A 57,671-nucleotide genomic window follows, 5' to 3' on the forward strand; every position below is an offset into this window, starting at 1 on the left:
CCCGAGAGGGGTCAGAGGGCGTCGGCGGGGTGGTAGACGCCCCACACGGAGCGGAGGGCGTCGCAGACCTCGCCGACTGTGGCGCGGGCGGCGAGAGCATCCTTCATCGGATAGAGCACGTTGTCGGCGCCGGCCGCCGCATCTCGCAACGCCGCCAGTGCGCGATCGACCTCGGCGCCGGAGCGGTCCGCGCGCAGCTTCGCCAACCGGTCCCGCTGGGCCTCCTCGATCGCCGGGTCGACCCGCAGCGGCTGGTACGCCTCGTCGTCGGGCGTCACGAACCGGTTGACCCCGACGACGACGCGTTCCCCGTCGTCGATCTGCCGGGCGATCCGGTAGGCCGCGTGCTCGATCTCGGCCTTCTGGAAGCCCTTCTCGATCGCCGCCACCGCACCGCCGAGGTCGGAGACCTGCTCCATGAGCGCGACCGCCTCGTCCTCCACCGCGTCGGTCAACGACTCCACGGCGTACGACCCGGCGAAGGGGTCGACGGTCTTCGTCACGTCGGTTTCGTACGCCAACACCTGCTGGGTACGCACCGCCAACCGCGCCGCCTTCTCACTCGGCAACGCGATCGCCTCGTCGTAGGCGTTCGTGTGCAGCGACTGCGTGCCTCCCAGCACCGCGGCCAGCCCCTGCAGCGCCACCCGGACCAGGTTGACCTCCGGCTGCTGCGCGGTCAGCTGAACCCCGGCAGTCTGGGTGTGGAACCGCAGCATCATCGACTTCGCGTTCGCCGCCCCGAACTCCTCCCGCATCACCCGCGCCCAGATCCTCCGCGCCGCGCGGAACTTCGCCACCTCCTCCAGCAACGTCGTCCGCGCCACGAAGAAGAACGACAACCGCGGAGCGAAGTCGTCCACGGCAAGCCCCGTCGCGACCGCCGCCCGGACGTACTCGATCCCGTTCGCCAACGTGAACGCGATCTCCTGCGCCGGCGTCGCCCCCGCCTCGGCCATGTGGTAACCCGAGATCGAGATCGTGTTGAACCGCGCAAGCTCCGCTTGACAGTACGCAAAAATGTCAGACACCAACCGCAGCGACGGTTTGGGCGGATAGATGTAGGTGCCCCGCGCGATGTACTCCTTCAGCACGTCGTTCTGGATCGTGCCGCTCAGCCGGCCGGGCGCGACACCGTGCTCCTCCCCCACCAGTTGGTAGAGCAGCAGCAACACCGCGGCGGGCGCGTTGATCGTCATCGACGTCGAGACCTGGTCCAGCGGGATCCCGTCGAAGAGCAACCGCATGTCGTCGATCGAGTCGATGGCCACGCCGACCTTGCCGACCTCACCGTGCGCGACCGGCGCGTCCGAGTCGTACCCCATCTGGGTGGGCAGGTCGAACGCCACCGACAGTCCCGCGTTGCCGGCCTCGATCAGTTGGTGGTAGCGCCGGTTCGACTCCGCCGCCGTCCCGAACCCCGCGTACTGCCGCATCGTCCACGGCCGACCCGTGTACATCGACGCGTACACACCGCGGGTGTACGGATACCGTCCAGGTTCGCCGATCTTGTCCGCCGGATCCCAGCCGGCGAGATCTGACGGTCCGTAGACGGCCCGGAACGGAAGTCCCGACTCGGTCACTCTGGGAGGCGTCGGGACCGCCTCCGGCTCGGAACGATCAGTCATCCGGCGTCCTCCGGCGTGTGTGCCTCGGCGGCCACAGGAGGCGGTACGCCTCCAGCGGGCGGAGCCCAGCGGCAATTGTGTCTCAGCGTCATCCTGCCGACACGGATGCCGCCAGCGTACGGCGCCACAAGCGTCCAGGTCAGAAGGGCTCATAGACTCGACCCGGATCGGCAATACGATCAGTCCCGCCCGTTTACCTCCAACCACGAACGTGGGGAGTCGTGCGAGTCGCCGTCATCGCAGAGTCCTTCTTGCCTCAGGTCAACGGTGTCGCCAACTCGGTGCGACACCTGGTGGACCATCTCGTCGAGCGGGGGCACCAGGCACTCATCGTCGCACCAGGCCCAGGTGAGGACGCTCATGGTCCCACCCCCGTCGTCCGGGTGCGCAGCCTGCCGCTGCCGATGTACCCCGACTTCCCGCTCGGGCTTCCCGACGCGGGGTTACGCAAGGCGGTGACCGAGTTCGCACCGGACGTCATCCACCTCGCGTCGCCGCTGATGCTCGGCATGTCAGCGCTGCGTACGGCGGAGAAGTTCGCCATCCCGACCGTCGCCATCTACCAGACCGACGTGGTGGGCTTCGCCCAGCAGTACGGCTTCGTCGGGGTCGAGCGCGCGCTGTGGGCGTGGATGCGGCGGAGCTACGCCCGTGCCGGCCGGACGCTCGCGCCGTCCCGGGCGGCACTGGCACAGCTCGCCGAGATCAAGGTGCCGCGCCTGCACTGCTGGCCGCGCGGTGTCGACCTGCGGAGGTTCCATCCGTCCCGCCGGGACCCGGGCCTTCGCCGTCGTCTCGCGCCGGGCGGCGAGGTCCTCGTCGGCTACGTCGGACGCGTGGCAACCGAGAAGCGGGTCCACCTGCTCCGGCACATCGCGGGGCTGCCCGGTGTCCGGCTCGTCGTCGTCGGTGACGGACCTGCCATCGACGAGGTACGCGCGCAGGCCCCCGGCGCGGCGTTCCTCGGTATGCAGGGCGGCCTCGACCTGGCCCGGGCCATCGCCTCCCTCGACGTCTTCGTCCACACCGGAGCGCACGAGACGTTCTGTCAGGCGGCCCAGGAGGCACTCGCCAGCGGCGTACCCGTCGTGGCCCCGGCCGCTGGCGGCCTGCTCGATCTCGTCGTTCCCGGGCGTACGGGCCTGCTGTATCCGCCGGTCGAGTCCGAGGTGGCGGTGCAGGCGTTCCGGGATGCGGTACTCCAGCTGGCCCACGACGAGCCGCTGCGGCAGGAGATGGGCGAGGCCGCCCGGATGTCGGTGCGCGAGCGCAGTTGGGAGCGCATCCTCGACGAGCTGATCGAGGTGCACTACCGCGCGGTCCTCCGCCGCCCGGCGACACCGACGCTCGCTGCCTGAGTCGCCGCCATACGCACGACCTGAGTCGCCGCCGTACGCACGACCAGCCCGCCCGTGACCGGAGGACATCGATGCACATCGCCCAGCTGGCGAACTTCTACGGCCCCTCGTCCGGCGGTCTGCGTACCGCCATCGACGCGCTCGGTCGTGGGTACGTCGAGGCTGGGCACCGCCGGTCCCTGCTGGTTCCCGGGCCGTACGACGCGTGGGAGGAGACCGAGCACGGCCTGGTCGTGACGTTCCGCGCTCCACTCCTGCCCGGTACGTCCTACCGCATGGTCCCCGAGACCTGGCGGATCCGCGACGTACTCGACCGGCTGCGCCCCACCAACGTCGAGGTGTCGGACAAGCTCACGATGACGACCGCCGCGAGCTGGGCGCGGCGGCACGACGGCGGCAGCGTCCTGCTCTCCCACGAGCGCCTCGACACCCACCTCAGTCCGCGGATCGGGTGGCGGCCCGGCCTGGTCGCGGGCGTCAACCTCCTCAACCGGTCGTTGCTGCGGCGGTTCGACCAGGTGGTGGTCACGTCGGCCTTCGCGGCGCGGGAGTTCGAGCGGGTCGCGGTGCGGCCGGTACGCCAGGTCGCGCTTGGCGTGGACCTCACGACGTTCCATCCGGACCGCGCTTCGCCCGCTGCCACCCGTGCCAACGGTGGCACCGCTGCCACCGGTGCCGTCGGTGCCGTCGGTGCCGCAGGCGCCGCGGGCGCCGACCGCGATGGCGAGGTCCCCCGTCTCATCCACGCCGGCCGGTTGTCGCAGGAGAAGCGGCCCGACCTCGCCGTCGCGACCGCGGTCGAGCTGCACCGGCAGGGGTTCGCGTTCCGGCTCGACGTCTTCGGTGACGGCCCGGACCGCGCGGCCCTGCAGGACCTCGCCGGTGACGCACCGGTCGTCTTCCATCCGTACGTCGGTGACCGGCTCGCGCTGGCTGCCGAACTCGCCGCCGCGGACGTGTCGCTGTCGGTCTGCCCGTTCGAGACGTTCGGGCTGGCGATCCTCGAGGCGCTCGCCTGCGGGACGCCGGTCGTGACGGCGGACACCGGTGGTGGCCGGGAGCTCGTCACGCTGGCCTCGGGTGCCTGGGCGAAACCAGATCCGCGGGCACTCGCGGCCGCGGTGACCGGTGTGCTGGCGCGCGACCGCGACGCCCGCCGAAAGGCCGCGCGCGAGCAGGCGGAGTGCTATCCGTGGAGCGCGTCCGTATCCGCCATGCTCGACGTCCATGCCGCCACCGGCCGGAGGGCCCGCGTGCGTACGAGTGGCCGCGCACGTACGCATACTTGACGGGTGCGCATCACCAGAAGGATCGCCGCGTTCCTGCTCGTCGTCGCCGCGTGGAATGTCGTGACCTATGCCGTGTTCATCCGTAACCTCGCCGCGACCGAGGGCCGGCCGACCGGGTTCTATGTCGCGCACACGGTTCTCATCGTGGTCAATCTTGCGATCGCCGTGGTGCTCGCCATCCTTGGCTGGAGGGCTTGGCGAGCTGAGCGACGGCGGGACCCGGCGAGCTGAGCGGGCGCGTCACGCCTCGGACGTCGCGCCCGGTATCTCGAGTGTGTTGCCGCCGGAGACGACGACCACGACGGTCGTACCGGCGGCGGGGCGCACCACACCGCAGAACAGGCTCGCGAACGCGGTCGCACCACCGGGCTCGGCCAGGATCCGGCAACGCTCCCACAGGAACTCCCGCGCCGTCACGATCGCGTCGTCCGGCACAAGTGGCGGAGTGATGCCCCGGCTCGCGGCAACCTCGTAAGCGATCCTGCCCGCGGTCGCGGCACCCATGCTGTCGGCCGCCACCCCACCCACCTCGCCCTGAACGGGTCCGCCGGCTGCCAGTGCCGCGTGGAGGGTGCGGCAGCGTTCGGGCTCGACGGGGAGCACCATCGGGCCGCCATCGAGGGCGAGAGCCACACCGGCGAAGAGTCCTCCGCCGCCGCACGACACCAGCACCTGGTCGGCGTCCGGGACCTGGTCGGCGAGTTCGAGACCGAGCGAGCCCTGCCCGGCGACCACTTCGGAAGCGTCGTACGCATGAACCTCGGTGACCTGCCGGTCGGCCGCCCACTCCCGGCTCGCGGCCAGGGCGTCGGGGTAGTACCCGTCCACGACGACGACGGTGGCGCCGTAGGCCGCGATCCGGCGCGCCTTCACCGGAGGGGACGTCGCGGGTACGAAGACCTGCGCGGGTACGCCTGCCCGGCTCGCTGCCCACGCCACTGCCGCACCGTGGTTGCCGCCGGACGCGGCCACGACACCGCCGACGGGGACCGACCGGGTGAGCAACGTGTTGAGAGCGCCACGGGCCTTGAACGAACCCGTGTGCTGCAGAAGTTCGAGCTTGAGGACGACCCGCGCTTTTGTGCCAAGGTCGCCGCCATCGATCTCCATGACCGGCGTACGCCTGACATGCGGCGCCAACCGTGTGGCGGCAGCGCGAAGATCATCACGACTTGGTGACACTACGAAATCAGGCGCTCTCATATTGCTCCCAGGATTGCGGAATGATCGGGTCGACACAAACGGCATCTGAACTGGGCGTACTACTCTGACGGCACCATGACTCGGGACTTCCGTACTCGTTGTCGTCGTGCCACGCGCACCGCCGCCGTGGCCGTCCTCGCCACCCTGATCTCGCTCAGCGTGGTCACGCTACCCGCGACCGCCCAGCCGGTCGTACCCCTCGCCCCCGGCACTCCCACAGCCAAGCCCAGCGCGAGTCCCGACGCGACGGAGTCGCCCGAACCCGGCGGCCGCGAGGCGAGCCCGTTCCAGGGCCCCGTCGGTGGTGAGTCCCTCGCCGAGCTCGACAAGGTGATCGTCGATCCCGACGCGGCAAAGGAACCGCCCGACGTCGACGTCAAGTCCTACGTCGTCGCCGACATCGACACCGGCGAGATCCTCGCGGCCAAGAACCCCCACCTGCGGCTGCCCCCCGCGAGCACACTCAAGACACTCACCGCACTCACCCTGCTGCCCAGGTTGGACAAACGCGCCCGCTACACCGCTGTCCGCGCCGACGCGGACATGGAGGGCAGCAAGGTCGGTCTGGAAGCCGACCGCATCTACACGATCGACCAACTCTTCTACGGCCTCTTCCTTCCGTCGGGCAATGACGCCGCCAACGCGCTCGCCAACGCCAGCGGCGGCATGGATACCGCACTCGGGCTGATGATGGACGAAGCCGCCCGGCTCGGCGCGTACGACACCCACGTGGTCAACACCAGCGGGCTCGACGAACAAGGTCAGGTGTCGTCGGCCTATGACCTCGCGCTCTTCGCGCGGGCCGGCCTGGAGCGGCCGGACTTCCGCAAGTACGCATCGACCCTGCGCTACGACTTCCCCGGGCGGAACGGCAAGACGTTCCAGATCCAGAACCTCAACGACCTGATGACGGAGTACCCAGGCGCCATCGGCGTCAAGAACGGCTACACGACCAAGGCGCACCACACGCTGATCGGCGCCGCCGAGCGGCAGGGCCGGCGCCTCGTCGTGTCGTTGATGCGTACCGACAGCCCGTCCTGGGAGAAGGCGGCGGACCTACTCGACTGGGGCTACTCCGTTGCCGGCGACATCACCCCCGTCGGCACCCTCGTCACCGCCAAGGATGTCACCCAGGCGGTCGAGGCCCAGACGGCGGCGCTGACCCCCACAGCCGGACCCAACACCGCCCCGGCGGAGGCACCCACGGCCGGCGCCGACGGGGCGACCGGAGCACCGACCGTCGGTGCGGCGCCACCGGTCGACACCACGGTGGCGGTGCTTCCACGAGCGCTGCAACGCCTGCCGCTGTGGATCTGGGCGGCCCTGGTGCTGTTCATCGTGCTGGCCAGCATGCGGGTCTACGGCTACGTCCGTTCCCGACGCCAGTCCGACGCCCGGACCCGCGCCGTCGCCCGCGGCTAGCTGGCCGCCCGACGCCGCCCGCGGTAAGCAGACCACCTGACGTCGTGGCTCCCGCGACGGCGTGGCCGCGCGCGGGGTCCCATGATCATGAAAGAATGTCGCGTATACGCCGCAATGCCTTCATGATCACGATCATGATCACGGGGTCGTGGTGGGGTCGTCGGGGACGGGGGTGGGCCTCTCGGGGGTTCGCTCGTCCGGAGGCTGCTCGTCGGGAGTGGTGACGGCCCAGGCGGCGCCGAGGACCGCCAGCCGGGAGAAGTAGTTGATCCACACCAGCAGCGCGACCATGATCGCGAAGGCGCCGTACAACGGGTTCCTCGTCACGAAGCCGATCACGATGCTCGCCAGCTGCTTGAGCACCTCGAACCCGATGGCTGCCAGCAACGCACCCCCCAGGATCGCCCGGCCGGACACGTCGTGCCGGGGCAGCACCCGGTAGATCACGAAGAAGAGCAGGACGCTCGCCGCGACCCCGACCAGCAGCGCGCCCACCCACAGCAGCGCCCCCGCTCCGGGCACGCCGCGGAGTCCCAGCAGGTCGAGGATGATCTCGGTGAACCCCGTCACCGCCGTGCCCACTCCGACCGATGTGACCAGCACGATGCCGACGACCACGAGCACCAGGAGGTCGTAGGCCTTGCCCTTGACCAGTCCACGCTTGCGTTCCGGCGCGGACTCGAACACCGCCTGCAGGGACGTACGCAGCGCCGAGACCCAGCCGAGCCCCGAATAGAGCAGGACAAGGAGCCCGATCACGCCGACATTCGCCTTCTGGCGGGCGATCGCCTGGACGTCGATCTGGTTCGGTGCGTTCCCGATCATGCCGGGGAACGTCTGCACCAGTGCCGACGTCACCGCCTGCTCCACGCCCGGGATGAAGGCGACCCCGAAACCGACCGCGGCGAAGCACAAGGCGACCAGCGGGAAGAACGACAGGAACGCGAAGTACGTGACGGCGGCCGCCAGCTGGGTACCCATCACCGCCGAGTAGTGCTCGACCGCCCGCACGAGATGGTCGAGCAGGCCGGAGCGCGCCCGGGCCCGCTCAAGGACCGCCCGCAGCCGGTCCTTGATCCGCTCCAGGTTCACGTCCTATCGCTACCCGGGATCGGGCGGTGGATGCGGACCGGGAAGGGGCCCGCCGAGAGCGAAGTCCCGCTGCGGCCGCCACACCGAGTCGGCGCCGTGTTCGAAGAGGCTGAACGCCTCCACGGTGAAGGCGCATTCGTAGAGGTCGAGTGCTTCGTACGCCTTCGTCAGCATGTGGTCGGGCAGGTCGTGGGCGATGGTGACGTGCGGGTGGTACGGAAAGGCGAGCTCCCGCGTGAGAGGCCCGCTGCGAATACCGGTGGCGAGGCGTTCGCACGACGAGATGCCCTCGGCCACGGCGACGAACACCACCGGCGAGACGGGACGGAAGGTGCCGGTGCCGTGCAGCCGCATGTCGTACGGACGGGCCGACTCTGCCACCGCGAGAAGGTGCCGTTCGATCGCCGGCATCTCCTCGTCGACGAGCCGCGTCGGCGGGAGCAACGTGACGTGGGTGGGGATCGCCTCGGCCAGTGGATCACCGAGAGCCGCTCGCCAGCGCTGAAGTTCGCCGCCGTACGGCTCCGGGATCGCGATGGCGACGCCGATCGTGCGCACGCGCGACCACCTATCGTTTCGAGGGTACGAATCCGATGCGCTCGTACACGGTGCGCAGGGTGTCCACCGCCGTGTCCCGGGCGCGGTCGGCGCCGCGGGCGAGGATGCCGTCGAGGGTCTCACGGTCTTCGAGAAGTGCCAGCGTGCGCTCCCGCAAGGGTGTCACGAACTCCACGACCGCATCGGCGACGTCCCGCTTGAAGTCGCCGTAACCCTTGCCGGCGTACGCCTCCTCCAGCTCGGGGACGGGCCGGCCCGTCAGGGCCGAGAGAATGCTGAGCAGGTTCGACACGCCCGGCTTCTCGTTCTCGTCGAAGCGGACCTCGCGGCCGGAGTCGGTGACCGCGCTGCGGATGCGCTTGGCCGACACCGCCGGATCGTCGAGCAGTTCGATGATGCCGCCGGGCGCGGACGCCGATTTGCTCATCTTGGACCTGGGGTCCTGCAGGTCGTAGATCTTCGCCGTCTCGGCGAGGATGAACGGCTCCGGCACGACGAACGTCTCGCCGAAGCGGGCGTTGAAGCGTTGTGCCACGTCGCGGGTGAGCTCGAGGTGCTGACGCTGGTCCTCGCCGACCGGAACGGCGTTGGTGCGGTGGAGCAGGATGTCGGCGGCCATGAGGACCGGGTAGGTGAAGAGGCCCACCGTTGCGCTCTCCGCGCCGCCGCGAGCCGTCTTGTCCTTGAACTGTGTCATCCGGCTGGCCTCGCCGAAGCCGGTAAGGCACCCCAGGACCCAGGCGAGCTGGGCGTGCTCGGCGACGTGGCTCTGGACGAAGAGCGTGCACCGCTCCGGGTCGAGACCAGCGGCCACGAGCTGGGCCACCGAACGCAGCGTGCGCTCCTTCAGCAGAGCCGGGTCATGGCCCATCGTGATCGCGTGCAGGTCGACCACGCAGTACAGCGCGTCGGAGGTGTCCTGCATCGCCACCCACTGCCGGACGGCGCCGAGATAGTTGCCGAGGTGGAACGAGTCAGCGGTGGGCTGGATGCCCGAGAACACGCGCGGTCGCGACATGCCCAAGATTGTGCCAGGGCTCGATCCGCCATTGATCCGCGAGTCCACCCGGTCAACCCGAACCGGCCCTGTCCGCGGCCGCCACCTGGGCCCCGCCCGGGGCCCCGCAAATGACCACGCTGCCCATGCCAGTGGTCGCGAAACAGGTGCCGACGCCGTGTCCGGGTACCAGAGGCCTGCTCAGCGTGGTCATTTACCGGCCGGCTCGGCGGGCGGCGCGCGCGGCGAGACTCCCGACAGCTGAGGTCACTCGGCGGTCGGCGCCCCTGCGGCGGGGCGGGAGGCGGCCGGCTCGGGCGCGGCGTCCGGCGGGCGCGGGCTGAACCGCAACCGGGCAACCCTGCGGCCGTCGAGTTCGATCACCGTGAACAGGTGCCCCTCGAACTCCACCTGCTCCCCCACCGACGGCAGATGTCCCAGCCGGGCGATGACGAACCCGGCCACGGTCTCGTACGGGCCGTCCGGAACGCTGATCCCGGTCTCGTCGGTGAAGTCGTCGAGCCCCAGCCGGCCCTCGACCTCGACGTCGCCGGAGACCAGCCGGCGTGACGAGGCCTCGGCCACCGTGTCGTACTCGTCCCGGATGTCGCCGATGAGCTCCTCGACCAGGTCCTCGAGGGTGACGATGCCGGCCGTCCCGCCGTACTCGTCGAGCACGATCGCGAGGTGCTGGCTGGTCGAACGCATCTCCGACAGCGCCGTCAGCAGCCGCTTCGTGCCGGGCAGCAGCAGCACCTCCCGCGCCAGGTCGCCCACCCGCACCGACCGGGTGGCGACCTCGGGGTTCAGCAGGTCGCGGACGTGGACGAAGCCCACCACGTCGTCGGCGTCACCCCGCATGACCGGGTAGCGCGAGTGCGGCCGGTCGCTGACCATCTTGACGGTCTTGTAGACGGGGATGTCGGCGTCGAGGAAGTCGACCTCGGTCCGAGGCAGCATCACCTCGCGCAGCTGCCGGCTACCGGCGGCGAACACCTCGTCGACGATCGCCCGCTCCTCCTCACCGAGGGTCTCGTGGGCGGAGACGAGCTCGCGCAACTCCTCGTCGGACATCTGCTCGCGGCCGACGTTCGGGTCACCACCAAGCAGGCGTACGACGACGTTGGTGGACTTGGACAGGAACCAGATGATCGGCCGGCACAGGCGCGCCACCCGGTGGATGAACGGGCCGAGCGCCATCGAGAAGGTTTCGGCGTTCTGCAGAGCCAGGCGCTTGGCGGCCAGCTCGCCGAGGACGATCGAGACGTACGACACGGCCACCGTGATCAGGACCAGCGCCACCGGCTCCGAGGCGCCACCTGGCACCCCGATCCGTCGGAGCACCGGCGCCAGGTCCGAGGACAGGTTCGCGCCCGCGAACGCCGAGGCGAGGAAGCCCGACAGCGTGACACCGATCTGGACCGAGGACAGGAACAGGTTCGGGTCCCGGGTCAGCTGTGCCACCCGCTCGCCGCGCCGGCCGCGTTGGGCCAGAGTCTTGACCTGACCCTCCCGGAGGGACACGAGCGCCATCTCGGCCGCGGCGAAAACACCGCCGATGAGGACGAAGATCAGCGCGAGTCCGATGTTGGCCAGGACGCCGTTCATGTGCTGGTCACCGCCTGCTCAGTGGCGCAGGCTGCCGGTATGGGAGCCGGGACCGCTGGTCTTCGCCATGGCCCAAGAGTATGAGGCGCCGCACGGCGCACGGTAACGAACCCTTCTGGGAGTGGCCCGGCAGGATGGGATCTTGTGGAGCTTCTAAGGTTTCTCCGACGTATGCGGGACCGGATCGGTTTCGTCGCGCAGAGCCGCGCGGATTCGTCGGGGAGATTCGTCGTACGCGATGTCGCACGAGTGTCGCGAGGACCTCGTGCCTCGGACCGGTGGGGAGATTTCGGGCAGGCATGAAGAAAACGACCACCCGGCTGGCTGACGGACGCGAGCTGATCTACTTCGACGAGACCGACGGCGCGGACCGGTCGGCCCTCGACCTGCGGGACCTTCCGGAGCGTGCCGGCGGATCGGAGCTTCGCTACGACGCGGTCCTCGACGAGTGGGTCGCGGTCGCCGCGCACCGGCAGGGCCGGACCTTCCTGCCGCCGGCTGACCAGTGCCCGCTGTGCCCGTCGCGCCCGGGACGGCTGACGGAGATCCCGGCGAGCGACTACGACGTGGCGGTGTTCGAGAACCGGTTTCCGTCGTTCGGCCTCCTGGGTCCCCCCGACGCGGTGATCAGCGCGGCGGCCGGCGCGGGCGGCGGCGTGCCCGAGGTGGACTCCGAGGCGCCCGACCCCTTCGCGCGCCGGCCGGGTGTGGGTCGGTGCGAGGTGGTCTGCTTCACCGCGGAGCACGGCACGGGGTTCGGTTCGTTGACGCCGACACGCGTGCGGACGGTCATGGAGGCCTGGGCCGACCGCACCGCCGAGCTGAACGCCATGCCGGGCGTCGAGCAGGTGTTCTGCTTCGAGAACCGCGGCGAGGAGATCGGCGTCACGCTGCACCATCCGCACGGCCAGATCTATGCCTATCCGTTCGTCACGCCGAGGACGCGGCGGATGCTGGCATCGGCCCGGGCGTACGCCGCCCGGACGTCGGGGAATCTCTTCGACGATTTGCTGGCCGCTGAACGTGCCGAGGGGATACGGGTCGTCGCCGAGACCGACCACTGGACGGCGTACGTGCCGGCGGCCGCGCGCTGGCCCGTCGAGGTGCAGCTCCATCCGCGTCGCCGGGTGCCCGACCTGCCAGCCCTCACCGATGCCGAACGCGACGACTTCGGGCCGCTCTACCTCCAGTTGCTGCGTGCGCTGGACGGCTACTTCGGGGTCCGGGGTCGTCCCCGGGAAAGCACTGTCGGGGACCAGGACCGCCCTCGGGAACGCACCGCTCAGGAAGGCATTGCCGACGACCCGCTGCCCTACATCGCTGCCTGGCACCAGGCGCCGACGCGAGCCGGCCGTGATCTCATGTCCCTTCACCTGCAGGTGTTCTCGATCCGCCGCGCGCCCAACAAGCTGAAGTACCTCGCCGGTTCGGAGTCGGCGATGGGTGTCTGGATCAACGACGTACGACCGGAAGACATCGCCACTCGGCTGCGGGAGTCGCTGTGAAGTTGCTCGTCACCGGAGGCGCGGGCTACATCGGCGGGATCGTCACCGCGTTGCTGCTCGAGGCCGGCCACGACGTGACCGTGCTCGACGACTGCTCGACCGGTCATGCCGACGCGGTACCGGCCGGCGCGGGTTTCGTGCAAGGTGGAATTGACAGTGCCGGTGACGTGCTCGATCCGTCGTACGACGGGGTCCTGCATTTCGCCGCCAAGTCTCTCGTCGCGGAGTCCGTGCGGCACCCGGATCGCTACTGGCGGGGCAATGTCGGTGGTTCGTTGGCGCTGCTCGACGCGATGCGCGCACATGGCGTTCGACGGATCGTGTTCTCCTCGACCGCGGCCACCTATGGCGAGCCGGCGACGATGCCGATCACCGAGGACACGCCACCCGTGCCGACGAATCCCTACGGTGCTTCGAAGTTGGCCGTCGACCGGATGCTCGAAGGTGAGGCCCGTGCCTACGACCTGGCCGCGGTGAGCCTCCGTTACTTCAACGTCGCGGGGGCCTATGGCCAGCTCGGTGAGCGACACGACCCCGAGACGCACCTGATCCCGAACCTTCTCGCGGTGGCGGCCGGCGAGGTCGAGCAGGCGAAGGTGTTCGGCACGGACTACCCGACCCGCGACGGAACCGCCGTCCGTGACTATCTCCATGTGGTCGATCTCGCCGACGCCCACCTGCGGGCCCTCGACGCCGCGGCGCCCGGCCGCCACCTGGTGTGCAACCTGGGCACGGGCGCGGGTTCGACGGTGCAGGAAGTGCTTGACGCCGTACGCCGGGTCACCGGGCGGCCGGTCCCGGTCACCGAAAACCCACGCCGGCCAGGTGATCCGCCCGCCCTGGTGGCGTCGAACGAGCGGGCGAGGAGCGAGCTCGGGTGGTCCCCGCAACGCGACCTTGACACGATGGTGGCCGACGCGTGGGCCTTCCGGCAGGGACTGCCGGAAGCGCCCGGCGGAAGGGCGGCTGCGGGAGGGAGTGCACGGTGAACCTGCGCGAGAGGTTCGGGGAGACGTTCGGACACGCGCCCGACGGCGCGTGGGTGGCTCCTGGACGGGTCAACCTGATCGGTGAGCACACCGACTACAACGACGGCTTCGTCCTGCCGTTGGCGTTGCCACACAGTGTCGTGGTGACCGTGGCGAAACGCGACGACGGCCTGCTCCGCCTGGCATCCCAGCAGGCCGATGGCCGGGTCGAGACCCCCGTCGACGGGTTGGCGCCGGGCAAGGTCGACGGCTGGGCGGCCTATGTCGCCGGTGTGGTGTGGGCGCTGCGGGACGCGGGCTACGACGTCGCGGGCATGGACATCCTGGTTGACGGTGACGTCCCGCTTGGCGCCGGTCTGTCGTCCTCGGCGGCCCTGGAATGCGCGACCGCACTCGCGGCCGTCGACCTGCATGATCTCGCAGTCGAGCGCGCGGCGCTCGCGAGGATCGCGCAGCGCGCCGAGAACGCGTTCGTCGGCGTACCGTGCGGCATCATGGACCAGTCGGCGGCGCTGCTCTGCACCCGCGACCACGTGTTGTTCCTCGACAGCCGGTCACTCGACACCGCACAGGTGCCGTTCTCCCTTGCCGCCGAAGGCCTTGCCCTGTTGGTGATCGACACCCGCGCACCGCACCGGTTGGTCGACGGAGAGTACGCCGTCCGCCGGCGTACGTGCGAGGATGCTGCCGCGACACTGGGCCTGTCCGCGCTGCGCGACCTCGACGACCCCTCCCGCGACGGCACCGCACTCGACGAGGCGTTGGAGCGCCTGCCGGATGAGGTCGTACGCCGCCGGGTGCGCCACGTGGTCACCGAGAACGACCGGGTACGCCAGACCGTCGAGCGCCTGCGCACCTCGTCCGCGCGCGAGATCGGCCCACTGCTCACCGCGTCGCACGCCTCGCTGCGGGACGACTACGAGGTGACGGTGCCCGAACTCGACACCGCCGTCGACGCCGCACTCGACGCGGGAGCGCTCGGTGCCCGGATGACCGGCGGCGGCTTCGGCGGCTGCGTCATCGCGCTGGTGGAAGCCGACGCGGCGGAGGCCGTCGCCCAGCGGGTGGCGACGGCGTTCTCCGCGGCCGGGTTCACAACGCCCGCGTGGTTCGTCGCGGAGGCGTCACCCGGCGCCCGCCGGCTGTCCTGAAGGCTGTCCACATGTCGGCCTGCTGCGCACCCTCCTCCGGCGAGGCACGCGGAGAGACCCCCATCGGTCGCGACCACTCGGCCCCGACCACCGCGACGTCCACCGGTCCGGTCGAGTTGCCTTTCACTGTGCCAGCGCGCGACCCGCGCGACATCGCCCGCGGGATGGTACGGATCCCGGCCGGTACGTTCGCCATGGGCGGCGACGACCCCGACGCGTTTCCCGACGACGGCGAAGGCCCGGTGCGCAGCGTCCGACTCTCTTCGTACCTCCTCGACGCGACCGCCGTCACCAACCGGCAGTTCGCGGCGTTCGTCAAGGCCACCGGCTATGTGACGGAGGCGGAGACGTTCGGTTGGTCGTTCGTCTTCCATCTCTTCGTCGGTGCCGTGGGGCGCCGGCATGTCATGGACGCGTCGGTGCCTGGTGCTTCGTGGTGGCTCGCCGTCGAGGGTGCGAGTTGGCGGGCACCCGAGGGCCCCGGCAGCGACGTCGCGCGGCGGCCGCAGCACCCGGTGGTCCACGTGTCGTGGCTCGATGCGTACGCCTATGCCCGCTGGGCCGGCAAGCGCCTGCCGACCGAAGCGGAATGGGAATGTGCCGCGCGGGGTGCCCTCCCGCGAGCGAGGTACGCGTGGGGCGACGACCTCACCCCGCGCGGGCGGCACCGCTGCAACATCTGGCAGGGCAACTTCCCGCGGGTGGACACCGCCGACGACGGGTTCTCCGGGACCGCACCGGTCAAGTCGTACGCACCGAACGGGTTCGGCCTCTACGAGGTGGCCGGCAACGTGTGGGAATGGTGCGCCGACTGGTGGAGCACCGACTGGCATGCCGCCGAAGCGCCTGCGACGCGGATGGACCCCGTCGGGCCGGGCTCCGGTGACGCGCGGGTCATGCGCGGCGGCAGCTACCTGTGCCATGCGTCGTACTGCAACCGCTACCGCGTCGCCGCCCGGACGAAGAACACCCCGGACAGCTCCGCCGGCAACCTCGGCTTCCGCTGCGCCGCCGACCCCCTCTGAACATGGCGTCGCCTCGGATTCCATGATCATGAGGGAGAAACCGGCCACTCGGCGAGGCGAGAGTGCCCGATTTCTCTCTCATGATCATGGAAGAGTGCCGGCAGCCCGGCTCTCGCAGAGGATCGCGCTCTGCAGGCCGGGTGTGGATCCGAAAGGAGCGTTGTGACCCAGCATCGACTCGACCCGAGTCCGGATACCGTTACCGACGTCCTCTCCCGCGAACTCTCGCCGGTGCTCACGGTGGACCCGGGGGATTCCGTTGTCGTTCGTACGCTCAACGCCTCTGGTCATCTGGAGCGCCAACGCACACCAGGCGAAACGCGCCCGACGATGCACACCGACCGGCGCGGCCACTGCCTGGCCGGACCGATCTTCGTCCGCGGGGCGGCGCCCGGGATGATGCTCGGCGTCCACCTGGTCTCGCTGCGGCCGGACGACTGGGGCTTCACGGTCGCCGGCGGGCGCGACACCCCGCTCAACCGGCAGTTGGGCGTCGCGGGCGGCGAGCCCGCGTGGCTGCTGTGGGAGCTTGATGCCGAACGGTGCCTGGGTACGAACGATCGGGGCCACACGGTCGCTCTCGCGCCGTTCCTCGGCGTGATCGGCCTGCCGCCCGACGAGCCGGGCGAGCACTCCACGATCCCTCCGCGGCCAGCGGGTGGCGGCAACATCGACTGCGGGGACCTCGTGGCCGGCTCGACGCTCTACCTGCCCGTCACCGTTTCGGGCGCGCTGCTCTGCATTGGCGACGGGCATGCGGCACAGGGCGACGGGGAGGTCGGTGGTACGGCGATCGAGTGCGGCATGACCACGCACGTCGAACTCACCCTGGCCACGGATCGGCCGCTGCCGACGGTGCATGCGGAGACACCGACGAGTTGGGTCACTTTCGGCTTCCATGCCGATCTCAACCAGGCGATGGTCTCGGCGCTGGACGACATGCTGGGGTGGATGGGTACGGCGTACTCCCTCGGCAAGGCGGAGGCGCTCGCGCTCGCCAGCACCACGGTCGATCTGCGCATCACCCAGGTGGCCAACCAGACCTGGGGCGTGCATGCCGTGCTGCGCCGCGACGCCGTACGCTGAGATCCTGGTCGACGGCCGGCTCCCCAGTCGGGACGGGCGAAAACGCGTGGCCAGCCGGCGGCATGGCGCAGCAGAATCGCCGGCATGCGCCACTGGCTCGTTGGTACGCAGGAAGTCGGCGCCAACGACTTCGCCGCCGTCCGCGAGGTGCGCACCGGCTCCTGGGTGGGCAGACGGCACCACCGCCAGGGCATCGCCACTCAGATGCGGGCCGCCGTCCTTCATCTCGCCTTCGCCGGCCTGGGTGCGGAGTCGGCAAGGTCAGAGGCATTCACCGACAACCCGGCGTCCTTGGCGGTGTCGCGCAAGTTCGGCTACGAGCCAGACGGAACCTCGCTCCGCGCGCGTCGCGGCGTACGCGCCACGCAGCAACGGCTGCACCTCACCAGGGAGCGCTGGGAACGGTTCCAGACGGGTCCGGCGGGAATGCCGGTGTGGATCGACGGGCGGGAGCCATGCCTACCGCTCTTCGGCTTGGAAACAGCGACCGAGCCGAACGGCTGATTCCCGCAACCCCTCCTACCGGCCACCCGTACGCCCCGCCACCCCGCATACCGGCCACCGCCACCGCACACGCCGGAATCTCGCGCCGGACGCCCAGATGGCCGCGACGGGCCAAGGGCGGATGCTGGACGGTCGGGGCGGAGCCCGCAAGCATGGACGGTCGAGCCGGTACGCCGACGCACACGAACCAGGAGTGACACATGTCCGACGACCAGGCCCGCGCACGTTCCCGCAGGGTCGTGGTGTTCGGCGTCGACGGGGTGCGCTATGACACCCTGCAGGCGGCGCACACACCACGCATCGACGCGATCGGGGCGCAGGGGTTCCTCACACCGCTCCGGGTCAACGCCGCCGGACCGACGATCTCCGGGCCCTGTTGGTCGACCATGGCCACCGGCGTCCTCGCTCCGACGAACAACATCGCCAACAACGACATGCGCGGACACCGGCTGGACGAGCATCCCGACTTCCTCACCCGCGTACGCCAGGAGATTCCCGGGGCGCGGACGTACGCCGCCGCGAACTGGCCACCCCTGGTGAGCGAGGCCCAGGGTGGGCCGATCTTCCGCGGCGGCGGAGATCTCGTCGTCGAGCACCCCGACCACGGCATCGAGGAGTGGGAGGTCGCGGAGACCACCGTGGCCGCCGACGCGGTCAAGGTCCTCGGCAGCGAGGACATCACGGCGGCGTTCGTCTACTTCGGCAGCCCCGACGGCATCGCGCACGAGTTCGGCGTCTGCCCCGACTACACGGCCGCGATCGAACGCAGTGACGCACGGATCGGCCAGGTGCTCGACACCATCCTCGCCCGGCCCACGGCCGCCCAGGAGCATTGGACCGTCATCGTCGCGACCGACCATGGACACGTCGACGCGGGCGGGCACGGCGGCGACTCCCCCGAGGAACGCACCGCCTGGATGGCCGCCTACGGCCCCACGGTCCCGACCACCGCGCCCGCCGACCTCGAACAGGCCGACGTGTGCGCCCAGGTGCTCACCTCGCTCGGGATCCCGCTCGATCCCTCGTGGGAACTGGTCGGCCGCCCCTTCACCCGGTGATCATGATCGTGATCATGAAGGGAAAGTGGGCCATGTGCCGAAAATCCTTCATGATCATGGGGCCCGGCGCCCCTAGCGCCGCCGGGCAGCCAGCCTCACTCCCACGCGAAACCGACACCTTGCGGGGCGAGCGCGCAACCGTCCTCCAGTCGCGGGTACGCATCGGGCGATGACCGCAGGCCGGTCTCGAGCCAGATCGCGGTCGGTGCGGCCAGTAACAGGCTGAGCGCGGCCGGGCCTCCGCCGTGGGAAGCGTACGGAATGTCGAAAGCCGCGGCGAGCGCACCGACCGCCCGGATCTCGGTCGGGCCACCCGCGCGGCGCAGGTCCGGTTGCACGATGTCGCAGCATCGCCCCTCGAAGAAGTCCCGGAACTCCCTTGCTCCATAGAGGTTCTCGCCCGCCGCCACCGGTATGGTGAGCCGGCGGGTGAGCTCGGCGTAGCCCGCGAAGTCCCCTGCCCGCAGGGGTTCCTCGAACCACGTCAGACCCATCGCCTGGTACGCCTCACCGCGGCGCAGCGCCTCGCTCACGGTCAGGACCTGGTTGGCATCGACCATGATGGCGATGTCGGGACCCACCTCGGCGCGGACGGCCTCGATGCGCTGAACGTCCTGGTCGAGTGGCCCGTCGCCCACCTTGATCTTCACACCGCGAAATCCGTCGCCGACAGCGGCTACGCACTGCTGGCGCAACTCGTCGAGGCTGAAGTTTGCCCACCCCACCATGGCATACGCCGGAACCCGGTCGCGATAGGCACCCCACAGCCGATAGGTCGGCACGCCATGCGCCTTGCCCAGCAGGTCCCAGAGCACGACGTCGACCACGCTGATCCCGAACGTCGTGAGCCCGGAGCTGCCGTGGTACTCGGTTTCGACCTTGAGCGCTTCGATGATCGCGCCGATCTGCTCGGCGTCGGCACCGACGACCTTCGGCGCCAACTCCTCCTCGATCAGCACCGCCAGGGTGCGGGGCGCCCCGTCGCCACGCCCGAACGACGTCCGTGCCTCGCCGACAAGGCCGTCGTCCGCCTCGACTTCCACCAGGACACTGCCGCCGCCACTCAGCGTCTGTAACGCGTCCCGGATCGGTCTCGCCGAGTGGGGCCGCCGTTCGTAGCTGACCCGGATCTCCTTGACTCGCACAGCTTCCTCACCCTTCCCTTTCGGCCAGCCGGCGTACGACATCATCATCGAGTTCGACGCCGAGTCCGGGCTTCCCGGATGCCCGCATGCGGCCGTTCTCGACCAGGACGGGCTCGGTCCAGATCGGCCACTCGTCGCGTAGCGGATGCGGCTCGATGTTGTACTCCTGTGGATACACGCAGTTCGGCGTACTCATCCACAGATGCAGATGGGCGAGGGTGCCGATCGTCGGCTGGGTGTTGTGGACCGTGATCGGCTTGTTGAACGTCTGGGCGAGCGCGGCGATCTTCACGAACTCCGTGATGCCGCCGCACTTGATGACGTCGGGCTGCAGGATGTCGACCTGCGCCCGCAGGATGAGGTCCCGGAACTGCCACCTCGTGTATTCCTGCTCTCCCGCCGCGATGGGAATGTCCACCGCCGCGGCGAGCGCGGCATAGCCGTCGTAGTCGTGTGCGGCCAACGGCTCCTCGAAGTGCCACACGCCATAGTCCTCCAACCGGCGGGCGATTTTGATCGCCGTGTGCGGGTAATAGGAGTTGTTGACGTCGACCAGGATGTCGAAGTCCTGCCCGACCGCCGCCCGCATCTCCCGCACCGTGTCGAGGGTCTGGTCGAAACCGTCGTCGTACATCCAGGGCGTCGCCGAGTGGATCTTGTACGCCCGATAACCCTGCTCGGCGAAGGACACCGCCCGCGCGGCCTCCTCCGCGGGCGTCATCCCGCGTTGCATGGAGCTGGCATAGACCTCGGGTGCCTCGCGAAACTTCCCACCCAGCAGGTCATGGACCGGCTTTCCCGCCACCTTGCCGGCGATGTCCCACAGCGCGATGTCGATGCCGGCGATCGCGTTGAGCTGCGCGCCCATCGGCCCGAGCTTGTAGGGCTTGTGGTACATCGCGTGCCACAGGCGTTCGATGTTCGCCGGGTCCTCGCCGACGACGATCGGCGCGAGTGCCTTCTCCACCAGCGTGTGGGTCACCGCGGCGTTCATCGGGCTGACCTCACCGACGCCGGTCACCCCCTCGTCGGTGTGGACCCTCACCAGGTGATAGCGCCCGAGCAGGACGATCGATTCGACTCTCGTGATCCGCATAGACTCCTCTACTCCCGTTCAGATGACTCCGTCATGGTCCTGGCGGTTCCAGGCCGCTGTCCTATGAGTGGTGGGAGGTTCGACGCTCGAGAAGGCGTCGAACCTCCCACAACTCGTGGCCGGCCAGGGCAACGTGCTCATCCGCTGCCGCTTGCGAGCGCCTTCTCCACTCGGTCCTTCACCTCACCGAGGGCTTCGGCCGCCGACTTCTGGCCGCTGTAGATCAGGTCGAGCTGGGGACGAAGTTGCAGAGCAGGGCGAGAACCAACCCGAAGGCGATGCTGAAGAGCCCGGTCCAGTCGGTGGGCGAGGCGTAGAGCGAGACCACGACCGGAACGAACTGGAACGCGATGACGCCGAAGATCACCGGCCCGATGAACAACCATCCGACCAGTGCGCGGCGGCCACCGCGGCGCGCCGCGACCGGGACTGGTCCGGCCTCGATCCGGGATGTCATAGGGCCTTCCGCTGCAACGGAGTGCGAAAGGGCGAAGTAGATTCGCGCCCTGGATTGGCTATTTCGTCAACCTGAAAACATTTCGGATAGGCGAGCGTCGATAACGCTAGTCGCGGCCCGCGAGGAGGGTCAAGGCTACGCAACCACCTCTCCGTTGGCCGATTCCTGCCGAGCCGCTCGCAGTGTGTCCGCTCCACGTCGGACGCAGCGACGACGCCGCCAACGGCCGCCCGCGTCTCGCGCTAGTCGAGGTCTCGCAGGAAGCCCGGCTCCGACGACGGCGATGGTGAAGGCAGTGCGAGCCGCTCGCAGAGAACCGTCTGGCACCGCATGAGCAGGTCGGCCAACTCCTCCACCCGCGCCGCGCTGAGACGGGCCGTCGGAACCGCCACCGAGATGGCGTCCCGCGGCGGCGACCGGTCGGGAACCGCGACGGCGACGCACCCCAGGCCCTGGTCGCTCTCCTCCCGTTCGGTGGCGTAGCCGAGCTTGCGCGCCTTGGCCAGGTCGCGAAGCAACCGGTCCACGCTCGTTCGGGTGCGTTTCGTGAGAGCGGGCAGCGCGTCACCGAGGATCGCCCGGATCTCCGCATCCGAGCGCCGCGCGAGGATCGCCTTGCCCAATGCCGCGGCATGGGCGGGAATCCGCCGACCGATGGCGGAGTGGATGCGCAACGAGTGATGGGAGTCCCGCTTGGCCAGGTAGACGATGTGTTCCCCGTCGAGCCGCCCGTAGTGCACGGTCTCACCCGTCTCCTCGGCAAGCCGGTCGAGTACCGGCTCGGCCCTCACCAGGACGTCGTCGGATCGGGCGTAGGACGAACCCACCCGCAACGCCTCGACACCGATTCCGAAGCGGATTCCCGTCTCGTCTGTCTCGAGCCAACCCCGGCGCTGCATCGTCCGCAGGATCGCGTGCAGGCTGCTGACGGGAATGTCGAGTTCCCGGCTGATCTCGCTGAGCGTCCGAGGGCGGCCGCTGGCGGCGAGCCATTGGAGGATCGCGAGAACCCGGTCGGCCGACTTCACCGGCCGAAATCGCGGCTCCGTCATCGCACAACCACCTTCGATACCTGGTCGAACGTTGCCTGTCGTCGAAAGGCCGGCGGTCGCGCCCGGCACCGGCCACGTCGTGGCCCGCGTCTTGCCGCTCCGCAGAGCGCCGGACTACGCTGCCAGTGCTCGCCCGGCTATTCGTATATGCGGATGCAATTCGAATATGCGAAATGTTTCGAGTAGGAAAGCTACTGAACCACCAGCCTGCAGGGCAACAGATCGCGGCATGGAATGCGGCGACGGACCGAGACTCCGCAACAGATCAGGCAGCGCCGGCGGAGCCGGATGTGTCCGCGGTAGGACTGGTTGCTGCAGAAAGATGACGCGCCGATGGAAGGGTGCCAGCACACCGATGAAGATCGCGAGCATCGAGACATTCCTTGCTGATCAGATCGCCATCGTCCGGGTCAGGACCGACGACGGCGCCGAAGGGATCGGGCAGACGTCGCCCTACCGCGCGGGCATCACGGTCCACGTCCTTCACGACATGGTGGCACCGCACTTCCTCGGCCAGGATCCCTGGGATCTCGAAGCACTTGTCGAACGCTGCGTCCGCAAGGAGTACAAGTTCCCCAGCTCGTTCCTCTACCGGGCCCTGTGTGGCGTCGACACCGCGTTGTGGGACCTGCTCGGAAAGGTGACCGGCCAACCGGTCTACAAGCTGCTCGGAGGCGGAGTGCGGGAAAGCGTCCCGATGTACGCCTCCAGCATGAGCCGGGCGATCACTCCCGAAGCCGAGGCGGAGCGGTTGTTGCGCCTGCGGGAGGAGCAGGGCTTCCGCTGCGCGAAGATCCGGATCGGCGATGTCATGGCAAGTGACCGTGACGCGGCTCCCGGGCGTACCGAGAAGATCATCCCGCACATCCGCCAGGCGATGGGTGACGACTTCGACATCAACGCCGACGCCAACAGTGGCTTCACCGTGTCACGGGCGATCCGGGTCGGTCGCATCCTCGAGGACAACGGCTACTTCCACTTCGAGGAACCCTGTCCCTATCCCGAGCTGGAGAGTTCCGCGCAGGTGGCGGCGGCACTCGACATTCCCGTGGCCGGTGGCGAGCAGGACAACTCACTCGTCCAGTTCCGCCGGATGATCGCCATGCGGGCGGTCGACATCGTGCAGCCCGACATCGGCTACCTCGGCGGCGTCGCACGGGCCCGCCGGGTCGCCAGGATGGCAGAGGACGCAGGCATCCCGTGCACGCCGCACTGCGCCAACCAGTCGATGCTGCAGTTGTTCACCCTGCATGTGGCCGCGTCAATGCCAGCTTGCCACCAATACCACGAGTGGAGCATCGAGGACGTCCCCTGGACCAACGGGGTCTACGAACCCATGCTGCGGGTGGTCGACGGTGCCGTCGCCCTACCCGCCACTCCGGGTTGGGGAGTCGAGATCCTGCCGGAGTTCCTGCGCACCACCGAACGCCAGGTGTCCACGCTGTAGGACGGTCGCGGGCGATGCTTCGCGGGCGACCTGCCATCCAAGGTCGCCGCTTCAGCAATAGCTCACCCAACGGACCTGCATCAGGTCCGCGATCGCATCGAAGTCGGCGTCCTTGTGGACGAGGATCGCGTCATTGCGCAAGGCGACCGCGCCGATCAGACAGTCCATGAGCTTGCGTACGGTGCGCCCTGACGAACGTGCGTCACGGCAGAGCGCAGCGGCGTGATGGACGTCGAGATGCGTGGCGACGGACAGCACCGGAAGTCCTGCCAGCATCTTCCCGATCTGATCGAGGGCACGGCTTCCGTGTGCTCCCGCGAGAAGTTCCATGACCACGTGCACGGCAATCGGCCCCGCCCTACCCCGCTGGTCGGGGCATGGCGAGGCCGATCCACGGATGTCTTCTAGTGGGCCGCCTTCAGCTTGGTGGCGAGGTTCTCGGCGAGTGCTCCGAGGAACTCGTCCGTCGTGAGCCACGAGGTGTCGCCGCCGACCAGCAGCGCGAGGTCCTTGGTCATCTTCCCGGACTCGACGGTCTGGACGCACACCTGCTCCAGCGTGCGCGCGAACTCCGACACCGCAGGAGTACCGTCCAACTTGCCGCGGTGAGCGAGCCCGCGCGTCCACGCGAAGATCGACGCGATCGGGTTGGTCGAGGTCTTCTCGCCCTTCTGCCACTGCCGGAAGTGCCGCGTCACGGTGCCGTGCGCCGCCTCCGCCTCCACGGTCTTGCCGTCCGGCGTGAGCAGCACGCTCGTCATCAGGCCGAGCGATCCGAAGCCCTGCGCCACGATGTCGGACTGCACGTCACCGTCGTAGTTCTTGCAGGCCCAGACGAAGCCGCCCTCCCACTTCAGGGCCTGGGCCACCATGTCGTCGATGAGCCGGTGTTCGTAGGTGATGCCGGCCTGCTCGAACTTGCCCTTGAACTCCGACTCGAACACCTCGGCGAACAGATCCTTGAACCGGCCGTCGTACGCCTTGAGGATCGTGTTCTTCGTCGAGAGATAGACGGGGAAACCGCGCTGGAGCGCGTAGTTGAACGACGCCCGGGCGAAGTCGCGGATCGAGTCGTCGTAGTTGTACATCGCCATCGCGACACCGCCGCCGGGGTACTTCGCGACCTCGAACTCCATCGGCTCGCTGCCGTCGTTCGGCGTGTAGGTCACCGTGAGCTTGCCCGGCCCGGGCACGACGAAGTCGGTCGCGCGGTACTGGTCACCGTGGGCGTGGCGGCCGATGATGATCGGCTTCTTCCAGCCCGGGACAAGGCGCGGGATGTTGTCGATGATGATCGGCTCGCGGAACACCACGCCACCGAGGATGTTGCGGATCGTGCCGTTGGGCGAACGCCACATCTGCTTGAGACCGAACTCCTCGACGCGCGCCTCATCCGGCGTGATCGTCGCGCACTTCACGCCCACGCCGTGCTTCTTGATCGCGTTGGCGGCATCGACGGTCACCTGGTCATCGGTCGCGTCCCGCCGCTCGATGCCGAGGTCGTAGTAGTCGAGCGGTACGTCGAGATAGGGCAGGATCAGGTGGTCCTTGATCGCCTGCCAGATGACACGGGTCATCTCGTCGCCGTCGAGTTCGACGACCGGGTTCTTCACACTGATCTTCGACAAGGGGGCTCCTCCGCCGCAAAGGTGGTTGGGGGTATGGCTTCAGAGATTCTGGACTTCGCTCTGTCGTGGGACGACTCCGCTGGCCGCCTCGAATCCGGCCGGCTCGGCCTCGGAAAACCCGGTTTCGACCACCCTACGTACGACGTCGCGACCGGGCACCGCCAGGACACCCCGGTGACCCGACTCGACACGCCCGCGGGCAGGGCAGCGACGACCGGCCGCGCACGTGCGGGTCTCCGGAACCATTGTCCCGCGTCGGGCGCCGCGCGTGAGCTTTTGGGCCGCTCCGATCCGGACATTCACCGCGTACGGCCCAGGAGGGACCATCACGGATGGGGCACCGGTGACCGCGGCGCCAGGCGCGGGCCTGACGATCTCCGTGAGCGCGATGGTCATGTTCCGGCCTCCGCGGGGTCCGGGCCCGAAAACCGAGCGGTACGAAAGATGTCTTGGTGTCGAGATATCTTGCCGGGGAGCCTAGCCGAGGCGGGACGCTGGCGACAGGCCGGGGGTCGCGCGGTGGCGGGTCAGCGGATGTCGGGGACGGCCACAGCGAGCAGCAGCGCCACCACGCCCATCACCGTGAGGGTCACGACGTCCGTCGTCCGGCTGCGAAGGACGAGCAGCCCGGCGCGGCGGGTGGTGAGCACCAGCCGGAATGCGGCGGCGAGCAGGACCGACAGCGCCAACAGCAGGGTGCCGGGACGGAAGTCCACCACGATGACGGTGATCAGCGAGACGAAGATGCCCGTCAGTACGACCAGCAGAGGCCACTGGCGGCGTGGCCATGGACGGATGGGAGGAAGGGGACGTCCCGGCTCGCGCTTCCACCGGCCCCACAACGCCTGCCGGAGTCCTGGCGCCCGGGGTGGCCTGCCGGCGCCTGCGCCAGGGCTCCGGGTGGAGCCAGCGCTTGTCTCCGTCTGAGGCACAACTCCGGAGCCCGGCTGGTCGACCATCGGTGGGTCCTCCTGGCGCCGACGAACGCGACTGCAGAGTCGCAGGTTACCCGCCGGACCACGGCCATGACGACAGGACCCACCCACACGGGGACGACCCCTTGGCGCACGAAGCCCGGCCCGGGCGTGAGCACCGCTCACCTCCCGGGCCGGGCTTGGTACGCCGAGGATCCCCCGATCCCCCGGAATCCTGGAATCCCGGGGACCCCGACTCAGGAGCCGCCGGCCTTCTCGGCCTTGCCGCCGTCACCGGTCGCCGCGAACCAGACATCGCCCAGCCCGTGGCCCTTGATGTCGCCGGGGGCCCTGTCCTCGAAGTAGTAGTAGAGCGGCCAGCCGTTCACCGCGACCTGCTTCGTACCGTCCTTGCGGGTGAAGGTGCTGACGAGACCCGGATCCACACAGTCCTCGACCACATCGAGACCGTTGTCGGCGAGGACCGGTGGCCACTTCTCGTTGCACTCCGGGTCTCCCTCGCAGGCACTCGTGCCCGCGTTGGGCTCGTCCGCCTCGAACCGGTACATCGTCCGGCCTTCGCCGTTCACCAGGATCGTCTCGGTGAACGCTCCCAGCTTGGTGTCGGTCAGCACCGTGGCGCCCGACTTCTGCTTCTCCGCCTGCTCAGTCGTCAAGGCCTTGGCCCCGGTCGGTGCCATCACGAACCACCGGCCATCCTTGCCCTGGCCGGTCAGGTCACCCGGCTTCGTGTCACCAACGAAGGTGTACGCCGGCCAGTTCTTGATGGTGAGCTGCTTGGTGCCGTCCGGCCGGTCCAACGAACCCACCAGCGCCTCGTCGACGCCCTTGACCGCGGTGATCTGGTCGGCCGGCACAGGGTTCCACACCTCGGCACATTCCTCGTCACACCCGCTCGTGGGCGGATCGTTCGAGTCGTTGTCGAACCGGTAGATCGGCTTGTCGTCGGCAGCCTGCAGGTAGTCGGTCCACCCATCCTGGCGGGTGGTCTCGATGACGACCGGGACCTCAGGCCCTGGCCAGGGACCTTCGTCGCCCGCGGCTGCCGGCTCGGCGGTCGAGGCCGTCGGCGTCGGCGTGGCCGTTTCGGTGGTCTCCTGATCGCCGCCGGCGCCGGAGTTCGTGGTGGCGATCTCCGGTCCACACGCCGACAGCGCGAGCACACCAGCGACCAGCACGGCGACCGGTGCACAGACAATCTGACGAGGCTTCATGGTCGGTCCAACTCTCCTGGGTGTTCGGTGGCAGGGCGCGGACTCATCGCCTACTGACGTACGCCCGTCGCTTCACGGCGGCCGCATCTGGGCGCGACGGTCGGCATGCGGACGTACGCCGGAACGCTGCACACCGAACGCTGGTGGCCCCGGCGCCGGAGCGGGCGAACGGCCGCGTGGTCACGCCGTGCCGGCCTGGTGGGCCGGTGCGGTGAACCGGTGTGTGACGCTGGCCGCTCGCCCGGTGAGGGACGGTCCTTACATCTGTCCGTACGCGGGAACTGGCGGAGATGGTTCACGGGGTCGCGTATCGCTGCACCGGCCGCGGGCCTACGCGCTTCGTGGCCGGTCAGGTGAGCTCGTCGAGCCTGCGGTAGTAGTCGATGCGCGGGTCGTCGGGATCGCCGCCGTACCTCTCGAGGAAGCGGGCAGCATGACCCGGCCCGTACTGTGGGTTCAGCTCGACCGACGCGATACTCCCCGTCGCGATGCCCAGGTCGTGGTAGCGGTCGGCGACGCCCAACCACCCCAGGTCGATCAGGCCCGTGACCTCGAGGGTCTCGGGATCGAGCAGGACGTTGGGAACGCAGTAGTCGCCGTGGCAGACCACCAGATCCTCATCTGCCGGCCGCGTACGCAACAGTTCGGCGAGTAGCGCGCCCCGGTCCTGCGCCCACCGCCAGGGCTCCATCGCCGCGCTCGCCTCGTCGACCACGCCGGCCTCGACGGCGGCACGTTCCTGACCGAGCCGGACGTCGAGCCGGCGGTCGAACGGGCACCCCTCCAGCGGCAGCGCATGCAGCGCCCGGAGCGCGTCGGCGAGCGCATCGATCACCGACACCCGCTGGTGAACTGGCCACGGTGCCGACGCCTCCCGGCCGGGCACACTCGTCATGACGAGCCAGCCGACCTCGACCGCTTCCGGAGATGTCGTCGGGCTGGTGGACAGACAGGTCTCGGTCCCGGCGGCGACGAGTTCGGGCCCTGGGATCCCGGTCGAGGACAGCCAGCGGATCCGTTCCGCCTCGACGCCCAGATGGGAGCGACTGCCCAGGTGCTGCGGCACGACTGCCACCTTGGCGTAGAGCTCCGGCCCGGTCGTCCCAGTGAGCTCGTACGTCGCCGCCCCGGAGAAGCCGTGGTGCACCCGCGTCCATTCGTACTCCGCGAATCGGGTACGCAGGGAACGCACCACGCGCTGGACCAGCTCACCCACGCCGCCATCAAACCCGACGTGTCAACCGGGATACGCCGCCGGCCTCAGTGGAAGAAGTGGCGCGTGCCGGTGAGATAGAGTGGTACGCCAGCCGCCTGAGCCGCCGCGATCACCTCGTCGTCGCGGACGGAGCCACCCGGCTGCACGACGGCCCGTACGCCCGCGTCGAGCAGAACCTGCAGCCCGTCGGCGAACGGGAAGAACGCATCCGAGGCCGCCACCGACCCGGCCGCCCGCTCACCCGCCCGGGCAACCGCCAGCTTCGCCGAGTCGACCCGGTTGACCTGCCCCATGCCGACCCCGACGGCCGCGAGGTCGGAAGCCAGCAGGATCGCGTTGGACTTCACCGACCGGACCGCCAGCCAGGCGAACACGAGGTCGGCCAGCACGTCCTCGGACACCGGCTCGCCCGCCGCCAACCGCCAACCCGACGGACTGTCACCCGGCTCCTGCACGGTGTCCACGCTCTGCATCAGCAGGCCACCTGAGACGGGCCGTACCTCCATGCCACCGCGGGCGGAAGGTCCGCACCGGAGCAGCCGGATGTTCTTCTTGCGCGAGAGGACCTCCAGCGCGCCCGGCTCGAAGTCCGGCGCCACGAGCACCTCGGTGAAGACCTCGGCCACCTTCTCCGCCATTTCCACCGAGACCGGCTGGTTCGTCGCGATCACCCCGCCGAACGCCGACACCGGGTCGCACGCGTGCGCCTTCGTGTACGCGTCGGCGACGTTGGACGCGATCGCGATCCCGCACGGGTTGGTGTGCTTGATGATCGCCACCGCAGCGGGCTGGAAGTCGTAGACGGCACGCCGCGCGGCATCGGCGTCGACGTAGTTGTTGTACGACATCTCCTTGCCGTGCAGCTGTTCTGCCTGGGCGAGCCCGTGCGCGGCGACGGAGCCGGCACGGTACAGCGCCGCCCGCTGGTGCGGGTTCTCGCCGTAGCGCAGGACCGACTCCCGCTCCCACGTCGCGCCCACCCATGCCGGGAAACCGCTGCCGTCGTCGGTCGGCGCATGCACGTTGCCCATCCACGACGCGACGGCCACGTCGTAGCTCGCCGTGTGGATGAACGCCTCGACCGCCAGCCGCTTGCGCTGCTCGAGCGTGAAGCCGCCCGCCGCCACCGCCGCGAGGACGTCGGCGTAGCGGTCCGGTGAGGTCACCACGGCAACGGAGGCGTGGTTCTTGGCGGCTGCGCGGGTCATCGCGGGACCGCCGATGTCGATCTTCTCGATCACCTCGTCCGGGCCAGCCCCGGACGCGACGGTCTCCGCGAACGGATAGAGATTGGACACCAGCAGGTCGAACGCCGCGACGTCGAGGTCGGCCAACTGCCGCACGTGGTCGGGATTGCCCGTGTCCGCCAGCAGACCGGCATGCACCCGCGGATGCAGCGTCTTCACACGGCCGTCGAGGCACTCCGGGAACCCGGTCAGCTCCTCGACCCGGGTGACGCTCACGCCGGCGGACTCGATCGTCGCGGCCGTCGTACCGGTCGACACGATCTCCACGCCCGCATCGGCGAGCCCTCGGGCGAGCTCGGTCAACCCGGCCTTGTCATAGACGCTGACCAGCGCGCGGCGGATCGGCCGGCGTCCTTCGGTGGCGGCGTCGTTTCGGGGGGCGTTCACGGGATGGTGACCTTTCTGCCCTGGACGGTGAAGCCCAACCGCACCATCGCGCCGATCGTGTCGACGAGCTGCCGGCGTTCGGCGCCTTTGATGCGTTCGGTCAGAGATTCTTCGGTGTCGTCGTCTTCGACGGGTACGGCGACCTGCGCGATGATCGGGCCCGCGTCGACTCCCTCGTCGACGACGAAGAGTGTCGCACCCGCCACGCGTACGCCGTAGGCCAGCGCGTCACGCGGCCCGTGCATGCCGGGGAACGCCGGAAGCAGGGAGTTGTGGCTGTTGACGTAACGTCCGCCGAACACCGCCAGGAACTGCTTGCCGACCAGCTTGAGGAACCCCGCCGAGATGACCAGATCGGGTTCGTACGCCTGCACGCGTTCGGTGAGCGCGGCGTCCCATTCCTCCCGGCTCGGGAAGTCCCGCACCCGAAGGGTGAAGGTCGGGATACCGGCGCGTTCGGCGCGGGCCAGCCCGCCGGCGCTGTGACGGTCGGCGCCGACCGCGACCACGGTCGCGCCGTACGCCGGCTCCCGCGTGGCGTCGAGCAGCGCCTGCAACAGGGTGCCGGTACCAGAGAGCAGGACGACGAGACGGGCAGTCAGAATGGGCTCCTCGCTGCTGGGGATCACCTGCTGGAACGGCGTGCGTAAACGGCGTCACAGCCCGGTGACCCGGGGCGCGTACACGTGGAGTTGGACGTTCCGTCACGATAGCGGTAGCCGACAATGACGACAGGAGAAGCCCCTGTGAGCAGTCCCGAGGAGCGTCCTGACGCGGCGGACAGCCCGGAGGCCAAGATCGCGGACGAGCTTTCGCTCGCGCCGATACCGGCGGAGGGTACGACGGCGCCACCCGATGCCGAGCGGGTCTTCGCTCGGCCGCCCGCCTCGTCGGCTTACGCCCGGATCGTCACAGCGTCGGCCCAGCCCTCCGGCCAAGGCGCCGCGAAGCCGACCGACGGTCCGCACGCGTCTCCGGGCGGCGACGGGACCCACCGGCCCCCGGTCCACAGCGAGTCGACCGGCGGCAACGCCGGCGGCAGCTCAGGTGGACCGCCCGGCAGCAGCGCTGGCGGGAAGTTCGGCGACAGCTCGGGCGGCCACGGTGCTCCCCACGCTCCCCACCATCAGCCCCCGGCTCCGCCGACCGAGGACGAGCAGAAGCGGATCCGCAACCGTGGCCGGCTCGCCATCCTGTTCGGACTCACCGGACTGGTGGCGAGCGTGCTGGCGTTCCCGCTCGGTCTGCTCCTCGGGATCGCAGCGATCGTCTGCGGCGCCCTCGCGCGCCGGGCTGCCCGCCTTCACCGCGTCCCCGTGCCCGGGGCTACTCCAGGCCTCGTGCTGGGCATCGTCGCCACACTGTTCGCCAGCATCCTGACCGCGACGGCGGTGGTGTTCTGGGACGAGGTGGTCGAGTACCAACAGTGCTTTTCCGGCGCCAACACCCAGACCGCTCGCGACTCCTGTCAGCAGCGTCTGGAAGAACGCATCATCGACCGCGTCGGCCCCCTGAACACCCCCCGCTGACCCTGGCCCGACCCCCCCCCGCATGGGATCTACCAGCCGGGGTCAGGCCCACGCTCACCGCAGGTCAGCGGAGCCCCGCGCCCGAGCCCATTCCCACATCCGCAACGCCAGGACACCGACGGCTCCGGCGATCCCGAGGGTGCTCACCGCGACGACTCCGGACTCCAGTGCCGACGGACCGACCTCGGCCAGGCGCCCGGGCCCGGCGGAGCCGCTCGAAACCGCCACGGCCGCGGTGAACATCACCCCTCCGGCGAGCCCGGCGAGGCCGCCGCGCAGGGTCGCCGCGTCGATGCTGTACGCCGGATAGCAGCGGATGGCGGCGAGCCCGGCGACAACCCCTGCCGCGATCGGGATCACGAGAACGCCCATCACCCAGCCGGGTGGGTTCTCGGTCACCGGAAGCGCCGCCAACAGGGGAAACGCCGGAAGCGGGCCGAGTGCGACACCGGTCGGCGCCACTACCGTGGCCGTACCGACCGCGAACCCGGGTCCCAGCGCGTACGTCCCTGCGTACACCGCCGCATTGGGCACGTACGCAAGGCACATCCCCAGGAGTACCGGCAAGCCGCTGATGCCGGGTGCGAGTCCGGCCACCAGCTCACCCAGCCGACCGAGGTGCACGACCAGCGAGCAGGCGACGAGCAGCATCCCGCCGGCGACCAGACAGCTGATGCCCGCGACACCACCGTAGAGGGCCGCCCGCACGTCCTCCGGCACACGTCGCCACGCCCGGACACCGTGCCCACTCACCCGGACGACACCCGCACCACCGGCCACGCCCGCCAGCACACCGGCGTGGACGAACGCCCGCAGCACGTCCGGCGCCGCGTCGCCGGTCCGGGCCAGGATCGCTATCAGGGCCGCGAGTCCGCCGTACGCCGCAGCCAGGACGAGCAGACCGGCACACACCTGGGTGACCCGGCGGACCTCGCTCGTACGACCGACCCACGCGCCGGCCCGGCAGAGGAGGACGAAGGGAAGCAGCGACAGCCCGAGCGGCGCCAGGCTGAAGGCACCACCTGGTAGGGCGACCGGCACCATGTGGGCGAGCAGCCACGCGTCCACGCCGACCCGGAATGCGTCCGGGGCAGTTCCGCCCGCCGTGACGAACCACGCGACGACCGCGACGGCGGCGCAGGGAAGCGCCCCCGCGAGTGCGGCCCAGCCGGCCGCCAGCAACGCGCCAACGGCCGCGGGCCGCGGGTGATCAGCCACCCGCGGGTGCTCCGGAACGCCCGCCGAGGGACGCGTGAGTACGCCGGCCATCGCCTCATGCTCGCAGTCCGGATCAGGTCCTCCGGCCCGAGACACGCCGCTGAGGCGCCCGAACCAGCTAGATTTCCGCCACCGGGATTCACACCCGCCAAGGGACGGGGCACTCGGAGGGTGCCGCGTCGTTATGGATAGGTTCGTACCTGCACATACTCTCAGCTGCGGTTGGTCACATGCCGGTGTCGCAGCGTGTGCCAGGAAGGCCAGTGCAACCTCAGGCTGCGGTGCGGTGTCATGTGGAGTGAAAGTCGGCAGAGTGGCGGAGGGCTCATGGCGGATGCCGACGAGTTCGACGCCTTCTACCACGCTACCCGGCAACGGCTCCTCCACCAGATGTATGCGATGACCGGAAACCTGGCTGACGCCCAAGACTGCGTTCAAGAGGCTTACGCGCGTGCCTGGCAACACTGGGCGCGTGTCTGCGACCACGCCAACCCCGAAGCGTGGCTCCGTACTGTCGCTTGGCGCATCGCGGCCAGCCGCTGGCGCAAGATCAAGAACGGGATCGCGGCGATGGCTCGCCACGGGCCGCCGGTCTACGCGCCAGAACCCAGTCCGGACAACGTGGCGCTGGTTGCGGCGCTGAAAGAAATACCTGAGGCACAACGCCGAGCGATCGTGCTGCACCACCTCGTCGGGCTCTCCGTCGAGGAGGTGGCGCACGAGACCGGCGTGGCGACCGGCACTGTCAAGGCCAGGCTTTCACGGGGGCGCACTGCACTCGCCGAACTCCTGCGAGAGGGCAGCCCGTACGAAAGCTCCGCAGAGGAGACGCAGAATGCCCGCTGACTTCGAGCGTGAGGTGACCGAACACCTGTCGCTCCTGCGCGGTGATGTCGACCAGGTCTCCTGGCGCGACGAAACCGCCGTGCGTGCCCACGGCGCGCGGCGCCAGCTGCGACGCACGGCAACCGCCGGTCTCGCCGTCGTGGCCAGTGTCGGCGCGATCGGCTACGGCGCGGTCGTCGGCATGCCAGGTGACCCGGTCACGCTGGCCAACCCTTTCCTTGCCGCGTCACCGTCCGATGCCGACAAGGCGCCCGCGCCCTCCGGGCGCCAGGGCTCGCGGTCGGCGTCGGACACCGAGGACGAGCCGCCGTCGGGATGGCCGTTCGTTCCGGATCCGACGGCACCCAGGTCGCACCTGCCAGGAGACCCCGGTTCGGCCGTTCCGCCGACGCCGGGGCCGGAACCGCACTCGACCTCTCCGGATGTCTCTCCCAGCGAGACTCCGGCGCCCACGTCCTCCGACACCCCGACGGCGAGTCCCACCCCGCCGGAGTTCACCGTACGGCTGCTCGTCGGTCCCGAGATGCCGAAGGTCAACGACTCGTCCAACACCTGGAGCGCTACCGGCACCAGCGAGGACGAGGGTGCGACGCCGACCTCGGTCTGCCAGTCCGGCGATCTCGCGAGCCTTGGCGCCTCAGCCGCGGTCCGGCGAAACTTCGACTGGGGAACTGACGGCACCGTCACCGGTGTGAACGTCGTCGGAGCCTTCGCCTCAGAAGCAGACGCCACCGCGGCCTACGACACCTACACCTCGTGGCTCGGAAGCTGCACCTGGGGTACACCGCACGGACCCACGGACGTCACCGTCTCCGGCGGCACGGCGAGCTGGTGGTGGTTCGGCCACGACAACGGTGACTCGACCGGCGAGATCGAGGTCGTCGGCCTGGTCCGGACCGGGGCGTTGTTGTCCGTGGTTGTCTGGCACGAAAACGGGCAGGACTTCATCTACGACACCGACCCCATGGCGCCGGTCCTGAAAGCCAGCGCTGACCGCCTCGCCCCCTGAGGCCGCGGCGACTGGGGTTACCCCCACAGCTGTCCGATGACCGTAACCGCAGGCATCCATCGACGGCGTACGGCTCGAGCAGGGCCCTCGCCTGCTGGTCGAACGATGCCTGCGACGTAAGGGACATCCGGCCCATGAGTTGTTGGAGGTTCGTCGGGATAGAAGGCGACGACGCTCCAACAGCCCAGGAGGCGATGCGCTCAGGCGAGGCTCTCGGCGATCTCGCGGACGAGGCGCGCGGTCTCGCTCGGCGTCTTGCCCACCTTCACCCCACACGCCTCGAGCGCTTCCTGCTTCGCCTGCGCGGTGCCCGACGAGCCGGACACGATCGCGCCCGCGTGCCCCATCGTCTTGCCCTCGGGCGCGGTGAAGCCGGCGACGTAACCCACGACGGGCTTCGAGACGTGGTCGCGGATGAACTCCGCGGCCCGCTCCTCCGCGTCGCCACCGATCTCGCCGATCATCACGATGACGTCGGTCTCGGGGTCGTTCTCGAACGCTGCCAGCGCGTCGATGTGCGTGGTCCCGATGATCGGGTCGCCGCCGATACCGACCGAGGTCGAGAAGCCGATGTCGCGGAGTTCGTACATCATCTGGTACGTCAGCGTGCCCGACTTGGACACCAGGCCGATCCGGCCCGCACCGGTGATGTCGGCGGGGATGATGCCAGCGTAGGACTTGCCTGGCGACGCGACGCCAGGACAGTTCGGCCCGATGATGCGGGTGTGACCCGACCGCTGCGCCCTGGCGAAGAACTCCGCCGTGTCGTGGACCGGGACCTCTTCGGTGATGACGATGACGAGCGGCATGGCCGCATCGATCGCTTCGTTCACGGCGGCCTTGGTGAACGCCGCCGGTACGAAGACGACGCTCACATCGGCGCCGGTCTCCTTCATCGCCTCGGCCACGCTGCCGAACACCGGCAGTGAGGCACCCTCGACCTCGACCTTCTGGCCGGCCTTACGGGGGTTCACACCGCCGACGATCTGGGTGCCGGCGCGCAGCATCTTCCGGGTGTGGACGAGGCCTTCGGAGCCGGTCATCCCCTGGACGATGACCTTGCTGTTCTCAGTGAGGAAAATCGCCATCGCTGGTCCGTCGCTCCCTACTGCGCCGTCACTTGGGCCGTCACTTGGGCCGTCACCTGGTCGTTGCGGCAAGTTCGGCCGCGCGGTGCGCGGCACCGTCCATCGTCTCGACCTGTTCGACACCGGACAGGTTCGCGTCGGCAAGGATCCGCCGGCCGAGGTCGGCGTTGTTGCCGTCCAGACGTACGACGAGCGGCTTCGACACCGCCTCACCCCGCTCCGCCAGGAGGGCGAACGCCGCCACGATGCCGTTCGCGACCGCGTCGCATGCCGTGATGCCGCCGAACACGTTGACGAAGACCGCGCGGACGTCCGGGTCGGACAGCACGATCTCCAGGCCGTCGGCCATCACCTCGGCCGAGGCGCCGCCGCCGATGTCGAGGAAGTTCGCCGGCTTGACCGGATCGCCGTTGGCCCGCGTGCCGTCGGCAGCGAGGTCCTGACCGGCGTACGCCACGACGTCGAGGGTGCTCATCACGAGACCCGCGCCGTTGCCGATGATGCCGACCTCGCCGTGGAGCTTGACGTAGTTGAGGTCCTTCTCCGCCGCACGCTGCTCGAGCGGGTCGGCGGCGGCCTTGTCTTCGTACGCCGCATGCTCCGGATGCCGGAAGCGCGCGTTGTCGTCCAACGTCACCTTGCCGTCGAGCGCCTCCACGGCGCCGTCGGCGAGCTTCACCAGCGGATTGACCTCGAGGAGGGTGGCGTCCTCGGCGATGAACGCCTGCCACAACGCGACGATCACCGGTACGGCCGGCTCCACGACGTCGGCGGGAAACTTCGCCGCGGTCGCGATCTCGCGGGCCTTCGCCTCGTCGACGCCGGTGAGCGGGTCGATCGCCACCTTGGCCACCGCATCGGGGTTGGTGTGCGCGACCTCTTCGATCTCGACACCGCCCTCGGCGCTGGCGATACAGAGGTACGAACGGTTGGCGCGGTCGACGAGGAACGAGAAGTAGTACTCCTCGCCGATGTCCGCGGCCGGTGCCACCAGCACCTTGCGTACCGTGTGGCCCTTGATGTCGAGACCGAGGATGTCGTCGGCCCTCTCCTGCGCCTCGGCCGGGTCTGCCGCGAGTTTCACGCCACCGGCCTTGCCGCGTCCGCCGATCTTCACCTGTGCCTTGACGACGACCGGGCCACCGAAGTCCTGCGCCGCGGCCTTGGCGTCGTCCGGGTTGTCGACGACTCGGCCGAGGGTGACCGGAACGCCATGCTGGGCGAAGAGTTCCTTCGCTTGGTACTCCATCAGGTCCACGAGCGCGCTCTTCCTGGTCGGTTCGCGTACGCCTGGCCCGTGCCGGCTCCGTGGTCGGAGCCCCTGCTCCCAGGCCCGGCCGCGAGCCTAACCCTGCTCGGGGCCGCCGTGACCGCCGGGTGCCGCCCAAGGGCGCGAGCGCGACCGCACAATTCCGGCCCGCGGAAAGTGAGAAATGCCCTGCGTTGTCCGGCACCAGGCACGCGGCCGACCGGGGCCACCATCGTGATCGACTAGTTTCTTCACACCGGCAACCCCATCCAGCGCTTGTGGGTCGTCCCTGACATACGAAAGGACACAGGCGAAAGCGGGTTCCCACCGGAGGTGTGGCGCTATGCCCACTCGTTCGCTCGCTGTGCTCGCCGCGATGATCTGGGTCCTCCACCCGTCGGCCTCAGCCTCTCCCCCACGTCGGCGGCCGATTCCTGCGGGACACGGACAAAGAGGAGTCCCGACTTCGACAACGACCGGAAGGGGCCCCGACCTCGCGATCGGCATCCCTCGTGAGGACCTCGGCACCCAGCCGGATGCCGGTGCGGTCGAGGTGAGGTACGCCGACCGCGGACCGCAGATCCCGTATCCGGCGGACTACCGCGCCGGCGACCGCTTCGGCACGTCGATCGTCACCGCGTACGTCGACGACGACACGCGCTCCGACCCCATCGTCGGTGCGCCGGGACAGGACGCCAACGGCCTGAGTGATGCCGGAGCGGTGCACATCTACCTTGGAGCCGACACGGGTCTGCGGTACTGGCGCAGGCTCGTCCAGGGCACCGACGGCGTACCCGGCGAGGCACAGGCCGGTGCACGGTTCGGGGAGAGCCTCGCGATCGGCGGTCATGGCCTTTCCCCGGCCGAACCGCACACTGAACGCCTGTACGTCGGCACACCCGGGCTCGCGATCGCGAATCTGGAAGCAGGAGACCGGTGCGCGGGAGATAGGCGACGGCTTCGGGACCGCCCTCGTCCGGGAGTGGTGACCCCGAGGAGGTGACCGCCCGGCGCGGCTCAGCTGGTCGCGCCCGATCCACCGGCGTACTCGGTGGCCTCGGCGACGTGTTCGCGTACCCAGCGGACGATCTCGTGGGTCGACGTGCCGGGCGTGAAGACCCTCGCGACCCCGAGTTCGGCGAGGGCCTCGATGTCCGCCTCGGGGATGATGCCGCCCCCGAACACCACGATGTCGTCGGCGCCGCGATCGCGCAGGAGTTGCATGAGCGTACGGAAGAGAGTCATGTGTGCCCCGGACAGAACCGAGAGACCGATGCCGTCGGCGTCCTCCTGGAGGGCGGTTTCCACGATCTGCTCGGGGGTCTGGTGAAGGCCGGTGTAGATGACCTCCATGCCCGCATCTCGCAGGGCACGCGCGACCACCTTCGCCCCGCGGTCGTGGCCGTCGAGGCCCGGCTTGGCGACGACAATGCGGATCGGCGCCCGGCTGGTCCGGCCGTCGTTCGCCGCCGTGTCCGGCTGAACGTCGTGCGGCTCGGCGTCCGGATTCGCGTCGTCCGCCGCGGAGGGGGAACTCGTGGTCTCGGCGCCTGTCATGTACCGGCTCCTCCATCGCACCCGGAAGCTGTCGTGGACCCGGAGCTCTGTGATCGCGCCCGGAAGGTGTCGTCGCGGCCCGGAGCACTTCGCTGCGCGGCCTCATCGACGTGCTGAACCTAAGGTATTCCGACCGCCGGGCGCCCGCCCAGCAAAGCACTGGGTAACAAACTGGCGGCAGTCGAACACTTTGTGTAGCGGCACGTCTCGCTATGTCCGGTTTATGAGGACTTTCTCAGACCAGATTCGGCATAATCGCCGCGGAGGCATTTGGCACAGCTTGATGCATCCGTTATCGTCTCCGCCGTTCCCTACCTTGCTCTCCAGTTGTTAGCCGTCGAGGAAGGTCTCATCCCTGTGGCCGAGGCAGCGAAGCACCGAGCTGCGCCTGCCAGCCGCTTTCGGCGCTCTGGTGCCACCCCTCCGGCCCCGCAGCCAGGTCGACGCATCCGCACGCAGTCGAGTAGTGCCGGCCCGGCAGTCCGGACGACGCCGAGCAGCCGCCCAGAGCGGGCCCGTCGACCTGAGCAGAGCACTCGACAGGAGCAGAGCGCACGACAGGAGCAGAGCGCACGACCGGACCGGGGTACTCGCCCGGACCTGGGCCGTGACGCGACCCGGCTCAACCAGGCGGCGCCACCCTACGGCCGCCCACCGACACCAGGGTGGCGCGAGAGCGAAGCTGGCCGTACCGGCGTGGGCAAACGCGCGGCGCGCGGTGACTGGAACAACCCGGCGCCCCGGTCGAGCCAACCGACACCTACGAATGGCCCCGAACGCACCAGCCAGCCTGGCCGCGGCATCCAGCCCGACCGCGGCATCCAGGTAGATCGGAGCCAGCCGGTCCGGGACACCCGCCAAACCGGCAGATCGAACGCGATAGGACTTCGGTCGAGCGCCGTGGCTGACCGGCGTCTCAGGTTGGCGAGCCCACCAGCCGCAACCCCGGTCGGACACCTCGACACCCCGACCATCCGCCAGTCCTCCCCATCTCCTCGCCACGAGCCCAGCGCCGCCCGCCACGAGCCCAGCGCCGCCCGCAAGGACTCCCCCGGAGCCCGTCACGACTCTTCGGCGAGCGCGAGTCAGCACGACGGCCGCCGCGACGGTCGAGACACCGCGACCACTCGCCAGGACGCGCTCACCGAAGGGCGCCTCCGGCCGGTTGGCCCGCGGGTCACGCTGCGCACGACGTCCAGCAACCCGCCCCGGACCGGCAGTGCGCTCGCGGGCAGGCGCAAGAAGCCCGGTACCCGCCGTCGTACGGCGACGGCCCGGGCCTTCCCGACCATTCCCGCCGTCGCGAGTGTCGCGACATTGGTCGCTGCTGCCTCCGGTGCCGTCACCCTGCACTCGGTCGCCGCGGCGGGTATCGACGACAACGCCCAGAAACCTCCGACCGGTGTCGCGCTCTCCCTCGGCCAGCTGCAGGACGCACGCAGTGCCGCGGCGGGTCGGGCTGACCGCTCCCGCGGTGGCGCGGCCAGCGTCGATCCAGGGATCGACGACTCCGACGCCCAGCGCGCGGCCGAGCTTCGGCAGGAGACCGAACGTGAACGCGCGGCCTGGGAGGCGCAGCGCACCCGTGAGCTCGAACTGATCGTGGACAAGGCTTCCGACGCCACGCGCGAGCAGGTCTTCGAACGCGCCATCCAGTGGTTCCTGCCGCTGCGCAGTTTCCGGACCTCCGCGGGCTTCGGTCAGTCCGGCGGCATGTGGAGTTCCGACCACACCGGCCAGGACTTCTCCGCGCCGATGGGCACCCCGATCCGAGCGGTTGGCGCTGGCGAGATCACCTTCGCCGGCTGGGACGGCCCTTACGGCAACAAGATCGTCGTACGCCATGACGACGGTACCGAGACGTGGTACTGCCACATGTCCGACTACGAATACACCAGCGGCTACGTGTCGGCGGGCACCGTCATCGGCTACGTCGGAAGCACCGGCAACTCCACCGGCCCGCACCTGCACTTCGAGGTACGCCCGGGCGGCGGCGACCCGATCGACCCCCTCCCCTGGCTGCGCGGGCTCGGCCTGCCGATCTGAGTCCGCCGCGAGCCGCTGTCCGGCGCCGTTCCACAGCCGCTCGGACGCGATCGCCGCACCGTCTGCCATCGCGGGCAGCTTTGCCCAGGTGATCGTGGGATGCACGGTCAGCGAGGTGGCGAACGTCGCGAACCCGCAGTCCGTACCGGCGATGACGTTCTCCCGCCCGACGAGTTCGGCGTAGGTGCAGATGCGCTGCGCGACGAGCTCAGGATGCTCGACGTAGTTGGTCGTGGAGTCGATGACCCCGGGAGTCAGCACCTTGCCCTCCGGCAGGCCGACGTCGGCGAAGAGTGTCCATTCGTGGGCGTGCCGTGGGTTGGCCGCCTCGAACGACAGGCCGGCAGGGCGGGCGGCGAGCACCAGGTCGAGGATGTCGGCCAGGGGTACGTCACGCGTGTGCGGTCCCTCGTAGTTGCCCCAACAAAGGTGCAGCCGTAGGTCGCTCTCCGGGATGTCGCGGGTGGCCTGGTCGAGTGCCTCGACGTGGAGGGCGACCCGGCCACGGAAGTCCTCGAGCGACTCGCCATCACGGTGGCGCCCCGCTGCGAGGTCCGGGCAGTCGAGTTGGAGGACGAACCCCGCGCGGTGGATCTCGTCGTACTCCACCTTCATCGCCTCGGCGAGCGCGAAGAGGTACGCCTCATCGCTGGGATAGTGCTGGTTGTCCAGGAATAGCGCGACCACTCCGGGCGAAGCGGCCGTCATGAACGCGTCGGCACCGACCGAAGCCCTCGACCACATCCGCGACGTCCACGCCGACGCGATCGGTGCCGCACGTCTCCGGATGCCGGCCGGGGCCGGATCACCAGGTCAGCGACAATCAGGCGGGTACGACTGGACATGGCCGCCCGGGGCGCCGCGCCGCCTTGCGTTCGTCCAGTGGCAGCTCAGCAGGTACGTCGTCGACTTCCTCAGGGCCGGCGACCTCCAACGGCTCAAGCGCTGCGCCGAGTGCCGCTGGATCTTCCTCGACGAGAGCCGGAACAACAGCCGGCGCTGGTGCAGCATGAAGGGCTGCGGCGCCCGCGCGAAGATGCGCCGCTACCGTGCCGGCCACGCCCGCACCGCCCCACGACCGTGAGCCTCAGGTCCGTACGCCGCAGAACCAATGCCTCAGGACCATCGGCCCACGGGATCCCCGGAGCATGAGCACCAGGTCCGGGATGCGGTAACCGCCGTAGCGCCGCGGTTCAGAGCTTCTCCAGCGGTGCGTACCGCAGGAGGAACCGCTTCACCCCACCCGACCCGAAGTCGACCGTCGCCTCGGCGTTGTCGCCCTGTCCCGCTGTCGCCACCACCGACCCCATGCCGAACGTGTCGTGCACAACCCGGTCGCCCGCCGCCACGGAGATGACCGGCTTCTGGCCTGGGCGCCGCGCCTGCCTCTCCGCCCGGCGCGCGGTCGCCGACTGTGAGCTCCACGACGTGTGGTCGACCTCCGTACGCCGCCACTCGACGAGTTCTGCAGGGACCTCGTCGAGGAAACGAGACCCGGGGTTCTGCTGCGGTGCACCCCACGCGCTGCGCACCACCGCACGGGAGACGTAGAGCCGCTGGCGGGCCCGGGTGATGCCGACGTAGGCGAGCCGACGTTCCTCCTCCAACTCCTTCGCGTCACTCTGCGACCGGGAGTGTGGGAACACGCCGTCCTCCAGGCCCGTGAGGAACACCACGGGGAACTCCAGCCCCTTCGCCGTGTGCAGGGTCATCAGCGTGACGACCCCGCCGTCGTCTGTCCCCTCGCCCCCGTTGTCGGGGATCTGGTCGGCGTCGGCGACGAGCGAGACCCGCTCGAGGAAGTCGGCCAGGGTCGCCGGCGTGTCCTCGGACTCGGCGGCCTCGGAGAACTCACGGGCCACCGCGACGAGCTCGGCCAGGTTCTCGACCCGCGTCTCGTCCTGCGGATCGCCGGACACCTCCAGCTCGTGGAGGTAGCCGGTCTTGGCGAGCACCTGCTCGAGAATGTCGGCAGGCGGCTGGCCCTCGGCGAGGGCATCGGACAACTCGTCGACGATGCCGACGAACGCCTTGATGGCGTTGGCCGAACGGGTCGCCAGGTCGCCGATCTCGTCGACCTGGCGCAGCGCCTGCCAGAAGGTGATCCGCTTCCGCTGGGAGAATGCCTCGACCGCCGCTTCGGCACGGTCGCCGATCCCACGCTTGGGGACGTTGAGGATCCGGCGCAGCGACACGGTGTCCTCGGGATTGGCGAGCAACCTGAGGTAGGCGAGGGCGTCGCGGACCTCACGGCGTTCGTAGAACCGCACACCGCCGACGACCTTGTACGGAAGGCCGACCCGGATGAAGATCTCCTCGAACACCCGGCTCTGTGCGTTCGTACGGTAGAAGACGGCGACGTCCCTCGGCCTGGCGGCCTTCTCGTCACCGAGCCGGTCGATCTCCTCCGCGACGAACTGCGCCTCGTCGTGTTCGTCCTCGGCGACGTAGCCGACGATCGGGGCACCGTCGCCGGCGTCGGACCAGAGGTTCTTGGGTTTTCGGCCGGCATTGCGGCTGATGACGGCGTTGGCGGCGGAGAGGATCGTCTGGGTGGAGCGGTAGTTCTGTTCGAGCAGGATCACCTTGGCATCGGGGAAGTCCTCCTCGAACGCCAGGATGTTGCGGATCGTCGCTCCGCGGAATCCGTAGATCGACTGGTCGGCGTCGCCGACGACCATGAGCTCGCCGTGCGGGCTGTCGTCCTCGCCATCGGAGCTGGTCAGCTCACGGACGAGGGCGTACTGCGCGTGGTTGGTGTCCTGGTATTCGTCGACCAGCACGTGCGCGAAGCGCCGCCGATAGTGCTCGCGCACCTCCGGGAACGCCTGCATCAGATGCACGGTCGTCATGATCAGGTCGTCGAAGTCCAGCGCGCTCGACTCACCGAGGCGGCGTTGGTAGAGCTCGTAGCACTCGGCGAACGTCTTCTCCAGATGGGTGTGCGCGCCGCGCGCGGCCTCTTCGTGGTCGATGAGCTCGTTCTTGAGGTTGGACACCCAGTTGAGGACGGCGCGCGGGTTGTAGCGCTTGGGATCGAGATCGAGGTCGCGACAGACCAGCGTCATCAGCCGCCGCGAGTCGGCGTCGTCATAGATCGAGAACGACGAGGACAGGCCGAACCGCTTGATCTCGCGCCGCAGGATGCGGACGCAGGCGGAGTGGAAGGTCGAGACCCACATGTACGAAGCGGCACGCTGGCCGACCAGCGCGGCCACCCGCTCCCGCATTTCGCCAGCCGCCTTGTTGGTGAAGGTGATCGCGAGGATGGCGCTGGGGCGGGCGTTGCGCTCGGCCAGGAGCCAGGCGATCCGGCGGGTCAGCACCCGGGTCTTGCCCGAACCCGCGCCAGCGACCACCAGCAGCGGGTGCTTCTCGTGCAGGACGGCGGCCCGCTGGGACGGGTTGAGTCCCTCGAGGATCTCCTCAGGTTCCAGGTGCCGGGGCGGCTGCCGCTCGCCACCGTCAGTCGCACCGTCCGTTGTCGTGCCGTGCGATGTCGTGCCGTCCGATGCGGCGCCGTGCGATGTCGTGCCGTCCGATGCGGCGCCGTGCGATGTCGTGCCGTGCGATGTCGTGCCGTCCGATGCGCTGTCGGATGGCGCGCCACCGTCACGTTGGACAGCGTCCGGTGCGCCGTCATCATGCGCGGCGTCGGACGGGGTACCGGGTGCGGCGGCGGTGTCGGGCAAGGCCAGCTGGTCTTCTGCAGAGAGAGCACTCATCTTGACGCCCAGCCTACGATCTGGCGCCGACAGTCCACACCGGACAGGCCCGGACATCACGCCCCGAAGGTTCGATATGCCCGCTCGCCCGCCACACGGGACGACCGTTCATGATCATGCGTGGGAAACGAAGGCTTCTCGGGCCGAGAAAGGCCACCATCCCACGCATGATCATGAACCGGCCAAGGGCTACGCGTGTTCGTCGGGCTTCTCCCAGAAGTACGTCTCGGGGTCGTAGACCGCGGGCGACGGCAGGATCCACGGGTTGACCCACCCACCGAGAGCGAGGTTCTCCCGGGTGGGAACGTTCTTCAGCCCGTCGCGGACCAGCACGATGCGCGGGTAGTTGGCGACCACGCCATAGAAGAACGGCCCGTCCTCGATGTGGATCTTCTGGATCTCCCACATCAGGGCGACCCGCTTCATCCGGTCGGGCTCGACCCTGGCCTGGGCGTAGAGCTTCCACAGCCGGTCGATCGGGTCACCCTCCTCGGGCAGGATCCACGGCGGGGTCCGCTCCCAGGGATCGGTGTCCGCCTGCTGCTCGAGCTTCTTCGGGTCACCCGTCTGCATGATGAACGCCTGGCCGTGCAACGGCGCCCAGTGCCCCGTCTCGACCGGTATTACCCAGCCCGGATAGATCAGCGGCGAGCAGTCGCCGACCTCCCACGCGGTCGTGGTCATCAGCTCGCCGCGTCCCCAGGTCTCGCCGAACGCCTCCGGCGCCACCGGCGTCAACTTGGTGGCGACACCCACGGCATCCCAGTCGCGCTTGTAGCGGTTGTTCTTCTGGATGTGTTCGTTCGTCGCATCCGCGGGATAGTCGAGGGAGATCTGCAACTTGGCACCGCTCGGCAACTCCCGCTTGCCGTCGCCGTCCTTGTCGACGACGCCCAGCTCGTCGAGCATCGACTTCGCCTTCTCGATGTCGTACGTGACGTAGGCGTCGCGCCACTTGACGTAGTTGCTCTTGGCCTCGTCGTTGAGGGTGAACATCTCGCCCTTAGGGCTGAGAGTTCCCGTCGTGAGCTCGCCAGTGGCGAAGTAGATCGACTTGCGGATGTCCTTCCGGTCGATCGCGAACGACAGGGCTTGCCGGAACTTCGGGTTGCGGATCAGCTCCCGCATCTCCTTGTCCGGGTAGTCGTAGTTGAAGAACACGATGGAACCGGTGCCGGAGCCGCTGTCCCACAGGTTGACGCGGATGCCGGTGCGGTCCTCGGTCTGCTTGAACCCGGAGATGTCCTCCAGAACCAGCCCGTGGTGACCGCCGTGCACGTAGTCGACCTTGCCCTCGGACATCTGCAGCTTCTGCACCTCGTCGTCGATGACGACGCTGAACTGCACCTCGTCGATGTAGGGGAGCTGCTTGCCCTCCTTGTCGACGCACCAGTAGTAGGGGTTGCGTTCGAAGAGGACGCTCCGCCCGTCCTGGTAGCTCTTCAGCATCCACCCCGTCATCGTGGGGCAGTCGGGGTTGGTGCCGAAGTTGCCCTTGGCCTCGTGCTCGAGGTACCAGTCCTCCTTGGTGATCTCCTTGTTGTACGTCGGGTGGAACTGCTGAAGGTAGTGCTTCGGCTGCATCCACAGCGGCCCGATGGAACCCTCCTGGGCCGGGCTGTTCACCCATGCCGCCAGGCGTTCCGGCGTGATTGGGGCAGGAGCGTCGAACGTCAGGGTGAGGGTCGTCTCGTCAGGCGCGGCGACCTTCGCCACGGTCCCCTTGCCCGAGCGGACGTCGTCGGGTGGGTCGACCCCGGTGTAGTCGTCGTTGTTCACCATGTCGTCCCACCAGTACATGATGTCCGCGGTGGTCCATGGCTCGCCGTCCGACCACTTCAGTCCCTTGCGGAAGTGGAAGACCCACTCGGTCGCGTCTTCGTTGGACTCCCAGCTCTCGACGAGCCCGGGACCGATGTCCAGGCCATCGTTGAGGAAGCGCAGGAACGACCGCCCGTACATGTACTCCTTGATCGCGGAGCTGTAGCTCTCGGCCATGATCATCCGGAGCCGCCCACCGTAGTTGCCCGACGCCACCCAGCGGTGGGGAATGACGTACGGCGCCTCCGGGAGCCGTTCATCGATCGACGGCAGGTCGCCCGCCTTGACGCGGGCGGCGAGCGTGGGCGCTTCCTTGAACGATGAGGGGGGCGCGAGCGGTTTGGTCTCCGAACCCTTCGCCTTCGACGCGGGCCCAGCAGCTGGCGCCTCGCCGGAGCCGCCGCCGGACCCCGAGTCCGAACAGCTGGCGAGCATGATCGAGCCGGCGGCGATCGCCGAGCCGTAAAGGAACCCCCGCCGGTCAATGCCGTTACTGTGCGCCATTGGTTGGTTTCTCCTCGAGAGAGCAATGCTGACATTCGGAGCTGTCGTCCGAGCTTTGCACGACCAGCAAGGTCCTCGCGGCGTTGGGGACGGCCAGCTTCGGAAGGCTTCGGCCGGCGGAAAGCGGGCGTACGCACTCGTGGCGTGGATCAGCCGCTGTTCCGGGAGATGGCCACTAGCGGCCATCTCCGGGAGGTCGGCTGGCGCCGGGCAGGCCGGCTCGCCTACGTCATGTCAGCAGGGCATGGCCTCGAACGCGTAGCCCTTCTCGATGAATTGGGGCATCAGCCGTTCCAGCGCGGTGACGGTCTGCGACCGGTCGCCGCCGCCGTCGTGGAACAGCACGATGGCCCCCGGAGCCACGCCCTTGAGGACGCGTTCCTCGATCTTGTCGGCCCCAGGGCGGTCCCAGTCCTTCGGGTCCACGTGCCAGAGCACGACTTCCTGGCGCAGCTCGGCAGCGATGGCGCGTACGTCGTCGTTGATGGCGCCGTAGGGCGGGCGGAAGCATCGCGAGGCGGGTCCCTTCTGTAATTCCTCGCGGGCGTCCTCGTCGGAAAGGTTTGGCAGCGACTTGTGATCGTGCGTGTGATTTCCGATCGTGTGACCCGCGGCCCGGATCTGCTTCACGATGTCCGGATTGGCGTTACTGGCATCACCGAGTGCGAAAAAGGTGGCAGGCGCCTTGTACTTCGCCAGGATCCGCAGAATCTGCGGTGTGTATTTCACATTCGGTCCGTCATCGAAGGTGAGGAACATGATTTTGGCGCTGGTGTCCTCGATCCGATCGACCCGCTGGGCGACCGGTCCCGGCTTCGGGGTCGGACTGGCGGTTCCTGGTGTCGGCGAGACACTCGGTGACGCGGACGTGGTTGGTGAAGGCGAGGTGCCGGGAGAGCCAGTCGCGTTGGGCGAAGCGCTGCTGGTGGGCTGCTGCGTGGCGCTGGGCGCCGTCGCGCTGGGGGTTGCCGTGGTGGATGGCGTCGTACTGGATGGCGTGGCCACGGGGGTGAGCGTGGCCCTCGCCACCGCGGTGCGACCAGGTAGGGCGCTGGGCCGCACCGACGGCGCACGCGTGGCGGTCGGCGTCGACGTGGCGCCTTCGCGTGCGTCCGAGTTCGCGCAGTTCGCGGCAAAAAAGCCAAGGAGTATGCCAAGGAGAAGGATGAGCAGGCCTCGTACGATTGACGGAATTCGCAGTGGCGACACGCCCATCACTCCCCCACATTCGGCGCCAAGAGATATCTCCCGTCGCGCAGACATCGGAAAACGTCTCGTCCGAGGAATTGCGACGGATGGCAAATCAATTTCCGGAGTGGGATTTCGCCCTTTCTGCGTTCGCTGGAAACTATTCGGAACGTCCCGTGCAGCTGGCCCGTCCTGGGCGCAATTTGGCGGGTCGGGTAGGTTCCTGCGGTGATGCCTGATCTACTGCCCGACCATGAGGTCTCCCGGGTCCTCGTTGTCGTCGCACACCCCGACGACGTCGACTTCGGCGCGGCCGGGACCGTCGCACACTGGACCGACGCCGGTCACGAGGTCGTCTACTGCGTGTGTACCGACGGCCAGAGCGGCGGCTTCGACCTCGACATCCCGCGCGCCGAGATGGGCGCGATCCGCCGTGGCGAGCAGGAGGCGGCCGCCGCCGCCGTGGGGGTGACCGACGTACGCTTCCTCGGTTTCGTCGACGGCGAGCTCGAGGCAGACCGCGAACTCGTCCGGTCACTCACCCGCCTCATCCGCGAACTCCAGCCGCAGCGAGTGATGTGCCCCAGCCCCGAGCGCGACTGGGCGATCCTGCCGCGCAGCCATCCTGATCACCTCGCCGCCGGAGAGGCGGCCATCCAGGCGGTGTACCCGGCCGCACGGAATCCGTTCGCCTTCCCCGACCTCGCCGAGGAAGGGCTCGAGCCGTGGACTGTCCGCGAGGTGTGGCTGTCGGGCCATCCCGAGAGCAACCATGTGGTGGATGTGACAGACACGGTCGACCGGAAGATCACCGCACTGCTCGCCCACAAGAGCCAGCATCCCGACCCGGACGCGTTGCCCCTCCGGGTGCGCGAGTGGCTTGGCGCCAACGCGGTGCGCGCCGGGCTTCCCGAGGGTCGCCTCGCCGAGGACTTCTTCGTCGTCTCGACCGGCTGACCACCGGCTCGCTGGGCCAGGTTCAGCGCAGCCAGGTTTTGGGAGGCAGGTCAGGGCGTCACGTTCAGGACGTCACGTCGGCGGCGTCAGGTCCAGAAGACGGCGACGGCGACGTTGACAAGCGTGAGTGCGGTGAGAGCGAAGAACAGCCCGTTGGAGATTGTGGGCTTCTTGCGGTTGAGCCAGGCCAGCACCGTGATGACGAGGACGACGAGCAGCTTGACGCCGATCTTGGCGTTGTCGACCGGGTGAGCCGGGTCGTCGAGTCCCTCGAGTACGCCGACCAGAAGCAGGCCGGACACCAACTGCGTCAGCGCGCCGTGCAGGATCGCGGCAAGGATCCGGCGTTCTGGCCCCTTCATCTGGACCAGCAACCCGCCCAGCAGACTCGCCAGACCCACGAAGTGGATGAACACCAGCACCTGGCGCAGGATCTCCATGGAACCGCACCCCTGCCTCTCGTCGGACCCGCCATGCTCGCACTACTACGTCTGGTAGTACGTACGCCTGTCGATCATAGCGAGGGCAGCCATCTTCTGGATGAGGGGTCCCCCGTGCCGCTACCCCTCACCTACCAGGGGACCGGCGCCCACCAGAACCAGACGTTCAGCCCCTGCGGCCTCACACCAGGCGGCGGTCGGTGGCCAAGCGGGTCAGCTCATAGGAGCCAGGCGTTCAGCGCCGGCGCCTTCACACCAGGCGGCGGTCGGTCGCCCAGCGGGTCAGCTCGTAACGGTTGGACAGCTGCAGCTTCCGCAGCACGGACGAGACGTGTGTTTCCACGGTCTTCACCGAGATGAAGAGTTCCTTCGCGACTTCCTTGTACGCATAGCCGCGCGCGATCAGGCGCAGCACCTCGCGTTCGCGCTGGGTCAGCCGGTCGAGTTCCTCGTCGATGCTGCCCGGGTCGACCGCGCCGGCGAACGCGTCGAGCACGAATCCCGCCAGCCGCGGTGAGAAGACCGCGTCGCCGTCGGCGATCCGGCGTACGCCATCGATGATCTCATCCCCGGTGATGGTCTTGGTGACGTAACCGCGTGCGCCCGCCCGGATCACCCCGATCACGTCCTCCGGGGCGTCGGACACGCTCAGCGCGAGAAACCGGACGTCGGGCTCGGCCGCCAGCACCTGCCGGCAGACCTCGGCCCCACCGCCGCCGGGAAGGTGGACGTCGAGCAGGACCACCTCCGGCTTCGTCGCGAGGATCACCTTGACCGCCGCGTCGACATCGCCGGCCTCCCCCACGATGTCGACCGCGGCACCGATCTCGGTGCGTACGCCCGTGCGGAACATCGCGTGGTCGTCGACGAGTACGATCCGGCGCCGGTTGTCAGGGTTGGTCGTCACGAGGTCATCCTTTCAAAGCCTGAACAGGATCATGGTTGTTCACGGTGGCCGCTCTACCCGGCACCAGGACCAGAACCCGAGCCAGAGCCAGAACCCGAACCAGAGCTCGAGTCAGAGTTGGCGGCGGCCTGGTCGACCAGGAGGTGCACCTCGGTTCCCTCACCGGGTGTGCTCCTGATGTCGGCCTTGCCGCCGTGGCGTTCCATGCGTTCGTAGATGCTGCGACGGACACCGAGTCGGTCCGCACCCACATGTTCCGGATCGAACCCGACCCCGCGGTCGCGGACGAAGACCTCCACCCGTGCCGGCTCCACCTCGGCGTAGACGTCGATCCGCGGCGCGCCCGAGTGCTTGGCGGCGTTGACCATCGCCTCCCGGGCGGCGCGGACGACGGCTGTCAGCGTCGGGTTCATCTGGGCGTCGCCGACCATGACCACCTCGACCGGGATCTCGTGGTGGTCCTCGACCTCGGCTCCCGCCCGGCGCAGCTCGCTGCGCAGGGTCGCGTCGGCGTCGTCCTGTTCGCCGTAGAGCCACTGCCGAAGGTCGCGCTCCTGGGCACGCGCCAGGCGTACGACGGCACGCTGGTCATGTGCCTGCTTCTGGATCAACGCGAGCGTCTGCAGGACCGAGTCGTGAAGGTGCGCGGCCATGTCGGCGCGTTCCTGCGAACGGATGCGTACCCTCCGCTCCTCGGACAGGTCTCCAGCCAGCCGCCACACCCACGGGCCGACGATCAGGCCGACCCCGATACCGGCGCCGAGGACGGCAAGCAGAGCCGCGTTGACCTCGTTCATGCCGCCGACGGAGGCGAGTCCCCACGACAGGGCAGCGATGACGAGAGCGAGCCCGACGACGGTACGGAGAACCATGACCCAGCCGCGGGTACTGACGAGCGGCCACATCCACTTCCAGCGCGGTGGGGCGGAGGCGGTCCACCGGGCACGCTGGGACTCGTCGGCCTGCCGCCACAGCAGCGCGAGGCCGACACCGCCCAGGATGAGCGGCCAGAACACCTGGGCCGAGACCCCGCCGAGGTGCGGGTAGATCGCGATGATGCCGATCGCCAGGACTGCGATCGACACCAACTGACCGGTGTCCTGGCGTCTCTTACCAGGTGCACGCTCGCGACGGAGCCCCTTGCGGGTGGCCGCCGCGACACCGGCCGGCTGCGTGGTCTCCTCGACCGCGGGCTCCTGAGGGAGTACGACCCAGAGCGCGGCGTACAGCAACAGGCCGAAGCCGCCGACCGCTGTCAGCGCGACCAGGCCCAGGCGTACGTGCAGGAGCTGAAGTCCCAGGTGATCGGCCAGCCCGGCGGCAACTCCGCCCAGAACTTTCCCGTCGGCACGCCGGTAGCAGCGGGGAGCGGTGCTCCGCGCCGCGGCGACCGGTGGCGTACCAACTGGTGCGCCTCGTGCGTCGGTGAAGATCGTGGCCTCCTGGGGCGTACGGGCCGACTTGCCCGGGTATCGTCGTGCGGCGCCGGTGGACGCCGAGCGAGCGGCAACGCGCCCGGCTGTCCTCCTTGATGGTCACACGAGAAGCGCTGCTGAGCCACCGGGACAGGCCCCCCGCTTCACCCCAGGCGGCCCGGGGGTAAAGCCCAGGGTCATCCCGGATGGCGCCGCCACCCAACGGCCCGGAGGATCGGGGTATGCCTGCCACCACGCCGCCCGCGGGATCCGGATGGCCCGACGATCAGTCCCCCTCGCCCAGCGCTGGCGCAGAGACAGGCGCGGGCGCTGAGTCAGGCAACAAGACAGGCACCGACACGGGCGCTGAGTCAGGCACCGACACGGGTGCTCCCGCGGGGTCAGGGACAGGCACCGGAAGGGGGCAGGACCAGCTCCGGGCTGAGCTCCGTTCACTTCGCCGGGCGCGCGACGGCCGGCTCCTCGCGGGCGTCTGCGCAGGGCTCGGTCCTCGGCTCCAGATCGACCCGGTCGTCCTGCGGGTGGTCGGCGTCATCCTGGCGCTTTTCGGTGGTGTCGGCGTCCTGCTGTATGCGGCGGGTTGGCTGCTCGTGCCGGACGACGGCGAGGACCTGTCGATCCTCGAACAACAGCTCGGCCGGCGCCGCAACGGCGCACCGGACAACGCGATCGTCGTCGGTGGTCTGGTCATCCTGGGCCTCGTGATCTTCAGCGTTCCCTGGTGGGGGTTTCCGTGGCACGTCCCGGTTCTGCTCGTGTTGAGTGTGCTCGGCCTGTACGCCCTGATCCGCCGCAACGCCGAGCAGGACGGCGGCGGCGCAGCACCGTCAGACCGGCCGGGAGAACCTGGCGGCTCCGGCGGGACGTTCCCACCCGGAACCGCAGCCGGCGCCGGCACCTCGGGTGCGTCCGGCGGCACGGGTGACATCACCTCTCCTCCTGCGGCCACCGAACCAGCGCGCTCGACGTGGGACCACACCAAGCCGCTGGACGTCGCCGACCCGGGCTCCTCCGTGCCCACGAGTGCGGCCGATGCTCCTCCTGGTTCCTGGCGTACGGCCGAACCCGCTCCCGCGTCCTTCTGGAATCAGCCGGACCCCCTGGGCCTGGAGATCCAGGACGTCGAACTGGCCCAACCACCGGAGAACTGGACGCCCCCGCCCGCGACTCCCCCGCGCCAGGTCAGGTCCACGGCGGTCCGCAGCGACGGCGAGCGGAAGCGGTCGTGGCTCTTCGCCGGGACGATGGCGGCCGCGCTCCTGCTGGTGATGGTGCTCGCGCTCGCCGACCAGCAGGAGGACGTCCCGCTCGGTGCCTACATCGCCGGTCCGCTCGGTGTGGTCGGTCTCGGCTTGATCCTGGGCGCGTGGTTCGGCCGCACCAGAGCGTTGATCGCCTCCGGTGTCGTCCTCGCCCTGGCGCTGCCTGCGGCCAGCCTGGCCGACCGGTGGCCTGGCGAGGCGGTGGACCTGACCCTGCATCCGACGTCCGTCAGTGCGATTCAGGGCAGCTACGAGTACGGCGTCGGTGAGCTGGTCATCGATCTCAGTGCGGTGCCCTTCCGCGATGGGCAACACGTCGAGTCCTCCATCGACGTCGGCGTCGGCGACGTCCTCGTCGTCGTACCCCCGGATGTCGACGTGATCTTCAAGGGCGACGTCGGGCTCGGTGAGATCTCGCTGTTCGGTCGCGCCCTCCCACCCGAGCCCGTGGCGCCTCGGCCACCGCGCGCACCCGCGGCTCCAGGAGAACGTGACGCGGTCGGTGAGCTGGGCGACGCGGCCGAAGGAGGAACGAGGGAGTTCGACGCGGGTTCGTCGGAGGGGTTAGGTGTCTCCCGGGAGATCATTGATCGAGGCGACGACGGACCCGGAGGTGGTGAACTCGTGCTGAACATCGACGTCGGTGTGGGCCATGTGGGGGTGCATCGTGGGGAGTAAGCCTCCGGCCGGGAGGCATCCGGCCAACATCGCCGCCCTCGTCGCCGGCCTGGTGTGCTGCGGCCTCGCGCTGGGCTGGTTGCTGCTCCAAAGTGGCGCGCTCCGTGTCACTGACCTTGGCTGGCTGCTGCCTGTCGTCCTGATCGGCGCCGGGGGCGTCGGCGTCGCCATGTCGCTGCAGCGCAACCGTCGCCAACCCTCACGACGCCCCCCGACACGCGTCGGGGACAACCGTAGGGCGTGATCAGGACACTTCCGGATGGCCGTTCACGCTCAGATCGAGGAGGCTTGAGCCATGAACGAGACGACTCCGTTGCGAAAAGACTCCTTTCCCCCACTCAAGAAACTCGTCCGCACGAGGGACGAACGCATGGTCGCCGGTGTCTGCGGCGGTCTCGCGAAGTACGCCGGCATCGACCCGGTGCTGGTCCGGCTCGGGATGGTCGCGCTGGTGATCTTCGGTGGAGCGGGGCTGCTGCTCTACCTGGCCGGCTGGATCATCATCCCCGAGGAAGGCGCCTGACCGGTCACGCCGTACCGGCGGTGGTCAGAACCATGGCAGTGCTCACGCAGGACCGATCCACGACGACGGGTTCTCAGACGGACGCCGGATGGGAGACCGGCTGGAGGTTTCGGCCGGAGGCATCGGCCGGAGGTACGCCTGGTCCCGGCAACGACCAGCGCCTCGCTCCTATCCGCGTCCGTGCGGGAGCGTCCATCCGGTGGGATCGGGTCCCTTGGGCACCACACCGGTCGGGTTGATCTGGTGATGGGTGAGGTAGTAATGCCGCTTGATCTGGTCGAAGTCGACCGTCTCACCGATGCCCGGGGTCTGGTACAGATCCCGGGCGTACGCCCACAACACCGGTTGCTCGGTCAGCTTGTTCCGGTTGCACCTGAAGTGGTTGTGGTACACGGCGTCGAAGCGGACCAGCGTCGTGAAGAGCCGGATGTCCGCCTCGGTCAACCGGCTGCCGTCACCACAGAGGTAGCGCTGGTTGCGTAGCCGGTCCTCGAGCCAGTCGAGCCGGGCGAAGAGCGTGTCGAAGGCTCTTTCGTACGCCCGCTGTGAACTGGCGAAGCCGCATTTGTAGACGCCGTTGTTGACGTCGTCGTAGATGGCGGCGGCCACCTGGTCGATCTCCTCGCGCAGGTCCTCCGGATAGAGGTCGGGGGCCCCCGGCCGGTGGAAGTCCTTCCACTGCGTGGAGAAGTCCAGGGTGATCTGCGGGAAGTCGTTGGTGACGACGGTGCCGGAGGGTACGTCGATCAGGCAGGGAACAGTGACCCGTCCCTCGAACGTGGGGTCCGTCCGGTGGTACGCCTCCGCCAGGAACTCGATGTCGAGCACCGGGTCCCGGCCGCCGGCGTCACGTGTGAACCGCCAGCCGCGCTCGTCGCGGATCGGATCGACGGTCGCGAGCGAGATGGCGTCGTCAAGGCCGAGCAGCTGACGCACGATGACCGCGCGGTGCGCCCACGGGCAGGCCCGGGACCAGACCAGGCGGTAGCGGTCCGGCTCGGCGGACCATCCTGACGAGGCATCGGTGGTGACCCGGTCGGTGAACCGGTTGGCCTGGCGTACGAACTCGCCGCGTTTCCCGGTCTCCTTCGGCAACTGCGCCGCCGTCGCGGGCCTGGACTCGTTCGCGGGTACGGGTTCGCCCGCGGGTGCGGGTTCGTTCGCGGGCTGCCGTGGTGCCTGGGATTCCGCCATGCGTCCAGTGTTGCGCACCCTTCCCCGTGGAGGTCGCGGGCGTGGCGAGCGGCGCGGCCGGCATCAAGGCAGCAGCTGGGCGACGGTGATGCCCGGCGTCTGAGGGGCTCCCGAACCCATGGCGGCCAGCGCCGACGGTATCCCGGCCAGGTCGATCCGCCGGCCGACGAGACGCTCGGGCCGTACCTGACCGGCCTCGATGAGGGCGAGCATCGCGGGATAGTCGTGGGCCGGGAGCCCGTGACTGCCAAGGATCTCGAGCTCGTACGCGATCACCCGGTCCATGGGTATCCCCGCCGGTCCGAGCGGCATGAGACCCACCTGCACGTGGCGTCCGCGGCGACGCAGGCCAAGTATCGACGCGGTACAGGTCTCGCGGATCCCGAGGCAGTCGAGCGAGACGTCTGGGCCACCCTCCGTCGCCTCGCGGACCGCGGCCGCCACGTCCTCCCCGACCACGCCCTCCCTCGCCACGTCCTCCCTCGCCACGTCCTCCTCCGTCACGGCGTCCCTCGCGGCATCTACGGTGGCCACCGCACCGAGTTCGCGAGCAAGAGCCAACGCCGCCGGTGACACGTCCACCGCTACTACTCGGGCGCCAGCGGCGACAGCGATCATCACGGCCGACAACCCGGCGCCGCCGCAACCGTGCACGGCAACCCAGTCCCCGCCCGTCACCCGACCCTGGCGAAGCACAGCCCGGAACGCCGTGCCGAACCGGCAGCCGAGGCAGGCACCGACCGCCAACGCCAGCGAATCCGGGAGCGCGACGAGATTGACGTCGGCATGCTCGATGCGTACCAGATCGGCGAACGAACCCCAGTGGGTGAACCCGGGCTGGCTCTGATGTCGGCACACCTGCTGGTTCCCCGCCGCACACTCCGCGCAGGTCCCGCACGCGCACACAAAGGGAACCGTCACCCGCTGGCCGACCCGCCACCGGCGTACGGACGCACCCACCGCAGCCACCGTCCCGGCCAGTTCGTGGCCACCGACGTGCGGAAGTGCGACGTCCGGGTCATGTCCCTGCCAAGCGTGCCAGTCGCTGCGGCACACACCGGTGGCCGCCACCTGGATCACCGCGTCGTCAGGCCCCGGAGTCGGGTCGGGGACCTCGCGAACCTCAGGACTCGCGCCGAACTCGTCGTACCAGACCGCCCTCATCCTCGGCCCGCCCGCCACCGAGGATCGCCACGAGGGTCATCCATGCACGGCGCAATCCCGCACGATGCACGCCCCACCGTGCCGCGTCATTCCCATTCGATGGTGCCGGGCGGCTTGCTGGTGATGTCGAGGACGACGCGGTTCACCTCGCGTACCTCGTTGGTGATCCGGGTGGAAATCCGTTCGAGCAGGTCGTACGGCAGACGCGCCCAGTCGGCGGTCATGGCGTCCTCGCTGGTCACGGGGCGCAGCACGATGGGGTGACCGTAGGTCCGCTGGTCACCCTGGACACCCACCGATCGGACGTCGGCCAGCAGCACCACCGGGAACTGCCAGATGTCGCGGTCGAGCCCGGCCGCCGTCAGCTCCTCGCGGGCGATCGCGTCTGCCGCCCGCAGGATCTCCAGTCGTTCCTTCGTCACGGCGCCGACCACCCGGATCGCGAGGCCAGGCCCCGGGAACGGCTGCCGCCACACGATCTCCGCCGGCAGGCCCAGCTGCTCGCCGACCTGGCGTACCTCGTCCTTGAACAACGCCCGGAAGGGCTCCACGAGCGAGAACTCCAGGTCGTCCGGGAGCCCGCCGACGTTGTGGTGGGACTTGATGGTCGCCGCGCCCTCGCCACCGCCGGACTCCACGACGTCGGGGTAGAGCGTCCCCTGCACGAGGAAGTCGACAGCCTCGCCGTGGGCACCGGCTTCGGCGACAACCTCGCGGGCGGCCTGCTCGAAGACCCGGATGTACTCACGGCCGATGATCTTGCGCTTGGCTTCGGGGTCGTCGACACCGGCGAGCGCGTCGAGGAACTGCTCGGCGGCGTCGACCACCTTGAGCTTCACTCCCGTGGCCGCGACGAAGTCGCTTTCGACCTGCGCGGCCTCACCCTTGCGCAGCAGCCCGAGGTCGACGAACACGCAGGTGAGCTGATCACCGATGGCCCGCTGCACCAGCGCCGCGGCGACCGAGGAGTCGACGCCACCGGACATCGCACAGATCGCCCGCTTGTCGCCGATCTGGGCGCGTACGGCGTCGA

At 69.2% G+C, this 57,671-nt stretch carries 53 protein-coding genes (1 of these 53 running past the window's edge); 23 read left to right on the forward strand and 30 right to left on the reverse strand.

Features of this window, described 5'->3' with window-relative positions:
• Positions 1-11: 11 nt before the first annotated feature.
• On the reverse strand, positions 12-1,628 hold the full coding sequence (locus ABN028_RS27740) for an acyl-CoA mutase large subunit family protein (RefSeq protein ID WP_349326908.1): 1,617 nt from the start codon (positions 1,626-1,628) through the stop codon (positions 12-14).
• Positions 1,629-1,849: 221 nt separating this feature from the next.
• Here ABN028_RS27740 and ABN028_RS27745 point away from each other — a divergent pair, with 221 nt between their 5' ends.
• From ABN028_RS27745 to ABN028_RS27755, 3 genes are all read left to right on the forward strand, one after another.
• Positions 1,850-2,986: a glycosyltransferase family 4 protein gene (locus ABN028_RS27745; RefSeq protein ID WP_349698669.1), complete on the forward strand. Its 1,137-nt coding sequence runs from the start codon at positions 1,850-1,852 to the stop codon at positions 2,984-2,986.
• A gap of 71 nt (positions 2,987-3,057) precedes the next feature.
• Complete coding sequence (locus ABN028_RS27750; RefSeq protein ID WP_349698670.1) at positions 3,058-4,275, forward strand: glycosyltransferase; 1,218 nt, start codon at positions 3,058-3,060, stop codon at positions 4,273-4,275.
• A gap of 3 nt (positions 4,276-4,278) precedes the next feature.
• A complete protein-coding gene (locus ABN028_RS27755) occupies positions 4,279-4,506 on the forward strand; it encodes an SCO4848 family membrane protein (RefSeq protein ID WP_349326905.1) in 228 nt (75 codons plus the stop codon).
• Between the two features lie 9 nt (positions 4,507-4,515).
• Here the strand turns inward: ABN028_RS27755 and ABN028_RS27760 are convergent, their stop codons facing one another.
• Positions 4,516-5,523, reverse strand: coding sequence for a threonine/serine dehydratase (locus ABN028_RS27760; RefSeq protein ID WP_349698671.1), 1,008 nt, complete (start codon positions 5,521-5,523; stop codon positions 4,516-4,518).
• A 30-nt stretch (positions 5,524-5,553) separates the two neighbouring features.
• Here ABN028_RS27760 and ABN028_RS27765 point away from each other — a divergent pair, with 30 nt between their 5' ends.
• Entirely contained in the window at positions 5,554-6,900 is a 1,347-nt protein-coding gene (locus ABN028_RS27765) for a D-alanyl-D-alanine carboxypeptidase family protein (protein ID WP_349698672.1), read from the forward strand.
• A gap of 138 nt (positions 6,901-7,038) precedes the next feature.
• Here the strand turns inward: ABN028_RS27765 and ABN028_RS27770 are convergent, their stop codons facing one another.
• The 4 genes from ABN028_RS27770 to ABN028_RS27785 form a co-directional block, all read right to left on the reverse strand.
• Positions 7,039-7,992, reverse strand: a complete 954-nt coding sequence (locus tag ABN028_RS27770; RefSeq protein WP_349326902.1) for a YihY/virulence factor BrkB family protein — start codon at positions 7,990-7,992, stop codon at positions 7,039-7,041.
• A gap of 9 nt (positions 7,993-8,001) precedes the next feature.
• On the reverse strand, positions 8,002-8,550 hold the full coding sequence (locus tag ABN028_RS27775) for a 2'-5' RNA ligase family protein (RefSeq protein WP_349326901.1): 549 nt from the start codon (positions 8,548-8,550) through the stop codon (positions 8,002-8,004).
• A 10-nt stretch (positions 8,551-8,560) separates the two neighbouring features.
• Positions 8,561-9,568: a tryptophan--tRNA ligase gene (trpS, locus tag ABN028_RS27780; protein ID WP_349326900.1), complete on the reverse strand. Its 1,008-nt coding sequence runs from the start codon at positions 9,566-9,568 to the stop codon at positions 8,561-8,563.
• A 246-nt stretch (positions 9,569-9,814) separates the two neighbouring features.
• Positions 9,815-11,155 (reverse strand): hemolysin family protein, encoded by a 1,341-nt coding sequence (locus ABN028_RS27785; RefSeq protein ID WP_349326899.1) that lies wholly within the window; start codon positions 11,153-11,155, stop codon positions 9,815-9,817.
• Between the two features lie 299 nt (positions 11,156-11,454).
• Here ABN028_RS27785 and galT point away from each other — a divergent pair, with 299 nt between their 5' ends.
• From galT to ABN028_RS27820, 7 genes are all read left to right on the forward strand, one after another.
• On the forward strand, positions 11,455-12,660 hold the full coding sequence (gene galT / locus ABN028_RS27790; protein ID WP_349326897.1) for a galactose-1-phosphate uridylyltransferase: 1,206 nt from the start codon (positions 11,455-11,457) through the stop codon (positions 12,658-12,660).
• Positions 12,657-13,649, forward strand: coding sequence for a UDP-glucose 4-epimerase GalE (galE, locus tag ABN028_RS27795; RefSeq protein ID WP_349698673.1), 993 nt, complete (start codon positions 12,657-12,659; stop codon positions 13,647-13,649). The genes galT and galE overlap by 4 nt, the downstream gene beginning before the upstream one ends.
• Positions 13,646-14,800: a galactokinase gene (galK, locus tag ABN028_RS27800; RefSeq protein WP_349698674.1), complete on the forward strand. Its 1,155-nt coding sequence runs from the start codon at positions 13,646-13,648 to the stop codon at positions 14,798-14,800. Before galE ends, galK begins: the two co-directional genes overlap by 4 nt.
• Positions 14,801-14,928: 128 nt before the next feature.
• Positions 14,929-15,825: a formylglycine-generating enzyme family protein gene (locus ABN028_RS27805; protein WP_349326894.1), complete on the forward strand. Its 897-nt coding sequence runs from the start codon at positions 14,929-14,931 to the stop codon at positions 15,823-15,825.
• 162 nt (positions 15,826-15,987) lie between these two features.
• A complete protein-coding gene (locus tag ABN028_RS27810) occupies positions 15,988-16,911 on the forward strand; it encodes an acetamidase/formamidase family protein (protein WP_349698675.1) in 924 nt (307 codons plus the stop codon).
• Between the two features lie 84 nt (positions 16,912-16,995).
• Entirely contained in the window at positions 16,996-17,415 is a 420-nt protein-coding gene (locus tag ABN028_RS27815; RefSeq protein ID WP_349698676.1) for a GNAT family N-acetyltransferase, read from the forward strand.
• Positions 17,416-17,615: 200 nt separating this feature from the next.
• The gene (locus ABN028_RS27820) at positions 17,616-18,473 is read left to right on the forward strand and encodes an alkaline phosphatase family protein (RefSeq protein ID WP_349326891.1); all 858 of its coding nucleotides are present in this window, start codon (positions 17,616-17,618) and stop codon (positions 18,471-18,473) included.
• Positions 18,474-18,568: 95 nt separating this feature from the next.
• Here the strand turns inward: ABN028_RS27820 and ABN028_RS27825 are convergent, their stop codons facing one another.
• The 4 genes from ABN028_RS27825 to ABN028_RS27840 all read right to left on the reverse strand — a co-directional run bounded on the left by ABN028_RS27825 (position 18,569) and on the right by ABN028_RS27840 (position 22,223).
• Positions 18,569-19,618 carry a mandelate racemase/muconate lactonizing enzyme family protein gene (locus ABN028_RS27825; protein WP_349698677.1) on the reverse strand — a complete coding sequence of 350 codons (1,050 nt, stop codon included), beginning with the start codon at positions 19,616-19,618 and terminating at the stop codon, positions 18,569-18,571.
• Between the two features lie 7 nt (positions 19,619-19,625).
• On the reverse strand, positions 19,626-20,714 hold the full coding sequence (locus tag ABN028_RS27830) for a mandelate racemase/muconate lactonizing enzyme family protein (protein ID WP_349698678.1): 1,089 nt from the start codon (positions 20,712-20,714) through the stop codon (positions 19,626-19,628).
• 223 nt (positions 20,715-20,937) lie between these two features.
• Complete coding sequence (locus tag ABN028_RS27835) at positions 20,938-21,171, reverse strand: hypothetical protein (RefSeq protein ID WP_349698679.1); 234 nt, start codon at positions 21,169-21,171, stop codon at positions 20,938-20,940.
• A gap of 242 nt (positions 21,172-21,413) precedes the next feature.
• The gene (locus ABN028_RS27840; protein WP_349698680.1) at positions 21,414-22,223 is read right to left on the reverse strand and encodes an IclR family transcriptional regulator; all 810 of its coding nucleotides are present in this window, start codon (positions 22,221-22,223) and stop codon (positions 21,414-21,416) included.
• 355 nt (positions 22,224-22,578) lie between these two features.
• Between ABN028_RS27840 and ABN028_RS27845 the strand changes: the two genes are divergently transcribed.
• Positions 22,579-23,670: a mandelate racemase/muconate lactonizing enzyme family protein gene (locus tag ABN028_RS27845; protein ID WP_349326884.1), complete on the forward strand. Its 1,092-nt coding sequence runs from the start codon at positions 22,579-22,581 to the stop codon at positions 23,668-23,670.
• Positions 23,671-23,721: 51 nt separating this feature from the next.
• On the opposite strand, the gene vapC is transcribed toward ABN028_RS27845, so the two are convergent.
• The 7 genes from vapC to purN all read right to left on the reverse strand — a co-directional run bounded on the left by vapC (position 23,722) and on the right by purN (position 30,926).
• On the reverse strand, positions 23,722-24,000 hold the full coding sequence (gene vapC, locus ABN028_RS27850; RefSeq protein ID WP_349698681.1) for a type II toxin-antitoxin system VapC family toxin: 279 nt from the start codon (positions 23,998-24,000) through the stop codon (positions 23,722-23,724).
• 74 nt (positions 24,001-24,074) lie between these two features.
• Entirely contained in the window at positions 24,075-25,298 is a 1,224-nt protein-coding gene (locus ABN028_RS27855) for an NADP-dependent isocitrate dehydrogenase (protein ID WP_349698682.1), read from the reverse strand.
• Positions 25,299-25,825: 527 nt separating this feature from the next.
• Positions 25,826-26,257, reverse strand: coding sequence for a DUF3017 domain-containing protein (locus ABN028_RS27860; protein WP_349326879.1), 432 nt, complete (start codon positions 26,255-26,257; stop codon positions 25,826-25,828).
• A 212-nt stretch (positions 26,258-26,469) separates the two neighbouring features.
• Positions 26,470-27,447 carry a hypothetical protein gene (locus tag ABN028_RS27865; protein WP_349698683.1) on the reverse strand — a complete coding sequence of 326 codons (978 nt, stop codon included), beginning with the start codon at positions 27,445-27,447 and terminating at the stop codon, positions 26,470-26,472.
• Between the two features lie 349 nt (positions 27,448-27,796).
• Positions 27,797-28,654, reverse strand: coding sequence for an APH(3') family aminoglycoside O-phosphotransferase (locus ABN028_RS27870; RefSeq protein ID WP_502879218.1), 858 nt, complete (start codon positions 28,652-28,654; stop codon positions 27,797-27,799).
• 53 nt (positions 28,655-28,707) lie between these two features.
• Entirely contained in the window at positions 28,708-30,297 is a 1,590-nt protein-coding gene (gene purH, locus ABN028_RS27875) for a bifunctional phosphoribosylaminoimidazolecarboxamide formyltransferase/IMP cyclohydrolase (protein ID WP_349698685.1), read from the reverse strand.
• Positions 30,294-30,926 carry a phosphoribosylglycinamide formyltransferase gene (gene purN / locus ABN028_RS27880; RefSeq protein WP_349698686.1) on the reverse strand — a complete coding sequence of 211 codons (633 nt, stop codon included), beginning with the start codon at positions 30,924-30,926 and terminating at the stop codon, positions 30,294-30,296. Before purN ends, purH begins: the two co-directional genes overlap by 4 nt.
• Positions 30,927-31,043: 117 nt before the next feature.
• On the opposite strand from purN, the gene ABN028_RS27885 reads away from it, so the two are divergent.
• On the forward strand, positions 31,044-31,826 hold the full coding sequence (locus tag ABN028_RS27885; protein ID WP_349698687.1) for a DUF4190 domain-containing protein: 783 nt from the start codon (positions 31,044-31,046) through the stop codon (positions 31,824-31,826).
• Between the two features lie 54 nt (positions 31,827-31,880).
• Here the strand turns inward: ABN028_RS27885 and ABN028_RS27890 are convergent, their stop codons facing one another.
• Positions 31,881-33,095: a cell division protein PerM gene (locus ABN028_RS27890; RefSeq protein WP_349326872.1), complete on the reverse strand. Its 1,215-nt coding sequence runs from the start codon at positions 33,093-33,095 to the stop codon at positions 31,881-31,883.
• A gap of 276 nt (positions 33,096-33,371) precedes the next feature.
• On the opposite strand from ABN028_RS27890, the gene ABN028_RS27895 reads away from it, so the two are divergent.
• On the forward strand, positions 33,372-33,890 hold the full coding sequence (locus ABN028_RS27895) for a SigE family RNA polymerase sigma factor (RefSeq protein ID WP_349326871.1): 519 nt from the start codon (positions 33,372-33,374) through the stop codon (positions 33,888-33,890).
• The gene (locus ABN028_RS27900) at positions 33,880-34,899 is read left to right on the forward strand and encodes a hypothetical protein (protein WP_349698688.1); all 1,020 of its coding nucleotides are present in this window, start codon (positions 33,880-33,882) and stop codon (positions 34,897-34,899) included. Before ABN028_RS27895 ends, ABN028_RS27900 begins: the two co-directional genes overlap by 11 nt.
• 200 nt (positions 34,900-35,099) lie before the next feature.
• Here ABN028_RS27900 and sucD read toward each other — a convergent pair whose 3' ends face one another.
• Complete coding sequence (gene sucD, locus ABN028_RS27905; protein WP_349326869.1) at positions 35,100-35,987, reverse strand: succinate--CoA ligase subunit alpha; 888 nt, start codon at positions 35,985-35,987, stop codon at positions 35,100-35,102.
• 52 nt (positions 35,988-36,039) lie between these two features.
• Positions 36,040-37,245 (reverse strand): ADP-forming succinate--CoA ligase subunit beta, encoded by a 1,206-nt coding sequence (sucC, locus tag ABN028_RS27910; RefSeq protein ID WP_349326868.1) that lies wholly within the window; start codon positions 37,243-37,245, stop codon positions 36,040-36,042.
• Positions 37,246-37,579: 334 nt separating this feature from the next.
• Here sucC and ABN028_RS27915 point away from each other — a divergent pair, with 334 nt between their 5' ends.
• The gene (locus tag ABN028_RS27915) at positions 37,580-38,239 is read left to right on the forward strand and encodes a hypothetical protein (protein ID WP_349698689.1); all 660 of its coding nucleotides are present in this window, start codon (positions 37,580-37,582) and stop codon (positions 38,237-38,239) included.
• Positions 38,240-38,253: 14 nt separating this feature from the next.
• On the opposite strand, the gene ABN028_RS27920 is transcribed toward ABN028_RS27915, so the two are convergent.
• Positions 38,254-38,793 (reverse strand): cobalamin B12-binding domain-containing protein, encoded by a 540-nt coding sequence (locus ABN028_RS27920; protein ID WP_349326866.1) that lies wholly within the window; start codon positions 38,791-38,793, stop codon positions 38,254-38,256.
• A gap of 900 nt (positions 38,794-39,693) precedes the next feature.
• Here ABN028_RS27920 and ABN028_RS27925 point away from each other — a divergent pair.
• The 4 genes from ABN028_RS27925 (at position 39,694) to ABN028_RS27940 (ending at position 41,923) form a co-directional block, all read left to right on the forward strand.
• On the forward strand, positions 39,694-40,839 hold the full coding sequence (locus ABN028_RS27925) for a M23 family metallopeptidase (RefSeq protein WP_349698690.1): 1,146 nt from the start codon (positions 39,694-39,696) through the stop codon (positions 40,837-40,839).
• Between the two features lie 99 nt (positions 40,840-40,938).
• Positions 40,939-41,280, forward strand: a complete 342-nt coding sequence (locus tag ABN028_RS27930; RefSeq protein ID WP_349698691.1) for a hypothetical protein — start codon at positions 40,939-40,941, stop codon at positions 41,278-41,280.
• A gap of 45 nt (positions 41,281-41,325) precedes the next feature.
• Entirely contained in the window at positions 41,326-41,517 is a 192-nt protein-coding gene (locus tag ABN028_RS27935) for a hypothetical protein (protein ID WP_349698692.1), read from the forward strand.
• Positions 41,518-41,545: 28 nt separating this feature from the next.
• Positions 41,546-41,923, forward strand: a complete 378-nt coding sequence (locus ABN028_RS27940) for a CGNR zinc finger domain-containing protein (protein ID WP_349698693.1) — start codon at positions 41,546-41,548, stop codon at positions 41,921-41,923.
• A gap of 109 nt (positions 41,924-42,032) precedes the next feature.
• On the opposite strand, the gene pcrA is transcribed toward ABN028_RS27940, so the two are convergent.
• From pcrA to ABN028_RS27955, 3 genes are all read right to left on the reverse strand, one after another.
• Positions 42,033-44,564: a DNA helicase PcrA gene (pcrA, locus tag ABN028_RS27945; RefSeq protein WP_349698694.1), complete on the reverse strand. Its 2,532-nt coding sequence runs from the start codon at positions 44,562-44,564 to the stop codon at positions 42,033-42,035.
• A 189-nt stretch (positions 44,565-44,753) separates the two neighbouring features.
• Entirely contained in the window at positions 44,754-46,889 is a 2,136-nt protein-coding gene (locus ABN028_RS27950) for an ABC transporter substrate-binding protein (protein ID WP_349326859.1), read from the reverse strand.
• 234 nt (positions 46,890-47,123) lie between these two features.
• Positions 47,124-48,152: a polysaccharide deacetylase family protein gene (locus tag ABN028_RS27955; protein ID WP_349698695.1), complete on the reverse strand. Its 1,029-nt coding sequence runs from the start codon at positions 48,150-48,152 to the stop codon at positions 47,124-47,126.
• 156 nt (positions 48,153-48,308) lie between these two features.
• Between ABN028_RS27955 and ABN028_RS27960 the strand changes: the two genes are divergently transcribed.
• A complete protein-coding gene (locus ABN028_RS27960) occupies positions 48,309-49,034 on the forward strand; it encodes a PIG-L deacetylase family protein (protein WP_349698696.1) in 726 nt (241 codons plus the stop codon).
• Between the two features lie 86 nt (positions 49,035-49,120).
• Here ABN028_RS27960 and ABN028_RS27965 read toward each other — a convergent pair whose 3' ends face one another.
• The 3 genes from ABN028_RS27965 to ABN028_RS27975 all read right to left on the reverse strand — a co-directional run bounded on the left by ABN028_RS27965 (position 49,121) and on the right by ABN028_RS27975 (position 51,814).
• Complete coding sequence (locus ABN028_RS27965; RefSeq protein ID WP_349326854.1) at positions 49,121-49,474, reverse strand: hypothetical protein; 354 nt, start codon at positions 49,472-49,474, stop codon at positions 49,121-49,123.
• Between the two features lie 250 nt (positions 49,475-49,724).
• A complete protein-coding gene (locus tag ABN028_RS27970; protein WP_349326852.1) occupies positions 49,725-50,381 on the reverse strand; it encodes a LuxR C-terminal-related transcriptional regulator in 657 nt (218 codons plus the stop codon).
• 53 nt (positions 50,382-50,434) lie between these two features.
• A complete protein-coding gene (locus tag ABN028_RS27975) occupies positions 50,435-51,814 on the reverse strand; it encodes an ATP-binding protein (RefSeq protein ID WP_349698713.1) in 1,380 nt (459 codons plus the stop codon).
• A 224-nt stretch (positions 51,815-52,038) separates the two neighbouring features.
• On the opposite strand from ABN028_RS27975, the gene ABN028_RS27980 reads away from it, so the two are divergent.
• The gene (locus ABN028_RS27980) at positions 52,039-53,757 is read left to right on the forward strand and encodes a PspC domain-containing protein (protein ID WP_349698697.1); all 1,719 of its coding nucleotides are present in this window, start codon (positions 52,039-52,041) and stop codon (positions 53,755-53,757) included.
• 295 nt (positions 53,758-54,052) lie between these two features.
• Entirely contained in the window at positions 54,053-54,280 is a 228-nt protein-coding gene (locus ABN028_RS27985; RefSeq protein ID WP_349698698.1) for a PspC domain-containing protein, read from the forward strand.
• Between the two features lie 168 nt (positions 54,281-54,448).
• On the opposite strand, the gene ABN028_RS27990 is transcribed toward ABN028_RS27985, so the two are convergent.
• The 3 genes from ABN028_RS27990 to guaA form a co-directional block, all read right to left on the reverse strand.
• The gene (locus ABN028_RS27990) at positions 54,449-55,474 is read right to left on the reverse strand and encodes a glutathione S-transferase family protein (RefSeq protein WP_349698699.1); all 1,026 of its coding nucleotides are present in this window, start codon (positions 55,472-55,474) and stop codon (positions 54,449-54,451) included.
• Between the two features lie 63 nt (positions 55,475-55,537).
• The gene (locus ABN028_RS27995) at positions 55,538-56,638 is read right to left on the reverse strand and encodes a zinc-dependent alcohol dehydrogenase family protein (RefSeq protein WP_349326847.1); all 1,101 of its coding nucleotides are present in this window, start codon (positions 56,636-56,638) and stop codon (positions 55,538-55,540) included.
• A gap of 86 nt (positions 56,639-56,724) precedes the next feature.
• A protein-coding gene (guaA, locus tag ABN028_RS28000) for a glutamine-hydrolyzing GMP synthase (RefSeq protein WP_349698714.1) crosses the window boundary here: on the reverse strand, positions 56,725-57,671 show its 3' portion. 628 nt of this gene lie beyond the right edge of the window; 947 of the gene's 1,575 nt are visible here — the last part of the coding sequence; its start codon lies beyond the right edge, outside the window — the gene reads right to left on this strand; the stop codon is at positions 56,725-56,727.

Origin of the sequence: Actinopolymorpha sp. B17G11 (assembly GCF_040196095.1) — a bacterium.
Lineage (GTDB): Bacteria > Actinomycetota > Actinomycetes > Propionibacteriales > Actinopolymorphaceae > Thermasporomyces.

Bases quoted from the DNA above. Each gene is read 5' to 3' on its own strand.
- trpS (WP_349326900.1), bottom strand. From the start codon at position 9,568: ATGTCGCGACCGCGCGTGTTCTCGGGCATCCAGCCCACCGCTGACTCG.
- ABN028_RS27990 (WP_349698699.1), bottom strand. From the start codon at position 55,474: ATGGCGGAATCCCAGGCACCACGGCAGCCCGCGAACGAACCCGCACCC.
- ABN028_RS27965 (WP_349326854.1), bottom strand. From the start codon at position 49,474: ATGGAGATCCTGCGCCAGGTGCTGGTGTTCATCCACTTCGTGGGTCTG.
- ABN028_RS27845 (WP_349326884.1), top strand. From the start codon at position 22,579: ATGAAGATCGCGAGCATCGAGACATTCCTTGCTGATCAGATCGCCATC.
- ABN028_RS27920 (WP_349326866.1), bottom strand. From the start codon at position 38,793: ATGACAGGCGCCGAGACCACGAGTTCCCCCTCCGCGGCGGACGACGCG.
- ABN028_RS27895 (WP_349326871.1), top strand. From the start codon at position 33,372: ATGGCGGATGCCGACGAGTTCGACGCCTTCTACCACGCTACCCGGCAA.
- ABN028_RS27955 (WP_349698695.1), bottom strand. From the start codon at position 48,152: ATGTCTGCGCGACGGGAGATATCTCTTGGCGCCGAATGTGGGGGAGTG.
- ABN028_RS27980 (WP_349698697.1), top strand. From the start codon at position 52,039: ATGCCTGCCACCACGCCGCCCGCGGGATCCGGATGGCCCGACGATCAG.
- ABN028_RS27930 (WP_349698691.1), top strand. From the start codon at position 40,939: ATGCACGGTCAGCGAGGTGGCGAACGTCGCGAACCCGCAGTCCGTACC.
- ABN028_RS27830 (WP_349698678.1), bottom strand. From the start codon at position 20,714: ATGCGGATCACGAGAGTCGAATCGATCGTCCTGCTCGGGCGCTATCAC.
- ABN028_RS27890 (WP_349326872.1), bottom strand. From the start codon at position 33,095: ATGGCCGGCGTACTCACGCGTCCCTCGGCGGGCGTTCCGGAGCACCCG.
- ABN028_RS27915 (WP_349698689.1), top strand. From the start codon at position 37,580: ATGCCCACTCGTTCGCTCGCTGTGCTCGCCGCGATGATCTGGGTCCTC.
- ABN028_RS27785 (WP_349326899.1), bottom strand. From the start codon at position 11,155: ATGAACGGCGTCCTGGCCAACATCGGACTCGCGCTGATCTTCGTCCTC.
- ABN028_RS27815 (WP_349698676.1), top strand. From the start codon at position 16,996: ATGCGCCACTGGCTCGTTGGTACGCAGGAAGTCGGCGCCAACGACTTC.
- sucD (WP_349326869.1), bottom strand. From the start codon at position 35,987: ATGGCGATTTTCCTCACTGAGAACAGCAAGGTCATCGTCCAGGGGATG.
- ABN028_RS27995 (WP_349326847.1), bottom strand. From the start codon at position 56,638: ATGAGGGCGGTCTGGTACGACGAGTTCGGCGCGAGTCCTGAGGTTCGC.
- ABN028_RS27865 (WP_349698683.1), bottom strand. From the start codon at position 27,447: ATGAAGCCTCGTCAGATTGTCTGTGCACCGGTCGCCGTGCTGGTCGCT.
- ABN028_RS27950 (WP_349326859.1), bottom strand. From the start codon at position 46,889: ATGGCGCACAGTAACGGCATTGACCGGCGGGGGTTCCTTTACGGCTCG.
- ABN028_RS27960 (WP_349698696.1), top strand. From the start codon at position 48,309: ATGCCTGATCTACTGCCCGACCATGAGGTCTCCCGGGTCCTCGTTGTC.
- ABN028_RS27835 (WP_349698679.1), bottom strand. From the start codon at position 21,171: ATGACATCCCGGATCGAGGCCGGACCAGTCCCGGTCGCGGCGCGCCGC.
- vapC (WP_349698681.1), bottom strand. From the start codon at position 24,000: ATGGAACTTCTCGCGGGAGCACACGGAAGCCGTGCCCTCGATCAGATC.
- ABN028_RS27820 (WP_349326891.1), top strand. From the start codon at position 17,616: ATGTCCGACGACCAGGCCCGCGCACGTTCCCGCAGGGTCGTGGTGTTC.
- ABN028_RS27860 (WP_349326879.1), bottom strand. From the start codon at position 26,257: ATGGTCGACCAGCCGGGCTCCGGAGTTGTGCCTCAGACGGAGACAAGC.
- ABN028_RS27985 (WP_349698698.1), top strand. From the start codon at position 54,053: ATGAACGAGACGACTCCGTTGCGAAAAGACTCCTTTCCCCCACTCAAG.
- ABN028_RS27940 (WP_349698693.1), top strand. From the start codon at position 41,546: ATGAACGCGTCGGCACCGACCGAAGCCCTCGACCACATCCGCGACGTC.
- pcrA (WP_349698694.1), bottom strand. From the start codon at position 44,564: ATGAGTGCTCTCTCTGCAGAAGACCAGCTGGCCTTGCCCGACACCGCC.
- ABN028_RS27740 (WP_349326908.1), bottom strand. From the start codon at position 1,628: ATGACTGATCGTTCCGAGCCGGAGGCGGTCCCGACGCCTCCCAGAGTG.
- galT (WP_349326897.1), top strand. From the start codon at position 11,455: ATGAAGAAAACGACCACCCGGCTGGCTGACGGACGCGAGCTGATCTAC.
- ABN028_RS27750 (WP_349698670.1), top strand. From the start codon at position 3,058: ATGCACATCGCCCAGCTGGCGAACTTCTACGGCCCCTCGTCCGGCGGT.
- ABN028_RS27900 (WP_349698688.1), top strand. From the start codon at position 33,880: ATGCCCGCTGACTTCGAGCGTGAGGTGACCGAACACCTGTCGCTCCTG.
- ABN028_RS27760 (WP_349698671.1), bottom strand. From the start codon at position 5,523: ATGCCGTTTGTGTCGACCCGATCATTCCGCAATCCTGGGAGCAATATG.
- ABN028_RS27765 (WP_349698672.1), top strand. From the start codon at position 5,554: ATGACTCGGGACTTCCGTACTCGTTGTCGTCGTGCCACGCGCACCGCC.
- ABN028_RS27840 (WP_349698680.1), bottom strand. From the start codon at position 22,223: ATGACGGAGCCGCGATTTCGGCCGGTGAAGTCGGCCGACCGGGTTCTC.